At 37.6% G+C, this 57,671-nt stretch carries 48 protein-coding genes and 1 pseudogene (2 of these 49 only partly in view); 31 read left to right on the forward strand and 18 right to left on the reverse strand.

Annotation, left to right across the window (positions count from 1 at the left end; all coding sequences use genetic code 11):
• The 9 genes from BTR_RS00895 to BTR_RS00935 all read left to right on the forward strand — a co-directional run.
• Positions 1 to 342, forward strand: the 3' portion of a protein-coding gene (locus tag BTR_RS00895) for a nicotinate-nucleotide adenylyltransferase (protein WP_012230525.1). The gene continues 243 nt to the left of window position 1, outside the view; 342 of the gene's 585 nt are visible here — the last part of the coding sequence; the start codon falls outside the window, past its left edge; the stop codon is at positions 340 to 342.
• Positions 343 to 459: 117 nt separating this feature from the next.
• Positions 460 to 849 carry a ribosome silencing factor gene (gene rsfS, locus BTR_RS00900; protein ID WP_012230527.1) on the forward strand — a complete coding sequence of 130 codons (390 nt, stop codon included), beginning with the start codon at positions 460 to 462 and terminating at the stop codon, positions 847 to 849.
• A gap of 1 nt (position 850) precedes the next feature.
• Positions 851 to 1,333 carry a 23S rRNA (pseudouridine(1915)-N(3))-methyltransferase RlmH gene (gene rlmH / locus BTR_RS00905; protein WP_012230528.1) on the forward strand — a complete coding sequence of 161 codons (483 nt, stop codon included), beginning with the start codon at positions 851 to 853 and terminating at the stop codon, positions 1,331 to 1,333.
• 134 nt (positions 1,334 to 1,467) lie between these two features.
• Complete coding sequence (locus tag BTR_RS00910) at positions 1,468 to 2,712, forward strand: murein hydrolase activator EnvC family protein (protein WP_049776885.1); 1,245 nt, start codon at positions 1,468 to 1,470, stop codon at positions 2,710 to 2,712.
• A complete protein-coding gene (locus BTR_RS00915; protein ID WP_012230531.1) occupies positions 2,702 to 4,012 on the forward strand; it encodes a S41 family peptidase in 1,311 nt (436 codons plus the stop codon). The genes BTR_RS00910 and BTR_RS00915 overlap by 11 nt, the downstream gene beginning before the upstream one ends.
• 37 nt (positions 4,013 to 4,049) lie before the next feature.
• Positions 4,050 to 4,571, forward strand: a complete 522-nt coding sequence (locus BTR_RS00920; protein ID WP_012230533.1) for an RNA pyrophosphohydrolase — start codon at positions 4,050 to 4,052, stop codon at positions 4,569 to 4,571.
• A 109-nt stretch (positions 4,572 to 4,680) separates the two neighbouring features.
• Positions 4,681 to 5,241: an invasion associated locus B family protein gene (locus tag BTR_RS00925; RefSeq protein WP_012230535.1), complete on the forward strand. Its 561-nt coding sequence runs from the start codon at positions 4,681 to 4,683 to the stop codon at positions 5,239 to 5,241.
• A 336-nt stretch (positions 5,242 to 5,577) separates the two neighbouring features.
• On the forward strand, positions 5,578 to 5,871 hold the full coding sequence (locus tag BTR_RS00930) for a YggT family protein (RefSeq protein ID WP_012230537.1): 294 nt from the start codon (positions 5,578 to 5,580) through the stop codon (positions 5,869 to 5,871).
• A gap of 22 nt (positions 5,872 to 5,893) precedes the next feature.
• Positions 5,894 to 6,220, forward strand: coding sequence for a DUF167 domain-containing protein (locus BTR_RS00935; RefSeq protein ID WP_012230539.1), 327 nt, complete (start codon positions 5,894 to 5,896; stop codon positions 6,218 to 6,220).
• A 41-nt stretch (positions 6,221 to 6,261) separates the two neighbouring features.
• Here the strand turns inward: BTR_RS00935 and ppa are convergent, their stop codons facing one another.
• From ppa to mgtE, 3 genes are all read right to left on the reverse strand, one after another.
• Positions 6,262 to 6,792, reverse strand: a complete 531-nt coding sequence (gene ppa, locus BTR_RS00940) for an inorganic diphosphatase (RefSeq protein WP_005774190.1) — start codon at positions 6,790 to 6,792, stop codon at positions 6,262 to 6,264.
• Between the two features lie 66 nt (positions 6,793 to 6,858).
• A complete protein-coding gene (gene typA / locus BTR_RS00945; protein WP_012230546.1) occupies positions 6,859 to 8,685 on the reverse strand; it encodes a translational GTPase TypA in 1,827 nt (608 codons plus the stop codon).
• A 1,230-nt stretch (positions 8,686 to 9,915) separates the two neighbouring features.
• The gene (gene mgtE / locus BTR_RS00950) at positions 9,916 to 11,292 is read right to left on the reverse strand and encodes a magnesium transporter (protein ID WP_012230548.1); all 1,377 of its coding nucleotides are present in this window, start codon (positions 11,290 to 11,292) and stop codon (positions 9,916 to 9,918) included.
• Between the two features lie 944 nt (positions 11,293 to 12,236).
• Here mgtE and BTR_RS00955 point away from each other — a divergent pair.
• Positions 12,237 to 14,261, forward strand: coding sequence for a M3 family metallopeptidase (locus BTR_RS00955; RefSeq protein WP_012230556.1), 2,025 nt, complete (start codon positions 12,237 to 12,239; stop codon positions 14,259 to 14,261).
• Positions 14,262 to 14,425: 164 nt separating this feature from the next.
• On the opposite strand, the gene BTR_RS00960 is transcribed toward BTR_RS00955, so the two are convergent.
• The gene (locus BTR_RS00960; protein WP_012230557.1) at positions 14,426 to 15,502 is read right to left on the reverse strand and encodes an SGNH/GDSL hydrolase family protein; all 1,077 of its coding nucleotides are present in this window, start codon (positions 15,500 to 15,502) and stop codon (positions 14,426 to 14,428) included.
• A gap of 15 nt (positions 15,503 to 15,517) precedes the next feature.
• Positions 15,518 to 16,774 carry a lytic murein transglycosylase gene (locus BTR_RS00965; protein WP_012230558.1) on the reverse strand — a complete coding sequence of 419 codons (1,257 nt, stop codon included), beginning with the start codon at positions 16,772 to 16,774 and terminating at the stop codon, positions 15,518 to 15,520.
• Between the two features lie 261 nt (positions 16,775 to 17,035).
• Between BTR_RS00965 and BTR_RS00970 the strand changes: the two genes are divergently transcribed.
• Complete coding sequence (locus tag BTR_RS00970; RefSeq protein WP_038473193.1) at positions 17,036 to 17,926, forward strand: UTP--glucose-1-phosphate uridylyltransferase; 891 nt, start codon at positions 17,036 to 17,038, stop codon at positions 17,924 to 17,926.
• Between the two features lie 39 nt (positions 17,927 to 17,965).
• Complete coding sequence (locus tag BTR_RS00975) at positions 17,966 to 18,958, forward strand: KpsF/GutQ family sugar-phosphate isomerase (protein ID WP_012230561.1); 993 nt, start codon at positions 17,966 to 17,968, stop codon at positions 18,956 to 18,958.
• A 273-nt stretch (positions 18,959 to 19,231) separates the two neighbouring features.
• Here BTR_RS00975 and omp10 read toward each other — a convergent pair whose 3' ends face one another.
• On the reverse strand, positions 19,232 to 19,600 hold the full coding sequence (gene omp10 / locus BTR_RS00980; RefSeq protein WP_012230563.1) for an outer membrane lipoprotein Omp10: 369 nt from the start codon (positions 19,598 to 19,600) through the stop codon (positions 19,232 to 19,234).
• A 266-nt stretch (positions 19,601 to 19,866) separates the two neighbouring features.
• Between omp10 and BTR_RS00985 the strand changes: the two genes are divergently transcribed.
• The 3 genes from BTR_RS00985 to guaB all read left to right on the forward strand — a co-directional run bounded on the left by BTR_RS00985 (position 19,867) and on the right by guaB (position 24,891).
• Positions 19,867 to 21,252, forward strand: a complete 1,386-nt coding sequence (locus tag BTR_RS00985) for a sigma-54-dependent transcriptional regulator (RefSeq protein ID WP_012230565.1) — start codon at positions 19,867 to 19,869, stop codon at positions 21,250 to 21,252.
• A gap of 462 nt (positions 21,253 to 21,714) precedes the next feature.
• Positions 21,715 to 23,232, forward strand: coding sequence for a phospholipase D family protein (locus BTR_RS00990; protein WP_049776886.1), 1,518 nt, complete (start codon positions 21,715 to 21,717; stop codon positions 23,230 to 23,232).
• A gap of 162 nt (positions 23,233 to 23,394) precedes the next feature.
• On the forward strand, positions 23,395 to 24,891 hold the full coding sequence (gene guaB, locus BTR_RS00995; RefSeq protein ID WP_012230569.1) for an IMP dehydrogenase: 1,497 nt from the start codon (positions 23,395 to 23,397) through the stop codon (positions 24,889 to 24,891).
• A 177-nt stretch (positions 24,892 to 25,068) separates the two neighbouring features.
• On the opposite strand, the gene BTR_RS13085 is transcribed toward guaB, so the two are convergent.
• The gene (locus BTR_RS13085) at positions 25,069 to 25,215 is read right to left on the reverse strand and encodes a hypothetical protein (protein ID WP_169309785.1); all 147 of its coding nucleotides are present in this window, start codon (positions 25,213 to 25,215) and stop codon (positions 25,069 to 25,071) included.
• A 526-nt stretch (positions 25,216 to 25,741) separates the two neighbouring features.
• Between BTR_RS13085 and BTR_RS01000 the strand changes: the two genes are divergently transcribed.
• The 8 genes from BTR_RS01000 (at position 25,742) to BTR_RS01030 (ending at position 34,823) form a co-directional block, all read left to right on the forward strand.
• Positions 25,742 to 27,028 carry an RsmB/NOP family class I SAM-dependent RNA methyltransferase gene (locus BTR_RS01000; RefSeq protein WP_012230571.1) on the forward strand — a complete coding sequence of 429 codons (1,287 nt, stop codon included), beginning with the start codon at positions 25,742 to 25,744 and terminating at the stop codon, positions 27,026 to 27,028.
• A gap of 133 nt (positions 27,029 to 27,161) precedes the next feature.
• The gene (gene guaA / locus BTR_RS01005; RefSeq protein WP_038474426.1) at positions 27,162 to 28,718 is read left to right on the forward strand and encodes a glutamine-hydrolyzing GMP synthase; all 1,557 of its coding nucleotides are present in this window, start codon (positions 27,162 to 27,164) and stop codon (positions 28,716 to 28,718) included.
• Positions 28,719 to 28,911: 193 nt separating this feature from the next.
• Positions 28,912 to 29,634, forward strand: coding sequence for a glycerophosphodiester phosphodiesterase (locus BTR_RS01010; protein WP_012230574.1), 723 nt, complete (start codon positions 28,912 to 28,914; stop codon positions 29,632 to 29,634).
• A 299-nt stretch (positions 29,635 to 29,933) separates the two neighbouring features.
• Complete coding sequence (locus BTR_RS13645) at positions 29,934 to 30,062, forward strand: hypothetical protein (RefSeq protein WP_280109595.1); 129 nt, start codon at positions 29,934 to 29,936, stop codon at positions 30,060 to 30,062.
• 535 nt (positions 30,063 to 30,597) lie between these two features.
• On the forward strand, positions 30,598 to 31,932 hold the full coding sequence (gene ugpB, locus BTR_RS01015; protein ID WP_012230576.1) for a sn-glycerol-3-phosphate ABC transporter substrate-binding protein UgpB: 1,335 nt from the start codon (positions 30,598 to 30,600) through the stop codon (positions 31,930 to 31,932).
• A 95-nt stretch (positions 31,933 to 32,027) separates the two neighbouring features.
• On the forward strand, positions 32,028 to 32,912 hold the full coding sequence (gene ugpA / locus BTR_RS01020; protein WP_012230586.1) for a sn-glycerol-3-phosphate ABC transporter permease UgpA: 885 nt from the start codon (positions 32,028 to 32,030) through the stop codon (positions 32,910 to 32,912).
• Between the two features lie 10 nt (positions 32,913 to 32,922).
• Positions 32,923 to 33,774: a sn-glycerol-3-phosphate ABC transporter permease UgpE gene (gene ugpE / locus BTR_RS01025; RefSeq protein ID WP_012230588.1), complete on the forward strand. Its 852-nt coding sequence runs from the start codon at positions 32,923 to 32,925 to the stop codon at positions 33,772 to 33,774.
• 2 nt (positions 33,775 to 33,776) lie between these two features.
• The gene (locus tag BTR_RS01030; RefSeq protein ID WP_012230589.1) at positions 33,777 to 34,823 is read left to right on the forward strand and encodes a sn-glycerol-3-phosphate import ATP-binding protein UgpC; all 1,047 of its coding nucleotides are present in this window, start codon (positions 33,777 to 33,779) and stop codon (positions 34,821 to 34,823) included.
• A 1,461-nt stretch (positions 34,824 to 36,284) separates the two neighbouring features.
• Here the strand turns inward: BTR_RS01030 and BTR_RS01040 are convergent.
• From BTR_RS01040 to BTR_RS01050, 3 genes are read right to left on the reverse strand one after another with little or no spacing between them, the layout of a single operon-like run.
• Positions 36,285 to 37,205: a metal ABC transporter solute-binding protein, Zn/Mn family gene (locus BTR_RS01040; protein ID WP_012230592.1), complete on the reverse strand. Its 921-nt coding sequence runs from the start codon at positions 37,203 to 37,205 to the stop codon at positions 36,285 to 36,287.
• Positions 37,206 to 37,214: 9 nt separating this feature from the next.
• A complete protein-coding gene (locus tag BTR_RS01045) occupies positions 37,215 to 38,084 on the reverse strand; it encodes a metal ABC transporter permease (protein ID WP_012230600.1) in 870 nt (289 codons plus the stop codon).
• Positions 38,085 to 38,087: 3 nt separating this feature from the next.
• Positions 38,088 to 38,840, reverse strand: coding sequence for an ABC transporter ATP-binding protein (locus tag BTR_RS01050; protein ID WP_038473202.1), 753 nt, complete (start codon positions 38,838 to 38,840; stop codon positions 38,088 to 38,090).
• A gap of 678 nt (positions 38,841 to 39,518) precedes the next feature.
• On the opposite strand from BTR_RS01050, the gene nrdH reads away from it, so the two are divergent.
• From nrdH to nrdF, 4 genes are read left to right on the forward strand one after another with little or no spacing between them, the layout of a single operon-like run.
• On the forward strand, positions 39,519 to 39,743 hold the full coding sequence (nrdH, locus tag BTR_RS01055; RefSeq protein WP_005774163.1) for a glutaredoxin-like protein NrdH: 225 nt from the start codon (positions 39,519 to 39,521) through the stop codon (positions 39,741 to 39,743).
• The gene (gene nrdI / locus BTR_RS01060; protein ID WP_012230603.1) at positions 39,743 to 40,141 is read left to right on the forward strand and encodes a class Ib ribonucleoside-diphosphate reductase assembly flavoprotein NrdI; all 399 of its coding nucleotides are present in this window, start codon (positions 39,743 to 39,745) and stop codon (positions 40,139 to 40,141) included. Before nrdH ends, nrdI begins: the two co-directional genes overlap by 1 nt.
• Complete coding sequence (gene nrdE, locus BTR_RS01065) at positions 40,123 to 42,273, forward strand: class 1b ribonucleoside-diphosphate reductase subunit alpha (protein WP_012230604.1); 2,151 nt, start codon at positions 40,123 to 40,125, stop codon at positions 42,271 to 42,273. The genes nrdI and nrdE overlap by 19 nt, the downstream gene beginning before the upstream one ends.
• Positions 42,274 to 42,284: 11 nt before the next feature.
• Entirely contained in the window at positions 42,285 to 43,259 is a 975-nt protein-coding gene (nrdF, locus tag BTR_RS01070; protein WP_012230605.1) for a class 1b ribonucleoside-diphosphate reductase subunit beta, read from the forward strand.
• On the opposite strand, the gene prmC is transcribed toward nrdF, so the two are convergent.
• The 4 genes from prmC to secA all read right to left on the reverse strand — a co-directional run bounded on the left by prmC (position 43,256) and on the right by secA (position 48,567).
• Positions 43,256 to 44,122 carry a peptide chain release factor N(5)-glutamine methyltransferase gene (gene prmC, locus BTR_RS01075; protein ID WP_012230606.1) on the reverse strand — a complete coding sequence of 289 codons (867 nt, stop codon included), beginning with the start codon at positions 44,120 to 44,122 and terminating at the stop codon, positions 43,256 to 43,258. The genes nrdF and prmC overlap by 4 nt on opposite strands.
• The gene (gene prfA, locus BTR_RS01080; RefSeq protein ID WP_012230607.1) at positions 44,119 to 45,195 is read right to left on the reverse strand and encodes a peptide chain release factor 1; all 1,077 of its coding nucleotides are present in this window, start codon (positions 45,193 to 45,195) and stop codon (positions 44,119 to 44,121) included. Before prfA ends, prmC begins: the two co-directional genes overlap by 4 nt.
• A gap of 224 nt (positions 45,196 to 45,419) precedes the next feature.
• Complete coding sequence (locus BTR_RS01085) at positions 45,420 to 45,911, reverse strand: Fur family transcriptional regulator (protein ID WP_038473204.1); 492 nt, start codon at positions 45,909 to 45,911, stop codon at positions 45,420 to 45,422.
• The gene (gene secA, locus BTR_RS01090) at positions 45,850 to 48,567 is read right to left on the reverse strand and encodes a preprotein translocase subunit SecA (protein WP_012230610.1); all 2,718 of its coding nucleotides are present in this window, start codon (positions 48,565 to 48,567) and stop codon (positions 45,850 to 45,852) included. Before secA ends, BTR_RS01085 begins: the two co-directional genes overlap by 62 nt.
• A 424-nt stretch (positions 48,568 to 48,991) precedes the next feature.
• Between secA and BTR_RS01095 the strand changes: the two genes are divergently transcribed.
• The 4 genes and pseudogenes from BTR_RS01095 to BTR_RS01110 all read left to right on the forward strand — a co-directional run.
• Entirely contained in the window at positions 48,992 to 49,945 is a 954-nt protein-coding gene (locus tag BTR_RS01095; protein WP_012230611.1) for a peptidylprolyl isomerase, read from the forward strand.
• A 126-nt stretch (positions 49,946 to 50,071) separates the two neighbouring features.
• Complete coding sequence (gene argJ / locus BTR_RS01100) at positions 50,072 to 51,304, forward strand: bifunctional glutamate N-acetyltransferase/amino-acid acetyltransferase ArgJ (protein WP_012230612.1); 1,233 nt, start codon at positions 50,072 to 50,074, stop codon at positions 51,302 to 51,304.
• Between the two features lie 125 nt (positions 51,305 to 51,429).
• The gene (mutT, locus tag BTR_RS01105) at positions 51,430 to 51,843 is read left to right on the forward strand and encodes an 8-oxo-dGTP diphosphatase MutT (RefSeq protein ID WP_012230613.1); all 414 of its coding nucleotides are present in this window, start codon (positions 51,430 to 51,432) and stop codon (positions 51,841 to 51,843) included.
• 186 nt (positions 51,844 to 52,029) lie between these two features.
• Positions 52,030 to 52,271: pseudogene (locus tag BTR_RS01110) on the forward strand (Arm DNA-binding domain-containing protein); the annotation flags it as partial.
• Between the two features lie 1,245 nt (positions 52,272 to 53,516).
• On the opposite strand, the gene BTR_RS01120 reads toward BTR_RS01110, so the two are convergent.
• The 4 genes from BTR_RS01120 to BTR_RS01135 form a co-directional block, all read right to left on the reverse strand.
• Positions 53,517 to 54,377 (reverse strand): C40 family peptidase, encoded by an 861-nt coding sequence (locus BTR_RS01120; RefSeq protein WP_012230616.1) that lies wholly within the window; start codon positions 54,375 to 54,377, stop codon positions 53,517 to 53,519.
• Positions 54,378 to 54,528: 151 nt separating this feature from the next.
• Positions 54,529 to 55,902 carry a leucyl aminopeptidase family protein gene (locus tag BTR_RS01125; protein WP_012230618.1) on the reverse strand — a complete coding sequence of 458 codons (1,374 nt, stop codon included), beginning with the start codon at positions 55,900 to 55,902 and terminating at the stop codon, positions 54,529 to 54,531.
• A gap of 13 nt (positions 55,903 to 55,915) precedes the next feature.
• A complete protein-coding gene (gene coaA / locus BTR_RS01130; protein ID WP_244393534.1) occupies positions 55,916 to 56,860 on the reverse strand; it encodes a type I pantothenate kinase in 945 nt (314 codons plus the stop codon).
• Between the two features lie 175 nt (positions 56,861 to 57,035).
• Positions 57,036 to 57,671, reverse strand: the 3' portion of a protein-coding gene (locus BTR_RS01135) for an asparaginase (RefSeq protein WP_012230623.1). Its footprint extends 354 nt past the window's final position; only the last 636 of its 990 coding nucleotides appear in the window; its start codon lies off the right edge, out of view; its stop codon occupies positions 57,036 to 57,038.

The raw sequence follows: 57,671 nt of genomic DNA on the forward strand, positions 1-57,671 counted from the left end.
AAGGCTATAGGGAGCAAAGTATCAGTAGAGACGATTTTTCATATTCTGAACCATTACAGTAGCGTAAATTTTGTATGGATTATAGGTGCAGATAGTTTTACAACGATTCATCATTGGTATCGATGGCGTGATATTGTCTCTATGCTTCCTATTGCAATTATTGATCGTCCTTTAGGCAATAAGTCTGCCCTCTCTTCTCCTATGGCACACATTTATCGTCAGTTTCGTTTGGATGAAAGAGAAAGTGAGCGATTACCTTTTATAAAACCACCAGTTTGGACTTATTTGCATGGACCTTTATCTTTTCAATCTTCAACAAACCTTCGTTTGAAGAAAGAATAATTTTTCTTGAACAATTAATAAGATTCTGCTTCTCTTTAAAGATAGCTTTTTTATATTCTACAACAATAAGAAAGGAATATTGATCTGAAAAACGTTTTACGAAACCACTCTTACAATATGATGCCGTCAAAAGCAAAAAAAGTTTTTTCTATTCATGAGAGTCTTAAAATTATTCTCAAGAGTTTAGAAGATACAAAAGCAGAAGATATTGTTGCTATTGATATTCAAGGGAAGTCATCTTTGGCTGATTATATGGTCATAGCTTCAGCAAATTCGCAGCGTCATGTATCTTCAATTGCTGATCATTTGTTACGCATTTGGAAAGACAGCGGGCAGGGCCTTGCGCGTGTAGAAGGGCTTTCTGGAGGTGATTGGGTATTGATTGATACAGGTGATATTATCATTCATCTTTTTCGTCCGGAAATTCGTCTTTTTTATAATTTAGAAAAAATATGGATGGCTCCAGATTTAAACAATACAACATCGGTTCTCTTCGGAGATCATTAAAATGCAAATTTCTATTTTTGCGGTTGGTCGTATGAAAAGTGGAGCGGAGCAAAAATTGGTCCAGCATTATTTGGATCGTTTTTCTAAAAGTTCTGGGGCTGTAGGATTTCATTTAAAAAAGTTACAAGAGATACCAGAAAGTCGTGCTCAAACAGCGTGTCAACGTATGGAGGAAGAGGGAAGAAAACTTATTGAATTTTTACCTGAAAAATGTCAATTAATTGTGTTGGATGAGCGTGGAGAGTCAATCTCTTCAGCTGCTTTTGCTGAAAAATTAGGGTGTTATCGTGATGAAGGCATTCGGGATGTCATCATTGCTTTGGGGGGACCTGACGGGCATAATGAACAAATAAGGAATCGTGCTGATTTTCTTTTATCTTTTGGTTTTATGACGTGGCCACATCAAATTGCACGTATTCTTCTTACAGAACAACTTTACCGTGCTGTAACCATTGCAAATCATCATCCATATCATCGTTTTTAAATATTTTTGTTCAACTTTTAGCACTTATTTATATATTTATTAATAGAGTTTTAGCCGACACCGTTTAAAGCATCTTTCGTATATACGATGAGGTGTTATGGTTTTTGCAAATGAAAAAGCTTCTTCATAGAAAGATGCGATATTTATATGGGGAATGCGTGATATTTGTCATCTTGCTCTTGAGTATGTTTTTTTGCTTTTCTGTATCGCAAGCGGAAGATACAATCAGGAGTACAGAAGTACATAAAGAATTGGGAGAAATTCGTCAAAATATTTCACTTTCGCGTGAGCGTGTTGTTTTTCTTACGCGTCAAGTTGAGAATTTAAAAAAAGATCAACGTGTTTTGAGTGATGCACTCATAAAAGCTGCTCAAGAAGAACGTAAAATCGCAGATGATATTGCTAAAAGGGAAGAAAAGCTTGAAAAAATGATAGAAAAGCGGGTACAAGTCTATCAAAGTTTAAAAAGTCGTCGCACTGAATTTGCGGAAGTTCTTGCAATTTTAGAACGTATGGGGTTGAATCCACCTCCAGCTCTTATGATACAGCCAGAGGATGTGTTGGCTTCTATGCGCAGTTCTGTTTTATTAGGGACTATCATTCCTCAGATGCAAGAGAAAACGCGAGATTTAACAGAGAAACTCAGGGAGTTGACCAATTTAAGCAATTCCATTACTACGGAATATACGACGTTAAAGACAAAACTGCAAAGTCAAGCAGAGCAGCGAAAACGTTTAGAGCTTTTATTAGACAAAAAAAATAAACTACAAAAAAAATCAGAAAAAGAACTTACAGAACAGCAACAAAAAAATATTGCTCTTGCTAAAAAAGCGCAGTCTTTGGAAGAATTGATTTTAGAGCTTGACCGTCAGTCAAAACTTAGCTCCGACTCATCAATACAGATACGGAAAAGTTTACAATTGTTAGAGCAGTCCAATTTTGAAAACCGAAAAGGTTCTTTACTTTTTCCTGTTTCAGGAAAAAGAATTCGATATTCTCATAAGAATTCGCAGATTACACGTTTTGGTGAGACGATAGAAACAGAGTCAGGGGCTGTTGTTATATCGCCAGCGGATGCTTTTGTTGCTTTTGCTGGGCCATTTCGTTCTTACGGACAGTTAATCATTCTCAATGTTGGAAATGGTTATCACATTATTCTTACCGGAATGTCGAAAATTAATGTAAAACAGGGGCAGTTTGTTCTTTCAGGCGAGCCTCTGGGTATGATGGGGACGCAATTTATTGCAAATAGTGTTGCATTGGATATAGGAAAAGCTGCTCCAATGCTTTACATTGAGTTTAGAAAGCAGGGAAAGCCTGTAAATCCAACTCCTTGGTGGCAGACTGAAAAAATGAGAAGGAGCCAAAATGATTCGTAAAGTTATTCTTTTGGTCGCTGGGGTATTGCTCGGCGCCTGTTCAATGATTATGGTGCAGTCTGTTGCTGCAAATAATGAAGATAATGCCTATAAAAAGTTGGCCATATTTGGTGATGTTTTTGAACGCGTGCGTAAGCAATACGTCACAGTTCCAGATGATAAAAAGCTTATTGAAAATGCTATCAATGGCATGCTCACATCACTGGATCCCCATTCATCTTATTTGAATGCTGAAGAAGCTAAAGATATGCGAGATTCTACGAAAGGAGAATTCGGAGGCCTTGGTATTGAAGTCACTATGGAAAAAAACTTAATTAAAGTTGTTTCTCCGATGGATGATACCCCCGCTTCAAAAGCAGGTATTTTGGCAGGAGATCTTATTTCAAAAATTGATGATGTACAAACGAATGGTCAAACATTGAATGAAGCTGTTAATAAGATGCGAGGGGCTCCTGGAACACCAATTACCTTAACAATTATTCGTTCTGGCGTTGATCAGCCATTTGAAGTTAAGATTATTCGTGATATTATCAAGGTAAAAGCGGTGAAATATCGGGTTGAGGGCGACATTGGATATTTAAGAGTTATTCAGTTTTCTGAGCAGACATTAGGGAATCTTCTGGCAGCGATTAAAGATGTCCAATCTAAAATTCCTGAAGATAAACTAAAAGGTTACGTCCTTGATTTGCGGCTTAATCCTGGTGGACTTTTAGATCAAGCTGTTAATGTTTCGAGTGCTTTTCTCAATAAAGGTGAGATTGTGTCAACGCGTGGCCGTAAAAAGAGTGATGTGACGAGATTTGATGCAAAGCCAGGTGATGTCACCAATGGAAAACCACTTATTGTCCTTATTAATGGTGGTTCGGCAAGTGCTTCTGAAATTGTTGCTGGTGCCCTACAAGATCATCGTCGTGCGACAATTTTGGGTACGCAATCTTTTGGTAAAGGATCTGTTCAAACGATTATTCCTCTAGGCGAAGATGGTGCCTTGCGTTTAACAACAGCACTTTATTATACGCCGTCTGGCACTTCTATTCAAGGAACAGGGATTACACCTGATATTATTGTAGAGCAACCACTTCCTGAAAAATATAAGGGTTATGATGTAAAAGTTGGTGAGTCTGCATTAAAAGGGCATATCAAAGGGAAACGAGAAAACAATAAAGGATCTGGTTCAGCTGCTTTTGTTCCGAAAGATCCTAAGGATGATATTCAATTGAATGAGGCTTACAAACTGTTACGGGGTGAGATGGCAAATGCAGCATTTCCACCAGATCCCAATAAGGATATATTAAAGTGAGAAATGATATCTATAGCTTGCGCTTTTGAGGAATATAATGGATGCAGATGTTAACTTGAAGACTCTTCCTTATCGCAAATGTGTTGGAATTGTTGTCTTTAATCATGAAGGTAAAGTCTGGGTTGGGCGTCGTTTAATGACGTTAGCTCATGCAGATATTGACAGATCTCATCGTTGGCAGCTTCCTCAAGGAGGAATTGATGAAGATGAAAAGCCATTAGATGCAGCATATCGAGAACTTTATGAAGAAACGGGTATTCGATCTGTAAAGTTGATTAAAGAAGCACAAAATTGGTTCTATTATGATTTTCCACAAGAACTTGTTGCGTGCACATTAAGCAATAAATATTGTGGGCAAATGCAAAAATGGTTTGCTTTCCAGTTTACGGGAGAACTTTCTGAAATTGTGATTAATCCGCCACCAGATGGCAATAAAGCAGAATTCGATCAATGGAAATGGATTGATCTAGAATCCCTTCCTTCGATTGCCGTTTCTTTTAAAAAGCATGTTTATATGAAAGTTGTCAGCGAATTTCGAGGTAGCCTTAGATCATTATAAAAGCTATATGACTATGAGAAAGCTTTTTTTATTAAGATGCTTTATGTGATATAATCATTTATAGATGATAAACATGTTTCTCTTTTATGTAAAGAACAGGAATATAAAAATGAAAAAGTTATTTAATTTACTTATAGTTTGTACTCTTTTGAGTATTTCATCTGTTGCATTTGCGACAAATTCAAAGCCTCCTGCACCGAAAGAGGCATCAGCGACATTGCCAAATGGCGCTTCTTCTTTGACTGAAACCTACGGCTTGTGGACCATTAACTGTGGGTTACAAGAAGGGAAAAAAGTTTGCTTTATGCACCGTCAAGAAGTGAATGAGCAGGGGCGTGTTGTTGTGGCTATGGCTCTTATTCTCAATGCTGAAGGTGTTGTATCGGGTAATTTAACAGTTCCTTTTGGCATTTTGGTTTCTAAGCCTGTTCGTTTACAAGTTGATGAGGGAAAAGCTGTTATTGAAACCGGTATTCGGACTTGTGTACCAGCAGGTTGTATGGTTCCAGTCGCTTTTGATAAAACTCATGTAGCAGCTTTACGTGCTGGAAAACAGTTAAAGTTGGCGATGACAATTGCTGCTGCAGGTGAACCAGCTTTGAATGATTTATTTGTTCAGCTCGATGGTTTTAGTAGTGCCCTTAACCGTTTGGCTGCTTTGCAGAAATAATTTTAAAAATAAAATAAAAGCGGCCTTTTAAGGCCGTTTTTAGTTTGTGCGTATAAATTGATCATTAAAACGATGAGATTTAAGATTAGCTCTATAATTCAGCGCTTTTAAAGTTTTCAGATTATTTGTCATTTCTTCTATTTTCATTGCACTCTTTTTAATTTTGATATTTGTTTTCTAGCTTTATCATCATTAAATAGAGAGATGAATAATTTGGGCTGTTTAGTTTTTTCTTCACGGAATGTTGGGATATAAAATTATTATTCAATATACAGATTCATTTTAATGAAGGCTTTCTATACTCTTTTCTGTTTCCTTGATTGAAAGGGATAACGCATGGTTTATGCATTGCTTCAAACGATTGATTTAATTTTTGATATTTATATTGATATTTTAATTGCTAGTGTTATCTTTTCCTGGCTCTATGTCTTTAATATCATAAATTCGCGCAATCGCTTTGTTGTTTTGATAGGGAACTTTCTATATCGCCTTACAAATCCCGTTTTAAACCCTATCCGGCAAATTTTACCAAATTTGGGAACAATTGATATTTCACCTATTGTGGTGTTCATTATTATTTATTTTATTCGTAATTTCATGTGGCGCGCTTACGCAGGCATGTATCTATAGAAATATGATTTGAGGCGAATAAATGTTTTATCAAGTTGATAAAAATAGCTTGGTTTTGTTTGTATACCTCATTCCCAAATCATCCGTTGATAAAATAATAGGGATTGAATGTAGGGATGGTGAAAAACAATATCTGGTTATACGCCTTCGTGCTGTTCCTGAAGATGGAAAAGCAAATAAAGCTCTCATTAAATTTTTTGCGAAGCAGTGGAAAATTCCATCTTCTTCTATTTCTCTGAAAAGTGGGGCAACATCTCGCTACAAACAACTTCACTTTTCAACACATTTAGAAGAGTTAAAGCAGATATGGCAATCCTTTAGGGATTGTATCTCGTATGAAAATAAATAATAAAGCCTATTAAAAAAATAGGCCTTATGTTATTAAAACTATTATATTTCTTTATTACGCTCAACAGCTTGCTTAATTAATTCATGGGCAAAGTTCTTATCACGCCACCCTTCAATTTTGGCCCATTTTCCAGGTTCCAAATCTTTATAATGCTTGAAGAAATGTTCAATTTGCTTGAGTGTAATCTCAGGCAGGTCTGTATAGTCATGAATATTGATATAGCGTTTTGTTAATTTTGGTGTAGGAATGGCAATAATTTTTTCATCTTTACCACCATCATCTTCCATCATCAGAGCACCAATAGGGCGAACATTGATCACACAACCAGGCATTAGTGGACGGGTATTACAAATCAGAACATCAATAGGATCACCATCATCTGAAAGTGTATGAGGAACAAAACCATAATTTCCAGGATAAACCATTGAGGTATGAAGAAAACGGTCAACGAATAATGCGCCCGACTTTTTATCCATCTCATATTTTATTGGTTGACCACCAAGAGAGACTTCCACAATAACATTAATATCTTCTGGTGGGTTTTTGCCTACGGGTATTTCCTTAATATTCATAGAGACATCCTTTCTGGGATTAAAGTAAGGCTTACAATAAAATATTTTACCAAAGAGATTATGAAATTAGCTTGAAATTGATGCACGTGTTTTTTCAAAACGCTTACGTTCATTGGGATCAAGATAAAGTTTGCGGAGACGAATATTTTTAGGGGTGACCTCCACAAGTTCATCATCTTGTATCCACGATAGGGCACGTTCTAGTGTCATTTTAATGGGAGGCGTTAACTTTACGGCTTCATCTTTTCCAGAAGCGCGCATATTGGTGAGTTTTTTTCCTTTTAAAACATTGACTTCTAAGTCGTTATCCCGTGAATGAATGCCAATAATCATACCTTGATAGACTTTAACACCTGCATCAATGATCATAGGTCCGCGATCTTCAAGATTAAACAGAGCATAAGCGACAGATTCACCGTTGTCATTTGAAATCATAACACCATTAACACGACCCGCAATGTCTCCTTTATAAGGTTCATAAGCATGGAAAAGGCGATTCATAATGGCTGTACCACGGGTGTCCGTTAAAAGTTCAGATTGATAACCAATGAGTCCTCGGGTGGGCGCGTAAAAAACAAGGCGGACACGATTCCCTCCAGAAGGACGCAATTCCACCATTTCACCTTTACGTTCAGACATCTTTTGCACAACAGTACCGGAATATTCTTCATCAACATCGATAACAACTTCTTCTATTGGCTCAAGAGTTATTCCATTTTCATCTTTTTGCATCACAACACGTGGACGTGAAACACTAAGCTCAAATCCTTCACGGCGCATATTTTCAATGAGAACCGCAAGCTGTAATTCTCCTCGTCCTGAAACATAGAAAGAATCTTTATCGGCTGATTCTTCAATTTTAAGGGCGACGTTGCCTTCTGCTTCTTTTAACAAACGGTCACGAATGACACGGCTTGTTACTTTATCTCCTTCCGTTCCTGCAAGGGGACTATCGTTGACGAGAAAACTCATCGTAACAGTAGGCGGATCAATGGGTTGGGCAGTCAAGGGTTCATTAACAGCTGGATCACAGAAAGTATCCGCAACGGTACCTTTTTGTAGACCTGCAATCGCAACAATATCACCAGCATTGCCTTCTTCAATAGGTTGCCGTTCTAGACCACGAAATGCTAAAATTTTTGAAATACGTCCAGTTTCTAAAAGTTTTCCATCTTGCCCAAGAACCTTGACATTTTGATTGGGTTTTAGAGAGCCGGAATGAATACGACCTGTAATAATTCGTCCCAAAAACGAATCTGCTTCAAGAATAGTCCCAATCATGCGGAATGGTCCTTCTGCGACACGAGGAGAAGGAACGTGCCGCGTTACAAGATCAAATAAAGGACCGAGTCCCTGATCTTTTGGTCCCTCTGGAGTTTCAGCCATCCATCCATCGCGCCCCGAGCCGTAAAGAATAGGAAAATCAAGTTGTTCGTCGGTTGCGTCAAGAGCGGCAAAAAGGTCAAAAACCTCATTAATGACTTCATCAACGCGTGCATCAGGTCGGTCAATTTTATTAATAGCAACAATAGGGCGCAATCCCACTTTTAATGCTTTACCAACGACAAATTTTGTTTGTGGCATTGGTCCTTCAGCAGCATCAACAAGGACGATGGCTCCATCAACCATATTTAGAATACGTTCAACTTCTCCACCAAAATCGGCATGTCCTGGTGTATCAACGATATTAATTCGGGTATCTTTCCAAACAACAGATGTCACTTTCGCTAGAATTGTAATTCCACGTTCTTTTTCAATATCGTTTGAATCCATCATACGTTCGCTTGTACGCTGATTATCACGGAAGTTTCCTGATTGCTTGAGAAGTCCGTCTACAAGCGTTGTTTTCCCATGGTCAACGTGGGCAATGATGGCAATGTTACGCAATTGCATAAATTTTCTTCTTTTCGTTTAATGAAATTTCATTTGAGGCAAAGTCTTTACATTCTTCGCCTGATTATTAAAAAGTCTTTTACATGCTTTTTTATAATTTTGGAAGATAGAGACCATATTTTTATGGCAAAACGATTCGTCCAAGTCTTTAATACTCGATGAAGCCTTAATTGCTGGAGTTTCGTAAAAGAACTTTATGGTTCGTGTGTGTTCTATTCTCGAGCCAAGAATTGTCCATAAATCATAGTCAACTGGATTTTTATCAATATGACGCAAGAGATTTATATGAATGGCTTGTAGGAATAAGTACAGCGAGCTGTGTCATATTTGTTGTTTTGCAAAAGATTGATAAAAATCTAGAATATCTCTCAATCTATAGCCAATCTATTGACGCTTTATAACATTGTTATTCCTAATAAAGCTTTCGTTTCTTTTGGAGTTTGTCAATCAAAATCTCCAGATTTAATGCAACCGCATATTTGAGATAAATATTGAGACGATTAAGAATTTTATAAGAAGTTCTAACTTTTGTATGCCAGATTAGAGGAAAAGTGATATCTGTTTGATTTATTTGTGAAACGCAAACACAACCTGATTTATAAAGAATATGAAGGTATAGAAAGTTTCCCTCTTTGCCATTATTTTTAATTCAGTTTTATGACTTAAAAAGCATCTCAAAAAATACATTTTAAATCATCAAGATTGGTGTATCGCCTACATTTTTGTTTATCATACTTTATAGAATTATACCTCTCCTGCGACTAGAATGATCTAAAAAGAATATACTTGTTGTTGCACATTTATGTCCGTTTAAAGAGAGATCCCTTAATATCACACATCCATTTCATGATAGGGACAATGAATGTTCTAATACACGTGAACGGTATACCCTCAACGCCTTTGTGAAGCATATAAACCCTATAACCTCCATTATTATTCTTGTCTCAGTTGTCAATATTGTGACAGCTTTTGTATTTGAGAGGGGATATAAGAAGTATTTTACTCCTTTCTTGAATAATTTCCAGCCACACATCTATCCTACCTATGACAGACAAGAAGATGATTTTACGGTATGATTTAATATAAAAATGATTAATTATCATTATAAAGCAATGTATTATTTATAAAATGATGTGCTAGAAAACAGATAATAGAGCTTGTGCTCTTATGGAAAGATCTGGAATGATATGACAAGATCTTTCCATAAGGGTATGTTTTTACTTCCCATGTTTAAAGAAGAGTTCCTGACAAAATGAGGGAAGCTACAGAAAAATAGATTATAATACCCATGACATCTACTAAAGTTGCCACAAAAGGAGCAGAAGCACTTGCAGGATCAAATTTTAAACCTTTAAGGATAAAGGGCAACATAGAGCCAGAGAGAGAACCGAAGGTAACGATGCCGACTAAAGCGGTGCCTACAGTTGTTGAAACAGCAATCCAATGTTGTCCATAGTCATAGATACCGAGTTTTTGCCAAAGAGCAATGCGCGTAATGCCGATAATTCCGAGTAAGAGACCAAGGGATAGTCCTGTTGGAATTTCACGAATGATAACTTTCCACCAGTCTTTTAGCGTGAGTTCACGTAAAGCCAATGCGCGGATAATAAGGGAAGTAGCTTGTGAACCGGAATTCCCTCCTGAACTCATAATGAGAGGAATAAACAGCGTAAGAATAATGGCTTTTTCAAGTTCAGTTTCGAAATGTTGCATAGCGCTTGCGGTTAGCATTTCACCGATAAAGAGTAAAGCGAGCCAGCCGCCGCGTTTTTTCATCATTTCAGGAAATTTGATTTGCATATAGGGCTTATCAAGCGCTTCCATACCCCCAAATTTATAAGCATCTTCATTCATCTCATCGACCATAGTATCAAGCACATCGTCAACGGTTACAATGCCAATGACATGGTTATTTTCATCAACGACGGGCACCGAGAGAAGGTCATGGCGCTGGAAAAGACGCGCAATATCTTCATGATGCGTGAAGGGCGATATTGTAATGGGCGAATCATGGGTAGGGACATTAAGAATTTGTTCATCAGGTGAGGCAAGAATAAGGTTACGCAGTGAAACAGCTTTGAGAAGAGTTCCTGTTTTAGGGTCAATTACATAGCTGGTATAAACTGTTTCACGTGTTCGCTCGACCTCACGAATGTGATCCAAAGTTTTTTGTATGGTCCAATTTGAAGGAACCGTTATAAACTCAGTTGTCATCAGTGCCCCTGCTGTATGATCAGGATAACTGGTGAGTTTTTTAAGTTCAGCGCGCGTTAAGGGTTTAAGCAAGGCATAAAGCCGCGTGCGGGTTTCTTTATCCATTTCTTGAAAGACGTCTGCAGCAGCATCTGCAGACATGCCATCAAGAATTTCAACAGCACGATTTATGGGCAGAAGTTCTAAAATAGCAACAGGTTGCTCAAGCTCTGGTTTATCAAATAGCTCGATAACATATTCAAGAGGCAGAAGACTAAGAATAGTTACACGCTCCATGATATCGAGGTCATTGATGATATCAATAGAGTCTGCAAAATGCTGACTTTTTAATTTTTCAGCGAGAGCTTCAGGAGAAAAATTTTTGAAGTCGAAGGTCGTTTTGATTTCAGTCATGATAAAGTACCTCCTGAAAAGTTGGAGCGTTATAAATCTAGATAAGATGACGAGATAAAAAAATAAAAGTTTATGGAAGATCCGAAAAAAACCTCCCCGACCGTATTCCCAATTATTAATATTTTAATTAAAGTCAAGGATAGATTATAAGTTATAAACAAGTTTCTGAAATCACTGAAAGCAAGAATACAACCTAATTTAGGATAATATGAAGGCGTAAATGTAAAAATCAATACTTATTTTTATCACTATTTCTTTAGTGCAATTTTGCAATTTTCCAAAGAATCTATAGTCATATCTTGTAAAGATTAGAGATTATACCTTTCTTCAACCTTTTGTTTTTTTACATTCTTTATGGGGTCAAACCTCAAAAAAAAGCATACACTTGTGTTGCGAATTCATACGCTTGTTTTAAAGAAATATCTCTGAGCACATGTCACACCCATTTCATGACGTTACGCGTAAATGGTATAAAATCCATAGAAGATTACCATCTTTAAGTTTAAATAAAAGATGCAAGCTGGTCTCATTATACTATTTTCCAGCTCCCAATATTATAACAGCTCTTGCATTTTAAAAATTCATAAGAAGCGTTTTTATATCTTTCTTCAAGTTTTTTTATCAATAGGCAATTTCATTTGTGATGTGCGAGCGAATAATCTTTATTGCTTCGATATAATATGATTTAAAATGAAAGAATCCTACGATATTCAAGTTTCTCATTCAATATAAAAAACGATAATTTATCATTATAAATCAAAGATTTTGTTTGATAAGTGTAGAAATTCTTATTTTATTGATCTCATGAAGCTAAAGATATTCTTTATTCAATAGAGCTTTGAAAGTTAGTTTTTGAAATTCACGAAATAGTTTTAGTATATTATCAATTTGTGTCGTAAAGATAATTGTTACAGCTGAAATTTATAATGGAGACATAAAGTATTATGACAAAAGAAGCAGTGCTGGACTGGAAGGGATTTTCAGGTCTTCCTGATTTTTCTTCTATAGAAGATGAAGATTTTAAACCCGCTTTTGAACAGGCCCTTCAAGAAGCCGAAGAAGAATTAGAGGCGATTGCGATGGTGCAAGAACCACCAACGCTTAAGAATTTTTTGCAACCTTTTGAGCTTTGTGGCAAAGCGCTTGATCACGTCTGTTCAATATTTTTCTTGCGCACCAGTGCTCATACGAATGCGTTGATTCAACAGCTCGAACAAGAAGTCGTTGTAAAACTTTCCCGTTATTCTTCAAAAATGATGATGGACGCGCGGATATTTTCAAAAATAGATGTACTTTATAAACAGTCGCAGCAGGGCACGTTTGAAAGTGAAACAACACGCGTTCTTGAATTATGGTGGAAAAAGTTCGTTTGTCATGGTGCAAAACTAGACGATAAAGCTCAGAAACGGCTTGTGGAAATTAACGAAAGACTTGCTTTTTTAAATGCTACTTTTGGGCAGAATGTCTTAAACGATGAAGCTGAATGGATTCTATTTTTAAAACAAACAGACTTATCGGGTTTACCAGAAGATCTTATTGCTTCAATGAAGGAAATTGCGTGTGAAAGAGGCAATGAAGAAGCCTATGCATTAACACTAGCACGCTCGATTGTTGAACCTTTTTTAAAATTCTCTGATCGTCGTGATTTGCGTGAGATTGCATTCCAAGCTTGGGCTAAACGTGGTGAAAATAATAACAAGAATGATAATCGAACCATTATTTTAGAGATTGTTGCGCTTCGAGATGAGCAGGCTAAATTATTGGGATATAAATCTTTCGCAGATTTGAAACTCGATAATACCATGGCTAAAAGTGTTGATTCCGTTATGGATTTGCTTATGCCTATATGGGAGCGCGCAAGAGCGAAAGCTTCTATTGAGCAAATTGAATTACAAAATTTTGCCAAAAATCAAGGAAGCAATGAATCTTTAGCCGCTTGGGATTGGCGTTATTATGCTGAAAAGCTTCGCACTGAAAAACTTTCTTTCGATAGCGCTGAAATTAAATATTATTTTCAACTTGATCGTATGATTAAAGCGGCTTTTGGGGTAGCAGAAAAACTCTTTGGCATTACTTTTGTAGAAAAAAATGCTGTTGCACTTTGGCATCCTGATGCACGTCTGTGGGAAGTAAAGAAATCTGATGGAAGTTTACTTGGGCATTTCATTGGTGATTATTTTGCACGTTCTTCAAAACGGTCCGGTGCATGGATGAGCCAATTGCAATCGCAGCATAAATTGGATGGTGGACAAAAACCGGTTATCTACAATATTTGTAATTTTGCTAAACCCTCTAAAGGGGAGGTTGCACTTTTATCACTTGATGATGCCCGTACACTTTTCCATGAATTTGGGCATGCATTGCATGGTTTGCTTTCTGATGTCACATGGCCCTCTGTAGCGGGAACATCTGTTGCACGTGATTTTGTTGAACTTCCCTCTCAACTTTATGAACATTGGTTAACCGTACCTGAGATATTAAAATCTTATGCTATACATGCAAAAACAGGGTATCCGATGCCACAAGAATTGATCAATAAAGTTTTGGCGGCACAGACATTTAATGCTGGATTTTCTGCTGTTGAATTTATCTCATCAGCTTTAGTGGATATGGCTTTTCATCAAGGAGAAACAGTCACTGATCCAACAATTTTTGAACATAAAGAATTAGAAAAGTTACAAATGCCTGATACAATTATTATGCGTCATCGTCCTGCGCATTTTATGCATGTGTTTGCAGGGGATGGTTATGCTGCTGGTTACTATTCTTATATGTGGTCGGAAGTACTTGATGCTGATGCTTTTCAAGCATTTGAAGAAACTGGTGATGTCTTTAATTCAAAGCTTTCTGATCTTTTAAAGCGTTTTATTTATTCTGCTGGGGGAAGCTGCGATCCAGAGGAACTGTATAAAGCTTTTCGGGGACGGATGCCTTTACCAGAGGCAATGATTAACAAACGTGGACTATAAACGATAACGGTATGGTTAAGTACCATGCCGTTTTCATATTATTCGAAAGATGCAGTTGCGATTTATGCAAATTTTCTTTTCATTTACGGTTCTATAAACAGTATTTTTTATCTTATTCGCTTTTTGTTTATGGAGAGAATGAGATATTATATTTTAAATCAACATTATGGGGAAGAAAAATTATCAGCTCGATCTTTTTGATGCCCATTTGGCGGAAACCATGATTTTTTTATAAAACTTGATTTTCTTCTACCTAGAAGGTGGGTATTTTGTTGTGTCATATCCTCGAGGCTCATCGGAGGCTGACGCATAATATTACTTGGTTCTTGTTTTTCTGATTCTTGTATAAGTTTTTGAAGTGTTTGATCGGTTGAGTATATTCCGTCATGAGAAGAGGCATGAAAATTTAAAATATTTTTCAATGGTTTCTCTAAATAAGAGGCAAGTTTTTTCTTTCCTTCAGAGGTGAAATGCATGCCATTATTGGTACGTAATTTGGCTCTTTTCCCATGAATGTCATAGCCTGAAAAAGAAAAGTTTCCTTCTTCATCACTAAAGCCACTCCAGATATCGAGAAAATACCCTCCTGCCGTTTCTGTTTCTTGTTTGTAGAGCGCATTAAAAATTTTTATTTTTTGTGTCAAAAGGTCATTTCCAAAAGAAGGCTGACCTATCCATATCCATGATTTTCCAGAGGCATGAAGACTTTCAGCAATTTCGATAATTCTTTGTTTGTAGATGCGCATCCATTCTGACTGATCTGTGTTAATTATGCTATAAGAGTCTGTGATGGGTTGATTATCATTTGCACCGATCATCATGATAATAACATCGGGGTTATTTTGATCAATGAGTTTAGAAATATTGCTTTGCCAAGAATAATAATCCGTTCGAACTAAGCCAGAAGCAGGCATTGTGTTGTTTATGATAGCGATATCGCTATTATCCGCAAAAAACTTTTTAAGTGCTTCGGCAACAGCAGAAGCTGTAAAATCCCCTATGATAAGAATGGGTTTTGCATTCTCGTTCTTCAGTTTTTGTGTATTTTTTTGTGTTACGATCTTTTTTTGCGGCTTGTTTATTTTTTGTTCTATAATTTGCGGTGGTTGTTGTGTCGGTTTATTTTGTTGTGACAACCATTTGAAGAAGTTGGTTGCGTGACTTGGGGATGGCTGTATGATTCCCACAATAGAAAGTGAAAACAGCAAGAATATCAAGTATATCAGACGAAAAAGAGACAAAACCTTAACGCTCCATTATTGTTTGCGAAGGAGAAAAAGCACTTGAGAGGATGGATATCCATTTGCTTTTAAACCGTGATGTAGCTGAAAAGCTTTAATTGCTTTGCGGGAGGCGGTTCCGATTTTTCCATCAACATTCCCTTTATAATAGCCCAGTGCACTTAAGCGCGATTGCAGTTCTTTGCATTCTTGGAAGGTAAGGGGTTGAAAAGGTCTTTGCCAATCATGCACTAATCCAGGATGTCCAGCAATACGCTCAGCAAGAAGGGCAACAGCAAAAGCATAACGATCTGCATTATTATAACGTTTTATAACAAAGAAATTTTTTGTGACTAAGAATATAGGTCCTTTGGCTCCATCTGGATATTTTAATATTGCTTGTTCAGTTAATGGAGGAAGAGGATGCCCATTTGCGCATTTTACACCTAATTTTTTCCATTGTTCAAAGGAATACCAGCTTTCAGGAAGTTTTTTCCCCTGGGGAACTTTCACCTCTATTCCCCAAGTAAGGTGAGGTTGCCAACCATTTTTGTGGAGAAGATTAGCAGCCGTCGCCAGAGCATCTGGAACAGAGGTCCAGATATCACGCCGTCCATCTTTGTCCATATCAATGGCATAGGCGAGATAACTGCTTGGAATAAATTGGGTATGTCCCAATGCGCCGGCCCAAGATCCAGTGAGTTGAGAGCGTTGAATTTCACCACTTTGTAGAATTTTCATAGCAGAAATCAGTTGTGTATGGGCATATTTTGTACGTTTTTTATCAGCATAGGCTAGGGTTGCAAGTGAGCGAATGGTATCACGCATGACACTTTTATTGGTTAAAATTTTTCCGTAATTGCTTTCCATTGACCAAATAGCAAGCAGAATATTGTGGTCAACACCAAAACGTTCTTCAATTTGAAGAAGCCATTTATTCCATTTTTTTGCTTGGCGCCGTCCTTCCAAAATTGCAATATCATGGACACGATTATCAAAATAATTCCATGGAGGAGCAACAAATTCCGGTTGGTATGCGGCGCTTTTTAAAACTTCTGGATCAATGGCATTAACACCTTTAAAAGCCATATGAAACGTAGAGGGGGTAATATTATGAGCAATAGCTGTTTTTTTAAACTCTTTAATCCAGCGTTTAAATCCACTATCAGCATATGCAAAGGATGCAAAAAATATTAAAAAAGCAGACAAAAGAACGACAAAGCCAGTGATAAGCGTTCTCCGATTTATTGACTTCTCTAAAAAAGAGAAAGTCTTCAATTCTGTTTTTTGCATTTTGAAATCCCCATTAATATTCAATTTATCAGATGTATAATAACTTTATTTTGTATTTAGTTTAATCGATAATATGATCAAGAAGAGGAAAAAACTGCAACAAATAATTCGTTTAATCTTTTCAATAAATTTTCATATTCTCTTTTACATTTTTGATTACCCATTATAAGGATAATCAAAACAATAAGATATCTTTTTTACTATTTCATAAAAACATGTGATAAACAAAAAGGTTATATGAATTCATTGAGGAGGGTGAGTTTGCGTAAAATCCGGAAAGCAGTATTTCCCGTAGCAGGTCTTGGTACGCGTTTTCTTCCTGCGACAAAAACGATACCGAAAGAAATGCTAACAGTTGTTGATAAGCCTGTTATTCAATATGTTGTGGATGAGGCACGGGAGGCTGGTATTGAGCATTTTATTTTTGTGACTGGGCGCAACAAAGCAGTCATTGAGGATTATTTTGATGCGCAAGTTGAATTATATACAACACTTGCTGAATGTGGGAAAAAAGAAGATCTTGCGCATTTATACCGTTTACAGCCGTTGCCAGGGACAACTTCTTTCACACGTCAACAGCAACCTTTGGGGTTAGGGCATGCGCTTTGGTGTGCGCGTGAATTAGTTGCAGGCGAACCTTTTGCTTTATTATTACCTGATATGTTGATACAAGCGAAAAAGGGATGCCTTTCTGAGATGATGAGTCTTTATGAAAGAACGGGGGGTGGAAATATTATAGCAGTTCAGGAATGCGATCCTAGAGAAACCCATAAATATGGTATTGTGGGGAAAGGCAAACAGATTGCCAATGGTTTTGAAATCACAGAAATGATAGAAAAACCAGCGCTTGGAACGGCACCATCAAATTTGTACATCAATGGACGTTATATTTTGCAGCCAGAAATTTTTAATATTCTTTCCACTCAAGAACGAGGAACAGGAAATGAAATTCAACTAACAGATGCGATGATAAGGCTTTCAAACGAACAGGATTTTTGGGGTTTGCAATTAGAAGGGCGCACTTTTGATTGCGGTTCTAAAGCTGGTTTTATTGAAGCTAACGTTGCATTTTCTTTGGCACGTGCTGATATGAACAGCCATGTTTCTGCCTCATTGAAAAATTTACTGGAAACCATTACAGTTGAAAAATGATGTAGATCTCTCATTTAACTTTATTGATTGAATTTGATTATGACAATACCATTTTCTCATATGGCTTTGCAGGGTGCTGTTGCATCGGCGCTTAAAACGCTTGCCAGTGAAAAGCAAGGGCTTGAAGCCCTTGAAGCAGCTCTTCTTGGAAGTCTTTCATCTTCTTTTGAAGCGGCTGTTCAAACCATTAGAAATGCCCGTGGACATGTGGTCATTACGGGGCTTGGGAAAAGTGGTCATATAGGGACAAAAATTGCAGCAACCTTAGCTTCAACTGGAACACCTGCTTTTTTTGTTCACGCTGCAGAAGCCAATCATGGTGATCTTGGTATGATTGGGTCTGATGATGTTATTCTTGCTTTATCATGGTCTGGTGAAACGCAAGAGTTAAGTGGCATTATGAGTTATGCGGCGCGTTTTCGTATCCCCCTTATTGCAATAACATCAAGTGAACACTCTGTGTTAGGACGACAAGCTGATATTGTTCTCTTATTACCAAAGATAGAAGAGGCTTGCCCCCATGGTTTAGCGCCTACAACTTCAACAATTATGCAATTGGCAATGGGAGATGCATTAGCGGTTTCTCTTTTAGAAATGCGTGGCTTTACCGCGACCGATTTCAAAATATATCATCCTGGTGGTTCTCTTGGTGCAAGCCTTAAATACGTGTGTGATATTATGCATGAGGGTGATTGTATTCCTTTGGTTATGCAGGGAACAGCGATGACTGAAGCGATGAATGTTTTGGTAGAAAAACATTTTGGTTGTGTTGGTGTTATTAATCAAAAAGGTGAACTTATCGGAATTGTGACCGATGGTGATCTTGCACGGAACATTCATTTTAATTTATCAAAATTTAATGTTGATGAGGTGATGACCAAAGCTCCTAAAGTTGTAAAGCCAAATACACTTGTTGGTGCAGCAATGGCTTTTATTAATGATCATCATATTGGTGCATTTTTCGTGGTTGAAGATAAAAAACCGATAGGAATTGTTCATTTCCATGATCTTTTGCGCATCGGTGCTGCTTAGATTAAAGTTCCCTATCAGGTAAGATGTTATTTTAGGCGAAAACAGATTGAACGATACAAAGTTACAATTTTATTGTGAAGGGGCTTTTTGCTGATATTTTGTGGAGAAAAATGATTATTTTATTCATTTTATAATGTTTAGAAAGTTCTACAGATAGAGACTATATCAGTCTCTTTGCGTATTTTAGAAAGAATTTTCTATCAGGAGGAGAAGGGATCACCTCCTGTTTGATGTATGTACCCCCTCTATTCTTAATTAAGAGAGGTTTCACTTTTACTTTGTTGAAGCTTTCCGCTTAAGGGAAAACTGTGCTCCCGTATGTGAGGTGCAGAGAAGTTGTGTGGCGTCATATGACATTGTACAATTGACTCTAGAAATTGTTCCACGGAGAATAGAACGTATTTCAATTTCTATATTTTGGGCATCGAGATAATTATATGCTCCTTCTGATAGTTTTTCTTCTGTATCTGCTGCGCGTGTTTCAAAAACACCATTGTGGAAAGAAGAAATAATACCATTTTCATCAACCCATTTTCCATCAATTCCAGTTGACATATTGGGGCTATAATATTGCGAAAAGCTACAGGCACTTAATAGCAAAGCTGTGATTGTAAGACATAAAATATGATAGGTATGTTTCATTTATTTCACTCTATTTAGATTATTTTGCTCTCTATTTCCTATAAAATTATTAAATTATACCATGAGTCAATATGAAAAATTTGATGAAAATCAATGAAAAAGCAAAAAAAATGGAAAAAAATGCCTTAATGTTGTATTTAATTAGCAGCTTGATGAAATGTGCAAGTGAAACACAAGAGGTGAAATATTTCTTATGGTTTACAACAATTTTTACATTAAGCCGCTGGATAGTCTCATGAGTAGTCTCAAAGGAGATTATTGACATTATGGTTGGTCCCATTCTTGTTGCGAGTGAAGATTATGGAAGGCGTATAGAGCTTTCTGCTATGCTCCGAGGTTTTGGTTACCGTGTCATTGAAGCAGAAAATGGTCTCCGTACAATTGATCTTTTACACAGACGTAAAAACATTGTGCTTGCACTCCTAGATGTCGTTATGAGTGATTTGAGTGTGAGTGATTTGATTAAAATGATTAGAGTTGCTGGTGTTTCTGTGCCTATTGTTGTGATAGCACAACAAGAGAATCAGGATTTACTCCAGAAAGCTTTAACAGCTGGAGCTATTGATTATTGGATTCATCCAGTAACATTATTACGCGTAAGAGTTACTTTGGATATTCTTGCTCTTATTTCTGCCTTGGAGCATGAGGTTCGAGATATTCGGCGAAAGAAAGAGAATCATTTACGGTTTTCTGATCTTTGCATAAAAAGTAGAGCTATGCAGATCGTTTTAGAGCAATCGAGAACAGCAGCAACGACTTCACAGAATCTTTTGATAGAGGGTGAAGTGGGAACAGGTCGTGAGACCTTAGCTCGGATTATTCATCATGAAGGTTTATTTGCAGAGGGCGTTTTTATTCGCTTTCAATGTTCAGCAATTGCTGATCCAGAAGAAGAAAATCAGCATTGGTTTAAAGAATTCCTCCCCTTGGTTTCTTCACTTGAAAAAGGAACGCTTTGCCTTTGTGATATTGATCGACTTGAGCCCATACAGCAAAGGCGGTTTGCTCATTATCTTAAAGAAAGGGAAAGGGATACAAAAGGAGAACTTTTCCCTTTTCGGATCATGGCTATTTCAACATCGCGTTTAAAGAACTTGGTTAAAGAAAACTTTTTTTTGCATAGTTTGTTTGAACAATTTTCTCATCTATCTATTAGCGTTCCTGCTTTACGAGAATTAAGGGATGACTTTCCAGAGATCACACAACGTTTGATTGACCGCATCATAACAGAAACAGGGCGATCACATGTCCATGGTTTAGCAGGATCAGCTCTTTCCTTGCTTATGCAGTATGATTGGCCTGGCAATAGAAATGAGCTTGAAAATTTTTTATTTCGTGCGATTTTACTCAGTGAGGGACCGTTATTAACCGTTCGAGATTTTCCCCAATTAATGGGAAATTCATTAATGAGTGTTCCAAATATCATTGAGGGTAATATGCAAGAAGATAATAAACAAGAATCGATACAATTTTTGAATACCGATGGGCATGTGCGTACTTTTGCAGAGATGGAACATGATATTATCGAGAAAGCGGTTAAACATTATAAGGGGCATATGAGTGAGATTGCGCGCCGCCTTCATATCGGTCGCTCTACACTTTACAGAAAAATGGAAGAATTGAGAGCTGTAAGAAATCAAGAACGAAAGTAAAATTCATAACAAATCTCTTTTTATGACCAACATGATTTTCAAAAAAAAGTAGAGGGGCTTTTGATAAAATCAGTAGGATGTACTTAAAAGAAAATAACCATTTATTATAAATTTTATCTATTGAGGATGATTGTGTAGATTTATAAATCAAGTATAAGCTTTATTTGACTATTTTATCGTTTGTTTCATTTTATACAATTTTAATTAAATTGATATTTATTAAAACCGAGAGATATTTTTTAAAGCTTTTAAATATTTCAGCTAAGATTTTGTCATCATGGATATTAAGTTTATACTCTTTTAAGCAAGAAGTGGCATTTTATCTACTGCACGGTTAAGATGAAGTATTAGTATTTTGGTTCGTATCACTGGTGACGCGATAGCTTAAAGATAGAAAGTTTATCTTCTTTGAATTTTTTACAGATTTTTATTGGTTTTCTTTTCTTTTTTTTTATTGCGTCTATGTTGGCAATTTATACCTATGGGCGTTTTGTAAAAAGTGCTAGGGGACAATCTTCTTATGCGTTGCCTATTCAGAAAGACGAAACCAAGCTTGATCGTATCGTTAGTCAATTGGCTGAGAAAGAGAATGGATTGGGAGTTGATAAAGATGCGCTTTCCCTTATCATCAGCAATTTGGATGCGTTTTGTGTTCGTGCAATAGGCGCGGCAGAGGCTGGGCGTAGCCTTGATCTGATGTATTATATTTGGGATGATGATTTAACAGGGCGCCTATTATTAAGCGAAATAGTTGAGGCAGCTGATCGGGGTGTTCGGGTACGGCTTCTTTTGGATGATATTAACGCTCAGGCACGTGATCCAGCTTATATTGCGCTTGATAAACATCCTCATATTGAGGTGAGAATGTTTAATCCAGGGCGATCGCGTAAAGGTGGTTTACGCCGTGGTTTAGAGATTATATTACGGGCAATTACTGTAACACGGAGAATGCATAATAAAGCTTTTATTGTTGATGGAAGGGTCGCTTTTGTAGGAGGACGTAATCTTGCAGATTCTTATTTTGATGCTGCTGAAGAATCTCATTTTCGAGATTTAGATTTGATGTTAATCGGTCCCTCTGTTAAAAAGGTGGAAAGTATCTTTGATGATTTTTGGAATAGTGCTGTTGTTTTGCCAATTCATACTTTGGTTATTGCTAAAAGCGCAAGCGATCTTAGCTCCTGGAAGGATAAATTACGAAAATTTCGGGATTCTAAGGTTGCAAAAATTTATTTAGATTATGTCAAAGAGCACATTAACTTTGATTGTTTTATCCAGACAGGAAAGCGGTTATTTTTAGCTGATAAAGTTGTTGTTCTTTCTGACCCTCCAGAAAAAGCATTGCGTAAAAAAGCAAGTAATTGGCTTATGAAGGCTCTCTCAAAGGTTATTGGAAATGCCCAAAAAACGGTTCAGATTACATCGCCTTATTTTGTTCCTGGGAAGGTTGGTACGCAGAATCTTAGCGATTTAGTTTCAAAAGGTGTTGATGTCAAAATTCTCACCAATTCTTTAGCCGCGACGGATGTAGCATTAGTGCATGGTGGTTATGTCCCGTATCGTAAGGCGCTGTTAAAAAGTGGTGTTAAGCTTTATGAATTAAAAGCGGAAGGCAACCCTCATGGGTTACGATTGTTTCGATCGAGTAAAGCGAGTTTACATGCCAAAGCTTTTTTAGTTGATCGTAAAACAGCTTTTATTGGCTCTTTAAACTTTGATCCCAGATCAGCAGCGCTCAATACAGAAATGGGCATTCTTTTTGAATGTGCCCCCATTACAGCGAGGTTAGATTTGTTGTTTTGTGAAGAAACGACGGGGGAAATGAGCTATCATCTTCGTCTTGATGACAATAATCGTATTTATTGGGATTTTATTGAAAATGAAAAAAAATATAGCATCGATTCTGAGCCAGAAAGCAATTTTTGGCGGCGCGCATTTACAAAAATAATAAGTTGGTTACCGATTGAATCACAATTGTAAATTTTTATAAACCACGCTTTAAAAAAATATTTATTTTTCTTTTCATTTTGTTTGTAGCGTGGCATAATTTTTTGCCAATCTACCCTACGAGAACCGCAGTTGTATTTTCAAGCTCCATGCGGTGTTTTATTATAATGTTTTTATTATAAAAGGAATTTTGCTATGGCAAAGATTGTTGAAACGGGAACAGGGGCATTGGCACTGACTTTTGATGATGTACTTTTACAGCCCGGTCATTCTCTTGTTATGCCTAGTCAAGTGGATCTTACGACGCGCATTGCAGCTGATATTAAGCTCAATTTGCCATTACTTTCCGCTGCAATGGATACGGTAACAGAATCGCGTTTGGCAATTGCTATGGCGCAAGCTGGTGGTCTTGGGGTTATTCATCGTAATATGTCTTCTGCAGAGCAGGCTGAAGAAGTTCGCCAGGTAAAAAAGTTTGAATCTGGTATGGTTGTTAATCCAGTTACAATTGGGCCTGATGCAACACTTGAAGAAGCGAAAGCTTTAATGCGCTTTCATGGCATTTCAGGTATTCCAGTTGTTGAAAATAGTGTTAAAGGTGAAGCGGGACGACTTGTTGGCATTTTGACCAATAGAGATGTTCGTTTTGCATCGGATCCAAAACAAAAAATTTATGAGTTAATGACGCATGAAAATTTGATCACAGTGCGTGAAAATGTTCAACTGAGTGAAGCAAAATATCTTTTACATCATCACCGTATTGAAAAATTATTGGTTGTGGATGAACAAAATCGTTGTGTCGGCCTGATAACAGTTAAGGATATTGAAAAAGCAAAATTAAATCCAAATGCGGCTAAAGATTCTCAAGGGCGCTTGCGTGCTGCAGCGGCTAGTAGTGTTGGGAATGATGGGATTGAGCGTGCTGAACGCCTCATTGACGCAGGTGTTGATGTGTTGGTCATTGATACAGCGCATGGACATTCTCAGCGTGTGCTAGAAACTGTTGAACGGATTAAAAAGATGGCTTCCTCTCCAGCTGTTATTGCTGGGAATGTCGCGACCGCTCAAGCAACGCAAGCATTGATTGACAGTGGTGCAGATGCGGTAAAAGTTGGTATTGGTCCTGGCTCTATTTGTACAACGCGTATTGTTGCTGGTGTTGGTGTTCCTCAACTTGCAGCTATTATGAATGCTGCAGAAGTTGCTGAAAAAGCGGGCATTCCCATTATTGCAGATGGTGGGATCAAAGCATCGGGTGATTTTGCTAAAGCTTTAGCGGGTGGGGCTTGTGCAGCGATGATCGGTTCTCTTTTAGCGGGTACAGAAGAAAGTCCTGGTGAAGTTTATCTCTATCAAGGTCGATCTTTTAAAGCTTATCGGGGTATGGGATCTGTTGGTGCTATGGCACGAGGATCGGCAGATCGCTATTTCCAAGATGATGTCCGTGATGAATTGAAGTTGGTTCCTGAAGGTGTGGAGGGGCAAGTGGCCTATAAAGGTCCTATAGCATCAGTTCTCCATCAGCTTGCTGGTGGACTGCGTGCTTCGATGGGCTATGTTGGAGCAAAAGATCTCGTAGAGTTTCGTAAAAAAGCAACGTTTGTTCGTATTACCAATGCGGGACTCCATGAAAGTCATACGCATGATGTTTCGATCACACGGGAGAGTCCAAATTATCGGGGACCCGTTTGAAGGAATAAGAGCTTAGCATCATATCGCATAGATGTAAAATATTCCGAGAACAAAAGAAGAGATGGTTCTTTTTTTGTTTATGATTTGGTATCATAATCTAGAAAAGGAAAGAATTAGAGGCTAAAACTCCAATTCTTTCTTTTGAGACTATGTGAAGTAGATTATATAAAGCTAGAATTAACTTTTTGTTGTCTTGCGTTCCGTCTTTGACGCGCGTTGGCGAGTGTTTGTCGGATCACTTTGAACGGATTTCTTGCCATTGTTTGAGGGTATTGTATTATGACGGCTTTTAGATGAAGTTGTTTTTCCATTATTATAAGTCATTATTTTCTCCTTTTAAATTGTCTGGCAGTTGCCAGTATAGTAAAAACGGTCATGCCAAATAGTGGTTCCAAGCATTTTCTAAAAAGTTAATTTTTGGTTGAGAATAAAATGAGCTTGTCTCATTTTGTGAGAAGATTTTTCTATTTTTTCAGTGGGATAATATTTTCAAGATAGAAGATATTTGATTTTTCCTATTGTGTACATAAATCGAAAAAATTTCATTGTACGCAATTAATAAAGAGTTTGTTTCTTTCGTAATGCATGGCGGAAAGCAGTTCTTTATGGATGGCTGCGTATCTTTTCGCGTAAGAGGATTTTATGTATTTTAGAAGGATAAAAAGCCAATGATCAGAAAATGAAAAGAAAAATCTAGATACACTCAATTGGATTTTATAAAGAAGTATGCTCAGCTCATTTTAAAAGTGAATGTAAATTTTTGATAGCTTTAAACAGGTTTCATTGGCGATAAGAAGATAATATTATTTTTTTACGGTTTAGAATTTTATTATTTTAATGGGAGAAATGAATGCGATTAGGTGGGCGTTTGCAAGCAGCAATAGATGTTCTCAAAGAGATAGAAATGAGGCATCGCCCCGTGGGTGAAGCTTTAAAGGATTGGGGACTTTCTCATCGCTTTGCTGGCGCAAGTGATCGTGCAGCCATTGGTACAATCGTTTATGATGTTTTAAGACGACGATATTCTTTACAATGGCGTATGGAGAGTGTTGATATTCGGGATATTGTTTTTGCTACCTTGTTAGATACTGGAAAAATGACGTTGGAGCAAATTGACAATGCGTTAGAAGGCGACCGGTTTGCTCCGCAGTTATTAGAGGATAAACAGCGCAAATCGTGGCAAAGGCGGCAATTAGTGGATGCACCAGACTATATTCGTGGTGATATTCCTCAATGGTGTCAAGCACATCTTTGTCCTTTATTTGGTGATAATTGGATCATTGAAGCTGCTGCGTTAGCAACGCGTCCTTCTTTAGACTTACGGGTAAATAACTTAAAGGCAACACCAGAAAAGGTGTTGAAAGAGTTAGCAAAAACCAAACTTCAATCTTTGCCATGGTTTCGGCAAGCCTTAAGAGTTGCTCCGATTGAAAAATTTGATCGCCATCCCAATGTTCAAGTAGAACCAGCTTTTCAAAAAGGGCACTTTGAAATACAGGATTTAGGATCACAAATTGTTGCTCACCTTGTGGAAGCGCAAGAAAGCATGCAGGTATTAGATTATTGCGCAGGTGCTGGGGGCAAAACATTAGCTTTAGCTTCCGATATGAACAATCGTGGGCAAATTTATGCTTATGATTCCGATAAAGCACGCTTAGCGCCTATTTTTGATCGTCTTCGACGCGCTGGTGTTCGTAATGTACAAACGCGAGTACAAAAAGAAGAATTGAAGTCATTAAGAGGCCAGATGGATAGAGTTCTATTAGACGCACCCTGTAGTGGGACCGGAACATGGCGTCGTCGTCCAGATGCGAAATGGCGTTTAACATTAGAGCAGGTAAAACAACGCCAAACAGAACAGAGGGCTATTTTGAATGAATCGATAGAATATCTTAAGCCAAATGGGCGCTTAGTCTATATTACCTGTTCTCTTTTTGCAGATGAAAATGAGGAACAAATTTCCCATTTTCTTCAACAACATTCTCATTTTTATCCAATAGATATGCAGGCACTTTGGCAGAAACATTTTAGTTTTTCTCCTGTGCAACCAGTCTTTTCAAATTATGGATTGACTTTGTCACCTGCAACCACACAAACAGATGGTTTCTTTTTATCTGTGTTGCAAAAAAAACATTGATCCATATTTTTGCATTTTTTATCATAAATTTTACCAGAATAATCTTTTTCTTAAGAAAACAGGCTTGTGAAAAGAGAGAGATTGAATCATAACTCTCATGAATTCTCTTTTTACAATTATTGATTGGTTTTCTATGAGCATATCACATCCAGACGCTGTTCTTATTATTGACTTTGGCTCACAAGTTACACAACTTATTGCACGACGGGTGCGAGCAATGGGGGTATACTGTGAAATTGTGCCTTTTCAATTGGCTTTAGAAGCTGTGCGCCGCATAAATCCTCAAGCTATTATTTTATCAGGAAGTCCTTATTCTGTTATTGATGAAGGGTCGCCGCGTGCTCCAATGGAAATTTTTGAGGCCGGTATTCCGATTCTTGGTATTTGTTATGGGGAGCAGGTCATGTGTGTTCAGCTTGGAGGAAAGGTTGAAGCTGGACATGAGCGTGAATTTGGTCGTGCTTTTTTGGAAATCCAAGAGGAGAGTGCACTGTTTGATGGTGTGTGGGAAAAAGGTTCTCATTATCAAGTATGGATGAGTCATGGTGACCGTGTGGCATCTTTACCAGAAGGTTTTCGTGTCATAGGAACCTCAAAAGGAGCTCCCTATGCGGCCATTGCTGATGAGAAAAGACGTTTTTATGCGGTACAGTTTCATCCTGAAGTAATCCATACACCGGATGGTACAAAACTTTTACAAAATTTTATTCATAGAATCTCTGCGATTAAAGGCAATTGGTCTATGGCTTCTTATCGTGAGCAGGCAATTGCGACAATACGACAAAAAGTTGGGAAAAATCGTGTGATTTGTGGTCTGTCAGGGGGAGTGGATTCATCTGTTGTCGCGGTGCTCCTTCATGAAGCCATAGGAGATCAACTGACATGCATTTTGGTCGACCATGGATTAATGCGTAAGAATGAGGCTCAGGAAGTTCTTACATTATTCCGTGATCACTATAACATAGAGCTTATTCATGTTAATGCTGCCGATATATTTCTTAATGCTTTAGAAGGTGAGACAGATCCAGAAAAGAAGCGCAAAACAATAGGGCGCCTTTTTATTGAAGTTTTTGAAGAAGAAACGAAAAAAATAGGAGGCGCAGAGTTTTTAGCACAAGGGACACTTTATCCAGATGTTATTGAGAGTGTCTCTGCTATTGGTGAATCGGTGACCATTAAAAGCCATCATAATGTGGGGGGGTTACCAGAACAGATGAATATGAAACTTGTAGAACCGTTACGTGAGCTCTTTAAGGATGAGGTTCGCTTGCTAGGACGAGAGCTAGGGTTACCCGAGCAGTTTATTGGTCGCCATCCTTTCCCAGGTCCAGGTCTTGCAATTCGCTGTCCAGGTGCCGTAACACGCGAAAAATTAGAAATTTTACGTGAAGCAGATTCCATTTATCTTGAGGAAATCCGTAAGGCTGGTCTTTATGATGAAATTTGGCAAGCTTTTGCTGTCCTTCTTCCTGTCCAGACTGTTGGAGTGATGGGGGATAGTCGCACGTATGAATTTGTTTGTGCGCTTCGCGCTGTCACATCTGTCGATGGAATGACCGCTGATTTTTATCCCTATGATATGGCATTTTTAAGTAAGACCGCCTCACGCATTATTAACGAAGTTAGAGGAATTAATCGTGTTGTTTATGATGTAACCTCAAAGCCTCCTGGTACCATTGAATGGGAATAATTGAAATGAAGAATAAGCCTTGTAAAAATAACGTATGATTGAGAACTTAATATTGAGAAAAGTGTAAAAAATCATTGTGCATTCTCATATGATATAAAGTTTTATCTGAAAATTTGTCTGCTAATATTATTGAGAGCCAATGTCATTTAAAATTGGCCAATATCATTTAAGATTAAGAAGTGTGAAATTTTGCATGTCTGAGAAAAAAATTGTTGCACACCGTGGTGGCGCTCATCTTTATCCTGAAAATACCCTTTTGGCATTTAATAACGCTATAGCGTTAAATGTTGATGAAGTTGAATGCGACGTTCATTTATTGAAAAGCGGTGAAGTGGTTGTTTTTCACGATTTCCGTCTAGATCAATTGGTTGGCAAAAAAGGATATATTCACGATATTGATAATGAAACACGCAAACAACTCTGTGTGAAAGGAAGCCAAGAAGCACCTCCTTTGCTAGAAGAGGTGCTTGATCTTTTAGCACCAACCAATGTTGGTTTGCATCTTGAAATCAAAACATGTGGTGAAATGGAGCGTGAAACAATATTATCGCAAAAAGCGCTTGCACTCATAAAAAGTCGAAATTTATCAGAACGGATTTCTACCATTAGTTTTGATCCTTTGATCCTTCGCCCTTTTATTGAAGCAGGGATACCATCTGGTCCATGTGTTGATAATTTTGAAGGTGATATGTATCGTCGTTTTTCTGAATGGAAACAATTGGGTTATTCTGATTTAAGTTTGGATGGCTCCCTTGTCTCACAGGACTTTGTTGAAGCAGCTCTTGAAGCCGGTTTTACCGTAGGGGTATGGACGATCAACGGAAAAGCTCGGTTATCGCATTGGCTTAATATGCCTGTACATTATATCACGACAGATCAACCTGATCTTGCATTGCAATTACGTGCACAAAGGTAAAAAATATACTTCTACAAAATTCCTGTACTTTCATAAAGCCAGCGGAATGAAAAAAAAGCAGGCAGTATAATAATAACACGTTGATTTTTAATGATAATTAAAGACTTTTTATATTGAGTGGGAGCTTTTAATATCAAGAGATTTTCTTACTTCAAATTTTTTACAATGAATCAACCAAAATCATTCGCCTGCATATTACGAGCGGGGTTGGTGTGTGGATAAAAAGCTATTGAGAAAAAATAAAATGTTCATTTAAAATTTCTTAAAAGAAAGGCTTATTGAAGGATGAGGGGCATCATATGATGGCGTCGTTTGGCACCTTTATAAAGTATAAAAATGATAGCGTACAAAAAGTCTTATATACTTTAGCGGAGAGTCTTTATGGCTCATTTTTAGGCGCTATCATGAAATGGACGGTGATGTATTAAATTTTTTTAACAACATGGAATTGGTAAAATATTGTTTTGTTTTGGATGAGAAGTGCGATTCGGTTACAAGAAGGTGACTATTAAGCGCTTCAAAATGATTTTCTTAACTTTAAGAAAAATTCTATTCATCTCTTCGTTAAATTCAGTCGCAACATTGTTTTAAGATTATAAGCTGAAAGTTATAAGACTAATAACAAAAGAATAAACAATTCTTTTTTGAAAAAAGTAAATTCAGATATTGTAGATATTACAAAAGTTATTAAATGATATTTACGAGCTATATCTTTTTACTTATTCCCTTGCTTGCTATAAGTAATTTCACTTTTTTCAGATAGTTACAAATGCGTATCTCGTTAAACCATAAGAAAACTTATAAAAGAAAACGAATAAATCTAAACAAATTCATTTGACCTTTTGATGGTTCCTGTTTAAATGAGAAAATGTATTTCTGAAATAAAGCTGTCATAGCATGTTCATATGTAATACTATAAATTTGAGGATATTTTGTATTCCATCACTTTAGAAAGGGTGAGCCATGAGTCGTTTTTATCTTTCCATAGCGGCCACGGTTGCTATTATAATGTCCACAGCTGGAATAACAGCGAGTTTTGCGCAGACAAAAATCAGCTTTTGGCATTCTATGAGTGGTGAGGTAGGAAAGCAAACTGAAACGCTCATTAACGATTTTAATGCAAGTCAATCTAAGTATAAAGTTGTACCTTCATTTCGCGGTGAGTATGAAGAGGGATTGATTTCACTCATTGCGGCATTTCGTGGAAAAAAACAGCCAGTCCTTGCTCAGATTTATGATGTTGGTACTGGAACTATGATGGCTGCAAAAGGTGCGATCTATCCATTTTATCAACTTATGGATGACACGAAGCAAGAATTCGATCCTGCAGATTATTTTCCTGCTATTAGTGGCTATTATTCTGATAAACAGGGACATATGGTCTCTATGCCATTCAATATTTCAACACCAATCCTTTATTATAACAAAGATATCTTTAAAAAAGCAGGACTTGATCCAGAACAGCCCCCTAAAACATGGCAAGATATAGAAGATTTTTCTAAAAAAATTCTTGAGACTAAAGCGGCAACGTGTGGTTTTACAATGGCTTATGCGGCTCAATGGATTGGTGTCGAAAATTTTTCAGCATTACATAATGTTCCTTTTGGAACGAAGGAAAATGGCTTTAAAGGACTTGATTCAGAGCTTACATTTAATGGACCTTTACAAGTGCGTATGTGGACAGATCTAAAAAGGTGGTCTGATCAAGGTATTTTCCGCTATGGTGGTCCTGCGGGCGCATTAGATGCAGCACCAATGTTTATGGCACAGAGTTGTGCAATTTTTATGCAATCTTCAGGATCGCATGCTGGAATTGTTTCTGAAGCTCAGTTTAATGTGGGCATTGGTATGCTACCCTACTATAAGGATGTAGAAGGAACTCCACAAAATTCGGTTATTGGAGGAGCTTCTATTTGGGCATTTAAGGGGCATACCCCAGAGGAATATGCTGGAGCAGCAGCTTTTCTTAAGTTTCTTTCAAAAACAGAAAATCAAGCAAAATGGCATCAGAAAACAGGTTATCTTCCAACCACCAACGCGACTTATGAATTGAGCAAAAATCAACATTTCTATGAAAAAACGCCAGGGGCTGATATCGCTATCAAACAGATCAATCTTAATCCACCAACAATGAACTCGAAAGGAATAAGATTTGGTAATTTACCACAAATACGCACCATTCTTGATCAAGAGTTGGAAGCTGTTCTTAGTGGTTCAAAAACACCGAAAGATGGTTTAGATGAGGCCGTTGAACGTGGAAATAAACTCTTGCGTGAATTTGAGAAATCTAATCATTAATTTGGTTTTTTTGTTAGACATCAAAGACTCAACAAAAACAGTTGAGTCCTTTTTGTTGTCCTTTTAAAAGTCTCTACATTTAAAGAGCCCTGCGAATGCAAGAAAAACATGCATATTTTAAAAATAGTCTCCTCTCTTACGGACTGCTTTTTCCTCAGCTTCTTGTGACGTTTTTGTTTTTCTTTTGGCCAGCTGCTCAAGCCATAAAATCATCCTTTGAACGTGAAGACCCTTTTGGCTTTACAACAACTTTTATTGGTCTTGAAAATTATCTCACCGTTCTTTCTGATCCTACTTATCGGCAATCACTTCTTACAACCGTAGTATTTTCTATCTCAGTTACTGTCGTTTCAATGACAATATCACTTCTTTTAGCTGTTTGTGTTGATCGTGTGGTCCGTGCAAAAAAGGCTTATACAATGCTTTTGCTCTGGCCCTATGCTGTGGCTCCAGTATTGGCTGGTATATTATGGTTGTTTATCTTTCATCCCACTATTGGGATTATCCCTTTTCTTCTCGAAAAAATAGGGGTTTTATGGAATTATCGTATTAATGGCACTCAAGCGATGATACTTATTGTTATTGCAGCTAGTTGGAAACAGATTTCTTACAATTTCCTCTTTTTTCTTACAGGTCTTCAGTCCGTTCCGCATTCTCAAATAGAAGCAGCAGCCATTGATGGTGCTGGTCCCTTTAAACGATTTTGGACTATTGTTTTTCCACAAATTTCACCCACAACATTTTTTCTTCTTATCGTCAATATCAATTATGTTATGTTTGATACTTTTGGTATTATTGATAACACAACTTCTGGGGGGCCTGCACGTGCAACGAACATCCTCGTCTATAAAGTATATGACGATGGTTTTAGAAACCAGATAATCGGTGCATCAGCAGCACAATCAACAATATTGATGTTGATGGTTATTGTCTTAACCTTTATCCAGTTTCGCTGGATTGAGCGTCGTGTACAATATTAGGAAACAAATTATGGTTGAAAATCGCCCTGTTTTGAAATTTCTAACGCATATTACTCTCATTGTTGGCATTCTCATTATTTGTTTTCCAGTTTATGTTGCTATCATTGCATCAACGCATAGTTCAGCAGCATTTAATTCAGGAACGCTTCCTCTTTTACCTGGGCAATACGCCCTGGAAAATTATAAAACAATCTTTGGTAATGGCCTTTCACAGCGCGGTTTACCCAATCTCTGGCCACTTTTAATGAATTCACTTATTATGGCTTTTGGGATTAGTATCGGAAAAATTATTATTTCACTTTTATCTGCTTATGCCATTGTTTACATGCGTTTTCCCTTCCGAAAAACTGCTTTTGTTCTTATTTTTGTTACATTGATGCTTCCTGTTGAAGTTCGTATTCTTCCAACCTATGTGGTTGTTGCGAAATTGGGAATGATCGATACCTATAGCGGAATGATTATTCCACTTATTGCATCTGCAACGGCTACATTTTTATTTCGTCAGTTTTTTTTGACTGTTCCAGATGAACTCTTAGAGGCGGCACGTGTTGATGGTGCAGGACCATTTAAATTTTTTAAGGATATTCTGCTTCCTCTCAGCAAAAGTAATATTGCTGCTTTATTTATCATTATGTTCATTTATGGATGGATACAATATCTCTGGCCTCTTATTATCACAACGGATCAAAATCATCAAACGATCTTGGTTATTTTAAAACAGCTTATTGTTGAATCACAACAACATGATCCTCAATGGAATATCCTCATGGCAGTATCGGTCGTTGCCATGGTGCCCCCTGTTCTTGTTGTTATCTTCATGCAGCGGCTTTTTATCAAAGGCCTTATTGAAACGGAGAAGTAATTGTGGCCATAATCCAGTTATCAAATATAAAAAAACGGTATGACAACGGCATTCTGGTCATTGATGACTTAAATTTAACGGTTACTGATAAAGAACTTCTTGTTCTTGTTGGTCCTTCAGGCTGTGGAAAATCAACCTTATTACGTATTATTGCAGGACTTGAGCAAGTCACTTCAGGTGAATTGTGTATTGATAACGAACGTATCAATGATCGTGAACCAGCTGATCGTGATATTGCTATGGTTTTTCAGAATTATGCCCTTTATCCCCATATGACAGTTCGTGGAAACTTAGAATATGGTCTTAAAAATCGTAAAACTCCAAAAGAAGAAATAAAAAAACGTATCGCACACGCTGCAAAACTTTTGGAGATAGAACCATTTCTTGATCGTAAACCACGACAGTTATCAGGGGGACAACGCCAGCGTGTTGCAATGGGACGTGTGATTGTACGTCAACCACGTGTTTTTCTCTTTGATGAACCTCTTTCAAATCTTGATGCGAAATTACGGGCGCAAATGTGTATTGAAATAAAAACGCTACAGCGTTCATTAGGAACAACCAGCCTTTATGTTACCCATGATCAACTAGAAGCTATGACGTTAGCTGATAGAATAGTCGTTTTGAATAAAGGAGCTATCGAGCAAATTGGTACACCAATGGAAATTTATGACACTCCAGCAACCACATTTGTTGCTGACTTTATTGGTTCTCCTCCTATGAATTTTCTTGATCGCCATGTCTTAGAACAACATTTAGGGAATTCATTTTCTTATAGCGAAGAAACTGATCTTTTAGCTTTCAGACCTGAAATAATCTTATTGGGCGAACATCCAGATAAAGGTCCTGTTTTTCACACGCAAATCGAACTTATCAAGCCAATCGGAACAGGTTGCCATGTCTTAACGCGTTGGAATGGTATTATTTTTACGATTGAAATAAAAGAACGCTTGACACACGACTATGGTCAAAAACTTAGTTTCACTGTCGCTCATCAAGATTTTCATACCTTTAACAAAAACACTGGAAAGCGCACAAGGAATAAGTAAACATTAATTGATGTGACAAGACTTTCTTTTATGCTGCATCATAATAATGTTGTGTTTTGGCTCTCTCGAGTGCATTCACAAAACCAGAGTCTAACCGATAAAATTAAAAATTTTTGTATGCTCCATTATCATATGACACGAAAATGTTGGAAAACTCATATGAAGAAATTCTATCTCTTTACGATTTGTAAGAAGAATATTATTTTTAAATATCATAAAGTTTTTTATTGAAATTAATATGGATAACAATTTATTAACCATATTTTTGCTGATTGAGAAAAGTGTTTTGTTCATAAAAACAGAATCTTATCATCTATTTTCTGATGTAATAATTTATATATCTTATAAGAATGAATAAGAAAAATAGAGAGAAAAAGTTATTCACAAATAGTGGAGTCAGGTACCCCATATCTTCGCTGTGATCAGTGATATAAAAAATCTACTTTATCCATAAAAATAGGACAGTATTCTGGATAGTTTGTACAAAAATAAGTACGTTCTATTTAACAGCAATAGATTGATTTATAATAATAATTCACTATTTTGAGTGTTGAGTGAGAATCCCGAAAACCATAAGTTTCCTCATTTTAAATCTGTTCCATGTTGAATCAATCAAAATTATTCGCTTGGCCTTTACAAGCGGAGTCATGTGGATAAAAAACTATTAAGAAAGGAGTTTAAATACTTCTTATGAATTGTCTCGAGGCAAAGGCTGTAACAACACGCTCGAGCTTGTAAATAGCGTGATGGTGCCGGCTTTCTTCTTCATAAATGTAAAGATAGAGGGCTCAATGGATTTATCATTATGCTATTCATGGGCACCGTAAAAAAAATGGGTTTGAGTACATGAAAAGATGTCTCTTAGCATCATCTTTTAATTTAGCATTATGGTTTTCAAAAATATCTGAGGCAATTTCTCTAAACAATGAAGATTACGCATTGCCGTACGTTTTTGTTTATCACATTCTTTGAATGGGATCGCACTTCTCATCCGTAAAAAATGGCTCAACCAGAACGCTATTGGGGCGCCAATTTACGCATTTGTTTGAAAATTTTTCAAGGTTATTCCAACCTATTTTTTCATACAATCGTCTAGGTGGTATAACATGAACTCCACTATGCCTTGCTATTTTTGTACTTATACAACAAGACACATTATACTCTATGCCAGTCTCTAATGTTGCCAATAGTGTTGTTCTGAGATTCTTTATAAGAGGGCATTTTTCTCAAGTGTTTTTATTCATATGCTAATCCTAATTGTATGTCATAAGTGGAGCTTCTATGTAGATAAAACACTTTAAGAAAAAAATAAAAATGCTTTTTATAAAATTGTTTCCAGTGTCAAAAAGTATAGCAAAAGAAACGTTGGAAAATAGCATAATAATGCTCGCGGTTTGGGTGCCATGAGGTAATAAATCCACTTGTGATTTTACGAATTTTTTTCTTATATAAAAAGATTTTTTAATGTTTAGTGATGGCATCAATGATGGTATTCACATTATGCTTCATCATATCGAGATACGTTGCGGCAGGGCCATTTTCATCTGATAATGCATCAGAATAAAGGGTTCCACCAATTTTTAAACTTGTTTCTTTTGAAATTTGTTTGATGAGACGGGGATTAGAGATATTTTCAACGAACAATGCTGCTGCCTTATTCGCTTTAATTTGTTTAATAAGTTTAGCAACATCGGCGGCGGTTGCTTCAGCTTCTGTTGAAGCGCTTTGGGGGGCAAGGATAGTGAAGCCATATTCTTTGGCAAAATAGCCAAAAGCATCATGAGATGTGATAATGATACGTTTGTCTTGAGGGATGGTAGCAATTTTTGTTTTTAGGGTATTTTGTACTGTTTTAAGCTTTTTGATGTAGGTTTCGGCATTTTTATTATAGCGCGTACAAGATTGTAGATCAATTTTGCAAAAAGCAGCAGCGATATTCTTTACATAGATTTCGATATTGGGAATTGTTTGCCAAGCATGCGGATCAATAATGCCGTGATGGTGGTGATGGGCGCCATGTTCTTGATTTTTCATTTTAAGGGGAGGAATGTTAGCACTAACCTCGACAAGAAGTGCTTTTGTCCCGCTGGCTGTGATGAGGCGGTCAATGAATCCTTCTAAATGAAGTCCATTGATAAAAATAATCTGAGCGTTTCTAAGAGCTTGAGCGTCAAGGGGAGTAGGTTCATAAGTGTGGGTATTCGCATTGGGTCCTACAAAAGTGGTCATAGAGATATTGTTGCCTCCTACATTTTTTATGAGATCGGCAAGAATAGAAAAGCTTGCAACAACTTTTATTTTATTGTGTGCAGAAGCAGAAAAGGGAGAAAGGGCAAACAATAAAGCACCAAGCAGAACAAATTTTTGAGTGAACTTAGGCATAGTTTTTCCTTAAAGTGAGGAAGTATAAAAGAGATGGGGAAACCATGTTACAATAAAACCGCGTGGACTTATGAGGCAGGAAATAAGGTAAATAAATCCTGCGGCAATGATGATAGCAGGGCCAGAGGGAAGTGAGAGATGAAAAGAAAGTAGAAGACCACATACACTAGAAATGATTCCAAAAAGAATGGAAAGCACACAAATAGGGACTAAGCGTGAAAACCAGAAACGGGCTGTAATTGCTGGAATCATCATAATGCCAACGGAAAGTAATGTTCCTAGGGATTGAAAGCCCCCAACCAGATTCAACACCACCAGTCCAAGCAATGAAATATGAATATATTTACTCAATGGAGAGAGTGATTTAAAAAAGAGGGGGTCAAAGCTTTCTAAGACAAGCGCACGCCAGAAAATAAAAAGGCTGCAAAGTGTAATCAGCATTATGGTGGTGATCAACCAAAGAGCTTGTGTATCAATCGCAAGAACCGATCCAAATAAGAGATGAAGCAGTTCAATGGTTGAATTTTTCAGTGAGATAATAATGATACCTGCTGCAAGTGCAATAAGATAGAAGACGGTCATAGATGCATCTTCTTTCTGAAAACTATTTCGTGAAATTAAAACGGTTGCTAAAGCAACAATAATGCCAGCAAAAATACCACCAAGTGTCATAGATATAAGGGAGAAGCCGCAAATGAGAAAAGCAGTTGCAACACCAGGAAGAATGGCATGAGAGATAGCATCTCCTGTCAAACTCATTCCACGAAGCATCAAAAATACACCAACAGGACAAGCGCTAATAGAGAGGAGAATAGAGCCGATAAGGGCGTTTTGCATAAAGTGGAAATCAACAAAGGGGGCAAGAAAAAATGCATACACGTCTTATAACCTAAGAAAGAGAGAATCATTAATAGGAGGGAGGTGATTTTGTGTACGAATACACAAAGAGTTAGAAGCGAGAGGGGGCATGACGTGGTGAATGGTGTTGTCGAAAAACTGTGTTGTTTCTCCATAAAAGGCATTTTGTTGATTAATGTGAATCATTTGAGGAAAAAATTCTTGCACGACGAGAGGGTCATGGAGTGCTGTGAGAACGGTGCGTCCTTGCTGTTTCCAGTATGTGATCAATGCAAGAAGGTCTTTTTGAGTATTGCGGTCGATACCATTGAAAGGTTCATCAAGCAAGATAATATCGGCATTTTGTACAATGATACGTGCAAAAAGGGCGCGTTGTAATTGCCCACCTGATAATGTTTCAAGTGAACGAGTAGCAAGTGCTGTGAGTCCAACCATTTCAAGCGCATTCTGAATCTTGGAATCATAAGGGCGTTGGTTTTTCCATAATCCACAAAAGGACCATAATCCTGTTTTGATAAGCGTTTTCACATCAATGGGAAATGTTTGGTCTATATCACATTGCTGAGCAAGATAAGCAATACGGCTTTTTTGGGGTTTTGTAATTTTCCCCTTAAGAGGTTTAATCAATCCAGCGATGGCTTTGAGCAATGTTGATTTTCCAGCGCCGTTATCACCCGTTATTGCAATCAAGGAACCCGCTTTGAACTTTGCTGAAAAGCCCTTGATCGTTATTCTATTCCCATAGCCTAATGTTGTCTTTTTAAAGTGCAGATCCATAACGTATACCATCGTTGCTTATTACTTTGAAAATTATGTAATAATATAACGTTTGTCAATAAAATGTTATATTATTACATAATTTTTGAGTGCTGAATATTTTAGTGGGAAGATCGTGGACAATTCAAAATAATGGTCGAATTTTTCTTGACGAAAGAGCGAGAGTATATACTATATATAGTATCAAAATGATTGGTGATTCTAAATAAGCACAAGAGAGGGTGTTAGTGTGTTTCGTTTGGTATCTAAGTTATTTCCAATATTATCGTAAAAGTTTGTTGAGCAAGAGTAGAGCGATATTCTTGCTGAAAGGTCTCTTTTGGAAGGATTTCCTTTCATTTTTGTAATTGATTTTTGCCGTAAAAGAGTAAAACAGAACTCTTGAAAACGGTGGTTTAGAACGTTAGTTTTTTAGACAGCAGGAGGGAATTGTGTGCCAAGCAAAAGATTGTTTTATAACTGGGAGTCATTTAAGTTGTAGAGCAATCGCTTATTCTCATCATAGTTTTTGAAGTTATTTGATGAGAGATTCCGTTATTTTCAAAAAGCTGTGTGCTATTTGAAAATAATCACACGTTTTGCGTACAATTTCTGTTGTTTGTTATTCTTGAGTACCTATAAAATTATTAGATTGACTCTTTTAGGGTTGATTGTTTTGAATTGTGAAAGTTGAAGAAAATGTCGATCACTATTTATAGCAAACCATCTTGTGTTCAATGTGATGCTACACGCCGTGCTTTTGATGCAAAGGGCATTCATTATCGTGTTGTTGATATTTCTTGTGATGAACAAGCATACAGTTTTGTTCAATCTCTGGGGTATCGTCAAGTTCCTGTCGTTGTTTGTGGTGAGAATCATTGGTCTGGTTTTAGACCAGATATGATTAGTGGTCTTTGTGCTTAATGGGGCTTATTGTTTATTATTCGAGTGCAACGGGTAATACAGAACATTTTGTCTCGCAGCTTGGTCAACGACTCTTCAAAATTGATAAAAGAAAGCCCTCTGCATTCGTTGGTGAACCTTATGTATTGGTTGTTCCTACCTATGCAGATGGAGAAGGAAGAGGGGCGGTGCCGAAAGCCGTTATTCATTTTCTTAATGAAGCTGAGAACCGCAAGTTAATTCGTGGTGTTATTGGCAGTGGGAATCGTAATTTTGGTCGCTATTATAGTTTAGCCAGTAAGATCATTGCTGAAAAATGTGGTGTCCCTTGCCTTTACCGTTTTGAGCTGCGTGGCACTGATGAAGACGTTATTTGTGTAAAAAAGGGATTGGAAAGATTTTGGAAACAATTGGGATAGAAAAGTCGCAGAAATCCGATCAGATTACGGATTATCATGCGCTGAATGCAATGCTTAATCTTTATGATGAAAATGGTCATATCCAATTTGATATGGATCGGCTTGCTGCACGGCAATATTTTCTTCAGCATGTTAATCAAAATACAGTTTTTTTTCATAATCTGAAGGAAAAAATAGATTACTTAATAGAGGAAGGCTATTATGAAAAAGCTTTATTTGAGCTTTATGATTTTTCTTTCATTAAAAAGCTTTTTAAACGCGCTTATGCATTTAAATTTCGTTTTCCTACCTTTCTAGGCGCATTTAAATACTATACCAGCTATACGCTAAAGACTTTTGATGGGAAGCGTTATCTTGAACGTTATGAAGATCGTATCTGTCTGGTGTCCTTATATTTAGCACAAGGGAATAAAGCTCTTGCTGAAAGTTTTGTGGATGAGATTATTACGGGGCGTTTTCAACCAGCAACGCCAACATTTTTAAATGCTGGAAAAAAACAACGTGGTGAATTGGTTTCGTGTTTTTTGCTCCGTGTTGAAGATAATATGGAATCGATAGGTCGTGCGGTTAATTCGGCTTTGCAGCTTTCAAAACGCGGTGGAGGTGTGGCACTTTGTTTAACAAATTTGCGGGAGGCTGGAGCACCAATTAAGCAAATAGAAAATCAATCATCTGGTGTTTTACCGGTGATGAAACTTTTGGAAGATTCTTTTTCTTATGCCAATCAGCTTGGGGCACGACAGGGAGCTGGAGCTGTTTATTTGCATGCACATCATTTAGATATTATGAAGTTTTTGGATACAAAGCGTGAAAATGCTGATGAAAAAGTTAGAATAAAAACGCTTTCGCTTGGTGTGGTTATTCCTGATATTACTTTTGAGCTTGCTCGGAATAATGAGGATATGTATCTCTTCTCGTCTTATGATATTGAGCGTGTGACAGGCAAACCCTTTAGCGATATTTCTTTAACGGAGCATTATCGCTCTTTTGTTGATAATGCAAAGATTCGTAAGAAGAAAATAAGTGCACGCGTTTTTTTTCAGACATTAGCGGAAATTCAATTTGAGTCTGGTTATCCTTATATTTTATTTGAGGACACTGCTAATCGATCAAATCCGATTGCTGGACGCATAAGTATGAGCAATTTATGTTCAGAAATTTTGCAGGTGAGTGAGGCGAGTGAACTGGAGACAGATTTAACCTATCGCACGATTGGAAGTGATATATCCTGTAATCTTGGGTCAATGAATATTGCTAAAGCCATGGAAAGTCCTGATTTCGGACAGACGGTGGAATCTGCTGTTCGCGCTCTTACTGCGGTTTCGGATATGAGTAATATTGCTTGCGTGCCGTCCATTGCGAAAGGCAATGCTGAAAGTCATGCGATTGGTTTGGGACAGATGAATTTGCATGGGTTTTTAGCGCGTGAGCAGATCTATTATGGGTCTCCAGAAGCGATTGATTTTACTAATATCTATTTTTATATTGTGACATATCACGCCATACGGGTTTCCAATTTAATTGCGCGCGAACGACAAGAGATGTTTGCAGGGTTTGAGAAATCAGCTTATGCCGATGGACGTTTTTTCGAAAAATATATTGAAAAAGAATGGAAACCGCAATTTGCGCTTGTACAAGAGCTTTTTGCACGGAATAATATTGTTATCCCAGATCAAAAGGATTGGCAGGAACTCAAGAAACGCGTTATTAAGTATGGGCTTTATAACCGCAATTTGCAGGCAGTTCCTCCTACGGGATCTATTTCCTATATTAATCATGCCACTTCTTCTATTCATCCAATTGCTTCAAAAATTGAAATTCGCAAAGAGGGAAAAATTGGGCGCGTTTATTATCCCGCACCTTATATGGATAATACGAATTTGAATTTTTACCAAGATGCTTATGAGATTGGTCCTGAAAAAATTATAGATACCTATGCTGCTGCAACACAGCATGTTGATCAAGGTCTTTCGTTAACATTATTTTTTCCGGATACCGCGACCACACGTGATATTAACCGCGCACAAATTTATGCCTGGAAAAAGGGGATAAAGAGTATTTACTACGTGCGGTTGCGACAAGTCGCACTGAGTGGAACAGAAGTTGATGGCTGTGTTTCGTGCAGTTTATAGGAGGTCATCATATGACAAAGATTACAACCAAAAATCCTATTGTGTCTGCTGTTAATTGGAATAGATTACACGATGAGAAAGATCTTGAAGTATGGAACCGCTTAACTGGAAATTTTTGGTTGCCTGAGAAGGTTCCACTTTCCAATGATATTCCCTCATGGTCAAGTTTGACGGAAGAAGAACGTAAATTGACGATTCGTGTTTTTACGGGATTAACGCTTTTAGATACAATTCAAAATACTGTAGGAGCCATTTCTCTGCTGGCTGATGCGATAACAGAGCATGAGGAGGCTGTTTTAACGAATATTGCGTTTATGGAAGCGGTTCATGCACGTTCTTATTCCTCTATTTTTTCAACTCTTTGCTCGACGGTAGAAGTTGATGATGCATTTAGATGGTCAGAAGAAAATAGTCATTTACAGAAAAAGGCTCGATTAGTCCTTGAGCGTTATGAAGCAAATGATCCTCTCAAGAAGAAAATTGCCTCGACTTTGCTAGAAAGCTTTTTATTTTATTCTGGTTTTTATTTGCCCATGTATTGGGCCAGTCGCGCTAAGTTGACCAATACAGCAGACCTCATTCGACTAATCATTCGTGATGAAGCAGTCCATGGTTATTATATAGGGTATAAATTCCAATTGGGCTATGCAAAGCTTGAGGAAGCCAAAAGACAAGAAGTTAAAGATTTTGCTTTTAACTTGCTCTTTGACCTTTATAACATCGAGTGCAAATATACTGAAGATCTTTATGATTCCCTTGGATTGACGGAAGATGTGAAAATTTTTCTTCATTATAATGCCAACAAGGCTTTAATGAATTTGGGTTTCGAAGCCCTTTTCCCCCCTGAGGTTTGTCATGTTAACCCCGCTATTTTGGCTTCTTTATCACCAAACTCTGACGAAAATCATGACTTTTTTTCAGGAGCTGGTTCTTCTTATGTCATTGGTAAGGCAGTTGCTACCACGGATGATGATTGGGAATTTTAATGTTTGCACGCAAACAGAAGTGCGCGGGGTATCCCATTGAGATCTTTGCGCATTTCTAAACATTGAAAACCATTTTTTTTAAATAAATCGCAGACTTCTTTTTCTTGAGAGTAACCGATTTCAACAGCGATAGTGCCGTTTTCTTTTAAGTAGTTGGCGGCTTCATGGGCGAGCTTTCGATAAAAATCAAGCCCATCTTTTCCACCAATAAGAGCGCGCAATGGATCATGTAAGCGCACTTCTTTTGCAAGTTTATTGATATCTTTTTCCGGAATATAGGGTGGGTTGGAAACGATAAAATCAAAGCGATCTGTAACAGAATCAAACCAATCGCTAAGAAGAGGTGTGAAGCGATGTATGACGTCAGCATTTTTTGCATTTTTTGTAGCCGTTTTAAGGGCATCTTCAGAAATATCGACCGCCACTGCATAGGATTGGGGAATTTGTTTAAGAATGGCAATGGCAATGGCACCACTTCCTGTTCCCATATCAAGGAATGTTGTTTTTTTTGAATTTTTAACCTGTTTTTTGAGGAAAGGGAGAACAAGATCGATGAGTGTTTCTGTATCCGGACGGGGCTCTAACGTTTCTTGAGACAACGCGAAAGATATACCATAAAATTCTCGTGCTCCTATAATACGGTAGACGGGCTCTCCCGCAATACGGCGTTTTATAGCTTGTTCTATTTGTCTAATATGCTCAGAAGATAAATGCATATCTGGTTTAGAAATTCTTGTCGCAGCATTGATTCCTGTTATCCATTCAACGAGTACTTTCGCATCGAGATCGGCTTCTAAAATTCCTTTCGTGCGCAATTTTTCTTGCGTTTGTTGGATGACATTTTTGAAAGAATATTTGCTCAATTATTATCCATTTCCATGAGAAGTGCTGTTTGATGATCTGAGATGAGTGCATGAATAATCTCATCAAGATCTCCTTCCAAAATGCGATCAAGCTTGTACAGGGTCAGATTAATACGGTGATCGGTGACGCGCCCTTGTGGAAAATTATAGGTACGAATACGTTCTGAACGATCACCAGAGCCAACTTGGCTTTTACGAGAAGCTGAACGTTCACTTTCTACCTTTTGTCGTTCGATATCGAATAAGCGTGCCCTTAAAATTTGAAGAGCTCGTGCACGGTTTTGGTGTTGTGATTTTTCTGCTTGTACCACCATAATTCCTGTTGGAATATGGGTGATACGAACAGCTGAATCCGTTGTATTGACATGCTGTCCTCCTGCTCCAGATGCACGCATTGTATCGATACGAATATCTTCAGGACGAATGTCAATATCAATTTCTTCAGCCTCTGGAAGCACTGCAACGGTCGCTGCTGATGTATGGATACGTCCTCCAGTTTCTGTTTCTGGGATACGTTGCACACGATGGACACCTGATTCGTATTTTAATTTAGAAAAGACACCCTTTCCTGAGATGGTCGCAATAATCTCTTTATATCCACCAACTTCCCCCTCACTGAGTGAAATAACCTCTACTTTCCAATGATGAGCATGGGCATAACGTTCATACATGCGGAAAAGATCACCGGAAAAAAGTGCAGCTTCTGATCCACCCGTTCCTGCTCGAATTTCAACAATAGCGCTTTTTTCATCTGCTACATCTTTAGGCAAAAGCAAAATTTGGAGTTCTTTTTCAAGTTGCTCTACTTTTTTATGTAATGACGGTAGCTCTTCTTGAGCAAGATGACGCATCTCTATATCTGTTTGTTTATCGTTGATAATTGTTTCTAATTCTGTAATTTCTCCGTAAAGAGCATTTAATGCGCGTATAGAAGCAATAACGGGTTGTAGTTCTGCATATTCAGAAGCTAATTTGACATATGTTTCAGCATTTGGATTGGTCGTCATTTGGCTTTCAATTATTTCAAAGCGCTTTTCAAGCTGTTTTATGCGATCTTGTGGCAAAGAAACCATGATAATATTAGCCTAATTTTTCATAATACAATTTTTATAAATATTTTATTGCAATGCTTTTTTGTTATCACACTGGCAATGAATGACCGTACAGCATCATACAAAAAGGGGTAATAAAGCAGAAAAACTTTTTTGCCAATGAAAACTATTCTATTTTCAAGGTAAATTTTTATAAAATGCAGCCGGTCTGAGATGTTTTCATCTCATGGTATATAATCATCTTTTTAAGAGTTCTTTTTTCCGTAAAGTTCAAGACGATGATGAACAATATTATAGCCAAGGGATTTTGCAATTTCCTCTTGCAATTTTTCAATAACATCCGAATGAAACTCGATAACTTGTCCTGTTTCTATATCAATGAGATGATCATGATGTTGCCCATCTGCTTGCTCAAAACGAGATGGACCACCACTAAAGGTATGACGGTGAATTGTCCCATTGACTTCCAATTTTTTCATGGTTCGATAAACCGTTGAGAGTGAAATACTCGAATCTATTTTGTTTGCACGCTGAAAAATTTCAAATGCATTGGGATGATCATTTGTATCAGCCAAAATATCAAGAATAACACGCCGTTGGCGCGTTACTCTTAAACCAGCCGCGCGCAATTCTTGCTCATAGTTTCGTTTTTTATTCATCTTCATTGTTTGCTTTTCAAACAAAGGCTCCATGACAGTGTTTGTATTTCTTCTCTGAACCGCAAGGACAACGTTCATTACGTCCAACTTTTCCCCATGTGGTTACATCGTTGGGGTCACGGTCTTGTGGATTAACAAACCTATTTTCTTGTGATCGTGCCCATAAGGGGGGAGCATTTTCTTGATTTTGATCATTAAAAACAGAAGAATCAGCACCAGTTTGTTCAGGCATGGATGGCTCGGTAGGTTGTTGAATAATTTCAAAGCGCATAAGTTTAGAAGTGACAATCCGGCGCAAATTTTTCAACATACTTTGAAAGAGTTCAAAAGATTCTGTCTTATATTCATTGAGTGGATCGCGCTGCGCATAACCACGAAAACCAACAACAGAACGCAAATGGTCTAAACTGACCAGATTTTCACGCCATAGCGTGTCAATAGTTTCGAGCAATACTGCTTTTTGAAAATAAGCCATAACCTCTGGAGAATAGCGTTCAGTACGCTCATCTTCAAGTTTTGTAACAGCATCCAAGATACGCTCTAAAATTTGTTCCTCGGCAATCCCATCTTCTTTTGCCCATTCTTTCACAGGAAGCTCAAGATTAAAGAGTTGTTGAAGTTCTTCCTCGAGAGCTTTTACATCCCATTTTTCAGAATATGTCCCAGAGGGAATATAAGTCTCTACAAGATCTTCCACGACGTCATTGCGCATTTCATGGATCATTTCTGATAAATCATCTGCATTCATGACCTCCATACGCTGTTCAAAAATAACCTTGCGTTGATCATTCATAACATCATCATATTTTAGCAGATTTTTACGAATTTCAAAGTTCCGTGCTTCGACCTTTTTTTGTGCTTTTTCAAGGGCTTTATTAATCCACGGATGGATAATAGCTTCATTTTCTTTCAATCCAAGTTTTTGCAGCATACCATCCATACGGTTGGAGCCGAAGATACGCATAAGATCATCTTGAAGAGAGAGAAAGAATTTTGAGCGACCTGGATCACCTTGGCGCCCAGAACGTCCACGAAGCTGGTTATCAATACGACGGCTTTCATGGCGTTCAGTAGCGATAACGTAAAGCCCTCCAGCCGCTAAAGCTTTTTCTTTAAGTTGTTTGACATCTTTTTTGATTTCTTCAATTTTAGCTGTTCGCTCTGGACCTTCGGGGATATCCTGTAATTCTTGTCGGATGCGCATTTCAACATTACCACCAAGCTGGATATCCGTACCGCGTCCCGCCATGTTGGTTGCGATGGTGAGAGCTCCAGGAACACCTGCTTGCGCAATGATATATGCTTCTTGCTCGTGATAGCGAGCATTTAAGACTTTAAAATCGGTAATGCCTTCTTTTCGCAAACGCTCTGCCAACTGTTCTGACTTTTCAATCGAGGTTGTTCCAACAAGAATAGGCTGTTTTTTTTCGTGCGCTTGACGGATATCACGCACAATTGCCCGATATTTTTCTTCTGCTGTTCGGTAAATTTCATCATCTTCGTCAAGACGCTGTACGGGTAAATTGGTAGGGACTTCGACAACATCAAGGCCATAAATATTTCTGAATTCTTCGGCTTCTGTTGCTGCAGTTCCAGTCATTCCAGATAATTTTCTATACATACGGAAATAGTTTTGGAAAGTGATGGAGGCAAGTGTCTGATTTTCTGGTTGAATAGCAACATGCTCTTTAGCTTCTAAGGCTTGATGAAGCCCTTCAGAATAACGCCGTCCAGGCATCATTCGTCCTGTAAATTCGTCAATGATAACAATTTCATCATTTCGAACAATGTAATCTTTATCGCGAACAAACAGTTTATGGGCTTTTAGAGCATTATTAACATGATGAACGATAGCGACATTTTCTATGTCATAAAGACTTTCACCTTTAAGATACCCAGCTTGTTCGAGCATTTTTTCAATTTTTTCAGTACCAACTTCGGTAAAGGTCGTTGTTTTTTGTTTTTCATCTATTTCATAGTCTTCTGGAATTAAGGCAGGAATAAATGTGTCAATAAGGTTATAAAAGTCAGTACGATCTTCTAGAGGACCAGAAATAATAAGGGGCGTACGCGCTTCATCAATGAGAATAGAATCCACTTCATCGACAATTGCATAATGATGTCCTCGTTGAACCATTTGACTACGATCAAAAGCCATATTATCACGCAAGTAATCAAAACCTAGTTCATTATTTGTCGCATAGGTGATGTCACATGCATAGGCTGCTCTGCGGGCATCGCTATCAAGATCATGAAGAATCACACCCGTTGTCATCCCTAGAAAACTAAAAATTTTTCCCATTGTTTCAGCGTCACGACTGGCGAGATAATCGTTTACTGTCACAACATGAACACCTTTACCTTCCAATGCGTTGAGATAAATTGGTAGAGTTGCCATTAATGTTTTACCTTCACCGGTACGCATTTCAGCGATACCACAGTCATGAAGAACCATTCCACCAATAAGTTGTACGTCAAAAGGACGCATGTCATAAACACGTTTTGCAGCTTCACGAACCGTTGCAAACGCTTCCGGTAAGAGTGAATCAACATTTTCACCTTCACTAAGACGTTTACGAAAAGCATCTGTTTTCTGGCAAAGCTGTTCATCACTTAATTTTACGAATTGTTCCTCCAAAGCATTAATTTGTGCAACTTTTTGGCGGAGGACCTTGAGACGTCGCTCATAAGCTGAACCAAAAAACTTACGTGCAAAAACACCTAAACTGACCATCTCCGGCCCTTTCTTTTAATTGTTGTCACTCTTGTTGGGTCGTTCATATGCTCTCCCCATACTCTATATTTTCTTTAAGTTTTCTGATATAATGGAATGTAAATGGTACCATTATACTTGCTGCTGTGCAATTTTTCACTTTAAATTGTAAAGTAGAGATAAGAGGCTGAGTGCACGATGTCAACTTTAGGTATGCTGTTTAGCTGATACAATACAAAGTAATTTAACGATACAATATGTCATTTTTTTCTATTATCATGTTTTTCATGTGCATTAGATAGAGTTGGAGAAACTGAGATAAAAGAAAAATTTTATGCTTTTAAAAATAAAATGACTAATTTATTTCTCTATGTTTCAAGATTAAAGTGTTATGGTAAAGAGAATTGGAATCTTGAACCTGCCTTGCATTTTAAGGAGTATATTTATGAAATTTAACTTTATCACGCTGTTTTTAGCATCAACTTTATTGGCGAGTACAAGTTTAGGGGTGAGGGCCCAAGAAGGTTTGAATTCATCGTCGAGTGATTTAAAGACTTTAGAGAAAGCTTCTGAAAAAGCTGTTTCTCCTTCACATGTTATGGCCGTTATTGATGGGAAGAATATTACAGCAGGTCAATTGGATGATTTAGCGCTTGAAATAAATCCTAATTTAGCACGTTTTCCTGATGAGCAACGCCGCATTATGGTCTTAAAAGCTTATTTGGATATGCAGGCGCTTGCAAAAGCAGCAAGAAGCAAAGATCTTGATAAGACAGAAGCTTACAATAAACGTATGGCAGTTATGCGTGACAATGTGCTTCAACAGCTTTATTTTAAACAGGCGATTGTTGATAAAATTTCGGATACTGATTTGGAAGATCTTTACAAGCAAGAAATTGCTGCTTTACCTAAAGAGGATGAAGTTAAAGCCCGTCATATTTTGGTCAAAACGAGAAAAGAAGCAGAAGCTATCATTAAGCATTTAAATAAAGGCGAAAATTTTGAAGAGATTGCAAAGAAAAGTTCAACAGATGGTTCTGCTGCTGTTGGGGGTGATCTTGGTTATTTTAGTCACGGTCAAATGGTCAAGCCTTTTGAAGATGCAGCATTTGGTTTGAAAGTTGGCGAATACACGAAACAACCCGTTGAAAGTCCTTTTGGTTGGCATATTATTAAATTAGAAGATCGTCGTGTAAAGCAACCTCCTACATTTGATGAGGTTAAAGAAATGCTGCGTACACAGCTGATAAAAAAGCGCTATCAAGAACTCATTGTTGATTTACGGAGCAAGATAGATGTGAAATATCCTGATCCTAATGTGACAAAAATCATGGAATCGCTTAATCAAAATGGGACGCTTCTTCCCAATGAGACATCCGATGAAGAAGATACGGAATAACGAGGAAAAGTAAGTAGATAGCCTCTTTAATAGATCGTTTGCTAGGTTTGTTTTTTTAAACCTAGCAGTTTTCTATGAGAGGTTATTAATCTGCAATCATTTTATTTATTTTTTAGAAAGCATATTGTGGTTTTTAAAATATCTCCCTTGACGCCTCAAAATATCCAAGAGCTTTCCCCATTATCTGGTGTACGGATAGCAACAGCTAAAGCTGGGATTAAATATAAAGATCGTACAGATCTCCTTTTTATGGTATTCGATAAACCAGTGAGTGTGGCAGGTGTTTTTACACGTTCAAAATGTCCATCTGCTCCTGTAGAGCATTGTCGTGCATCGCTTCCCCATGGGGTTGCGAGGGGTGTTGTTGTGAATTCTGGAAATGCAAACGCTTTTACAGGAAGAAAAGGGAAGAACACAACCAATGAAATCGTCTTTGCAGCAGCGAACACTTTAAAGGTTAGAGAAAATGAAATTTTTATAGCTTCTACGGGTGTTATTGGTGAGCCAATGGATGCATCGGGTATTGTAAGTCTTTTACCAAGTATGGCAGAGACAGCAGAAAAGGGGAATTGGTTGGAAGCTGCAAAAGCCATAATGACAACAGACACATTTCCAAAACTTGCTACGCGTACTTTTGATTGTGGAGGGGAGAATGTTACCATTCATGGAATTGCAAAAGGTGCAGGTATGATTGCACCCGATATGGCAACAATGCTCTCGTTTGTGATCAGTGATGCGACTATTTCTTCGGATATGCTTCAATCTATGTTATCAGAAGCGGTTCAGGGTTCTTTCAATTCGATTACTGTCGATAGTGATACCTCAACCTCAGATACACTTATGTTGTTTGCAACAGGAAAAGAACATTTCCCATGCATTACAAGTCAATCTGATTCACGTTATAGCGTTTTTGTGAAACAATTGGGTGCGCTTCTGCATGAACTTGCACTCCAAGTTGTGTGTGATGGAGAAGGGGCGCGTCATTTAATTGAAGTGAATGTGACTGGTGCAACAACAGACAATGCTGCGAAAACGATTGCTTTATCAATTGCAAATTCACCGCTTGTAAAAACGGCTATTGCCGGTGAAGATGCAAATTGGGGACGAGTCGTTATGGCGGTCGGGAAGGCCGGTGTTGAAGTTGATCGTGATTTGTTGACGATTTGGTTTGGTGAGCATTGTGTGGCGGTGAATGGCGAACGAGATCCTACGTATTGTGAAGAAACAATAGGTGCTTATATGCAAGGTAAACACATCACAATTCGCGTTGATATCGGTTTGGGCGCTGGTGAGGCAACGGTTTGGTCTTGTGACTTAACAAAAGAGTACGTTATGATCAATAGCGATTACAGAAATTAACGGATGCACTCTCTCATATGTAACGCGGTCTATTATTTTTTTTAAAGAGAATGAGATATGTGAACTCTTTTTGAGGTAAGAGAATGTGATAAAAAGAGACAGTTATATTCTCATTGGAGAGTGGTATGTGTATAAAAAGTCCCCTTCTTCTTGTTGTTGCCTGCGCATTGTTAGATCAAAATAATCGTGTTTTGCTTACCGAGCGTCCTGAAGGAAAATCACTGGCTGGTTTATGGGAGTTTCCTGGTGGAAAGGTTGAGCAAGGTGAAACTCCGGAAATCTCATTAATTCGTGAACTAGAAGAAGAGCTTGGTGTGTATGTTCAGGTAAATAATTTACACCCTTTAACATTTGCAAGCCATAGCTATGCAACATTTCACCTCTTAATGCCGTTGTATCTTTGTGACCATTATGAGGGCGTTGCGCAAGGACGAGAGGGGCAAAATTTAGAATGGGTTTTTATTAATGATCTTGATAAATATTCTATGCCTGATGCTGATAAACCATTAGTTCAGGTGTTAAAAAATCATCTTCTTTAATGCGTTATAAGGCAACACATTGATTTATAATGATAATCTATCGTTATTTATATTGAATTAGAACCCCGAATATCGTAAGATTCTCTCATTTTAAATCTACTTATCTTGAATCAATCAACATCTCTTGCTTGCACGTCATAAGCGAGGCTGGTGTGTGGGTAAAATTTATACAAGAAAGGACTAAAAATGGCTCTTATAAACGCTCTCAAGTGCCAAGATCTGTCGCAACACCCACGAGCTGGCAAATATAATGATGGTGCTGGCTTGCTACGTCATAAGCGTAAAGATGGAGGTGCTCAATGGCTTTATCGTTATACCATTCATGGGCGAGTCCGCGAAATGGGCGAGTCCGCGAAATGGGATTGGGTGCCTTAAGACATGTCTCTTTAAAACAAGCCCGTAAATTGGCAAGTGGGTGGCGCTCTGTGTGACGTGAGGGGCGTGACCCCATTAAGAAGAAAACATTGTTTAAATATAATTATTGATTGATAATTTTTTATATTAGATGGGAAAGCCCAGTCTTGTAAAATCTTCTTATTTAAAATCTCTTTATCCTCAATCAATTAAAGTCATGCCTTTTGGCACGTTCCAAGCGGAGTGAGCTACGTGGCTAAAAACGATTTAAGACAGACATGAAATCCATGCTGAAAGAACGCTCCCCAACAACCAAGGGGGGTATCGCAACATTGAGGATTGGCAAAATTTATAAGGATGGTTTTGCATGTTTCATAAACGTAAAATGATGGTAGATAGATGGTAGAAATGGATTTATACTTTTTACACGTGTTTTTGTGAATTGAACTTAGGGGATTGAGAACGTTCAGAAGTATTTATTTCATGAGATATTGATAGTAGGAAAAATTTAAAAAGACTCTTTAGAAGAGAATGTTTTGAGCTTTTTATGAAAGATTATTTTAGGTGACCAGTAATTTAAGCGTCACCGTAACACATTTGGTATAATAACATTAGTATAATAACATATTATTTTATAATCATAAATAGTGTTTTTTCCCTTGATGCTCTCGACTAATGATTAAATATAAGAAAACATGAAGAGAGGACTGCTTAGAGGGATGTAATATACGTTTTATCATATGAGAGATGAGAAAAAATCCCTCTAAGTAATATGAATGAAAAATACAAATAACATGAGAGTGTTTTATGAGATTTTTGAGATATTCCTTTTGACCAAGGAGGGCAGGTTCTTTACGTAATACAGAAAGCCATTGTATTGCCAATACACAAGTATGTTTAAAAGATAGATCTTTCGAATGTACCAAACCTCTTTCGCGTTGGTTTTTGTGAAGGGTATAACGTGTTAAAGCCTCCATGGAAGTAATATAAAATCCATTAAACATTATCCTCTTTACGCATAATAAAGGAGCAAATTGGCGCCATCACATATTTTTTGAGCCCCGATTTTGATAGACTTTGGCATTCGAGAGCATTCATAAGAGGTATTCTTTTCTTAATTATTTTATTCACACACCACATCTTCCTGTGCGACACAAGCAAATGATTTTGATTAATTCAACATCTAATTTTAAATGAGAAAATTTTTTACGATATTTAAAAATTTTTCTTCGGATAAATGATAGCTAATTGCCTTATAAACCAATTGACTATAGAATAAAAACATTCAATGAATTATTTTTATAGGGGCTCTATTAAGTTTATTGAATTGGACGGCGTTTTGCGGTGGGGTATCGTTGATATGTTTGAGCAATACGTGTAATTACTTCTTCTAGTGGTTCGATCGTAACGTCCATAGAGAAGCCATTTGCATGAATGATATTTTCATGATCAACCATAATGGCAGCATGACCTTGCCAAAAAATCAAATCACCTCGTTGAAGTTTATCCCTGTCTGAGAGTGGTCTTCCGATAGTTTTCTGCTGCATGTCAGTATCACGTAAGACCATTTGACCGGTCATTATCATAGAAAGCTGGATGATTCCTGAGCAATCAAGTCCAAAGCCACTGGTCCCACCCCAAAGGTACGGTGTGCGGATAAACATTTCAGCAACACTAACATAATCTTTATAAACATGTTCAAGTGGGCTAAGATGATTGCTAATGATTGATCTCCCATTTTCAAGTATAGAATACATGGTTTCACGGACTTCAACTTCATCAACGACACTTACCTTACTTCCCATAGATAAAGGATACTCCATTGGTCCACGCAAATCAGCTTGGAAATATTGAAAAGTACGTGGGGTTGAAACAACATGTGTTTGTTTGACAGTTGATATACAAAGCGCTGTCGTATCAATATAGCCAACATAATTATCTTTGAGAGATTGTCCCCATGACATCGTTTCTCCGTGTTCAAAGATAAGAAGTTCTTCCCCGAATAAGCACTCTGTCTGCATTTCACTTTTTTTACTGTTTTCTTTAAATAGTCCAGCAACAGGTACATTAACACGTCTTTTTTCACCTTGCACAAAGCGCTGTGCTGTAATTTCTGTTTCAAGACGTTTGTCTGCTAGATCTTCTCTAAATGCATGTAATCTCGGATCTTTAAAGACCATTTGTTTACCTTTCGTTTTATCTTTAAATGGATTTCATGACGACTGCACGAGCAGAACACTTCATCTTTAAATAAAGCACAGAGCATAATTTAAGGGGATAAGATAATTCTTCTGAAGCTACAAAATTGTCCATCTTTGTGAATATTTTGTGTCAAACCTCATTTTTAAAAATATTATAAAGAGCGCGAATAGTTTGTGCCGATCCCCCAATAGGATACCCCGGTTTTTCTTTTGGAACCCATCCATAAAGGTCGAAATGCGCAAAATGTTCAGATTTTTCAACAAAAGAATTAAGAAATAAAGCAGCCATTATAGAGCCAGCAAAGCTATTTCCAGTTACATTGTTAAGGTCAGCAATTGGCGATGATAACATCTCTTGGTAAGGTTTCCAAAGGGGCATTTGCCAAAGAGGATCAAAAACAGCGTGAGCCGATTCAGAAATTTGTTGTGCCCATATTGAATCATTACAATAAAATGCGGGAAGATCTGGTCCTAATGCTATCCGTGCTGCCCCCGTTAAAGTTGCCATGCAAAGCATGAATTGAGGGCTTTCTTCATCACCATAGGCGAGTGCATCAGCGAGGATAAGGCGCCCTTCAGCATCTGTATTCCCCACTTCAACACTTAAACCTTTTCGACTTTTGAGAATATCACCTGGTCGGTAAGCATTTGCAGAAATTGCATTTTCTACAGCTGGAATCAAAACACGTAGACGGAAAGGTAATTTTGCATCCATGATAAGTTTAGCCAATCCCAAAACGTTTGCTCCACCTCCCATGTCTTTTTTCATAAGCAACATGTTATTGGCTGATTTAATATCCAGCCCCCCCGTATCAAAAGTTACGCCTTTGCCTACCAACGTTATTTTAGGATGATGTTCTTGCCCCCAGTGTAACTCAATCAGTCGTGGTGCAGTGCTGCCTGCTCGTCCTACGGCATGAATCATGGGAAAGTTATGGGGCAAGAGATCATCTCCACAAATACTTTGGACATGAGCACCGTATATTTTCCCTAATTGTCGTGTTTCTTCTTCGAGAGTATCAGGGGTCATATCATTGGCTGGAATATTGATGAGATCACGGACGAAGAAGACAGCTTCATAAATGCGTTGGAGCTCATTAAGATCAACGGCCTCATTGACATGGATGGATAATGATTTGAAAGAAGAATTTTGACGATAGCGATTAAATTGATAGCTTCCCAATGCTAATCCAAGATAGGCATTTATTTCATCAGAGGTTTCACCTTCTAAATGCCATTGACCAGCAGGAAGTTTTTGAGCAAGCAGTCCTGTAATAAAGGGATCGTTACCATTGCCAATTCCAAATAAAACTTTTTTTAAATACCCCGTTTTGTGAGGAACAAAGAGTATTTGTCCTGATTTGCCAGTAAAGTCATTAACTTTTATCCATGCTGTTGTTGACGCATCAAGTGATAAGTTGGCAAGATTTCTTTGGTTTACCAAGATGATAGGGCAACTGTTATCGATACGTATTGAGCTAAAATGAATGGGATGCTGGTGCATAGTTATGAGATCCTTATAGTCGTCTAAGTGCGACATACTCGACCAAATGATTTTTTCCCTTTCGTAGAATGAGATTGGACCGTGGTCGTGTTGGCAATATGTTTTCTTGTAAATTTTTTAAATTAATTGTTTGCCAAATATCCTCAGCGATTTTTAAGGCTTCTTTTTCATTGAGAAGGGCATAACGATGAAAATAGGATTCAGGATTTTGAAAAGCTGTTTTACGTAAACGTTTAAAGCGCTCTAAATACCAGTGACGAATGATTTCTGTTTCAGCATCGACATAGATTGAAAAATCAAAAAAATCTGACACGAAAGGAATGACTTTTCCATCTTTAGGAAGATCACTGACTTGTAATACATTAATACCTTCAACAATTAAAATATCAGGACGGTCAATGGTAATTGTCTGATTTTTTAGAACATCATAGGTCATATGCGAATAAAGCGGAGCAGGGATATTCCCGATACCTGCTTTTATCGCCGAAAGAAAGCACAGCAATTTTTTAATGTCGTAGGAATCAGGAAATCCTTTACGATTCAGACGATTTTTTTGCTGTAAGAGTGCGTTAGGATAGAGAAAGCCATCCGTTGTGATCAGATCAACTTTAAGACTAGATGTCCAACGTTTCAACAGTTCTTGAAGGATACGAGCGGTGGTAGATTTTCCTACTGCTACAGAACCAGCAATTCCAATAATAAAGGGTGTTTTTTTAGTCTCTTCTTGATGGAGAAACTGTTGACGTTTGTGAAAAAGTTCTTGTACGGCTTCAACATGGCATAATAATAGACGCGATAAAGAAAGATAAATGCGTTGGACTTCCTCAAAGTCGATAGGGTCATCAATAGAGCGTAAACGTTTAATTTCATCAAAAGTCAAGGTGAGAGGTGTGTCTGCACGGAATTCTGACCATTCTTGTGCAGTAAAGACGCGATAGGGCGAATATCGGTCAGAAATGGATTTGACCAAATTATCTTCCTGATTAATTTTTTGTATAATCGTATCAATCATTTGTATTTTTCGAGAATCTTTTTGCCGTAGTGATTGGTTAAGAACAGACAGGTAAACTGCTTTGCGTTCAAATAAATTTTGTTTTGCATGCTCTCTTCTTTAAGATAATAGACTATTTTTACTAACTTATCGTCCAGTTATTCCAGTATGCACGGACTTGTGCCAATGAGTACCCTTGTGCCAAAAAAGCCCATAAAAGTAAACGCGCTTTTACGGCTGATAAATAACCGGACATGAGAGCACCCGAAGCAATCATATCGGTTTCTGAACCTTTATAGCCGTACGTTATACGTGTTGTTGAGCCATTACAACAACGACTAGCAATAATAATTGGTATTTTTTGTGCATATTGTTGTACAAGGTCTGCTTCTTGAAAACTACAGTGTCCTGCACCAAAACCGGCAATAACAAGTCCAGCATAATATCCACTTTCAAGACAGAATTTCATTAATTGTGCATCAGACGATAAAGAGGAATAAAGGAGTGCAACTTGATGATTGTGTTTTTGGGGAAGATCAAACGTTGTCGGGAAAAATTTTTGATTATTGAAATAAATGATTTTTCTTTCCAAAATAGTTCCTAAAATACCTGCGAGACCTGACTGAAATGTTTCAACTTTGACGGTATGGCTTTTATAGAGCCAATACGGTGAATGAATTGTATCATTAATGACAACGAGAACACCTCGATTACGGCTTTGTGGGGCTGCTGCAACACGTGTTGCTGCTAAAATATTAGCGGGTCCGTCAGCGCCTGC

Source organism: Bartonella tribocorum CIP 105476, from assembly GCF_000196435.1.
Lineage (GTDB): Bacteria > Pseudomonadota > Alphaproteobacteria > Rhizobiales > Rhizobiaceae > Bartonella > Bartonella tribocorum.

Bases quoted from the DNA above. Each gene is read 5' to 3' on its own strand.
- rsfS (WP_012230527.1), top strand. From the start codon at position 460: ATGATGCCGTCAAAAGCAAAAAAAGTTTTTTCTATTCATGAGAGTCTT.
- rlmH (WP_012230528.1), top strand. From the start codon at position 851: ATGCAAATTTCTATTTTTGCGGTTGGTCGTATGAAAAGTGGAGCGGAG.
- BTR_RS00910 (WP_049776885.1), top strand. From the start codon at position 1,468: ATGCGATATTTATATGGGGAATGCGTGATATTTGTCATCTTGCTCTTG.
- BTR_RS00915 (WP_012230531.1), top strand. From the start codon at position 2,702: ATGATTCGTAAAGTTATTCTTTTGGTCGCTGGGGTATTGCTCGGCGCC.
- BTR_RS00920 (WP_012230533.1), top strand. From the start codon at position 4,050: ATGGATGCAGATGTTAACTTGAAGACTCTTCCTTATCGCAAATGTGTT.
- BTR_RS00925 (WP_012230535.1), top strand. From the start codon at position 4,681: ATGAAAAAGTTATTTAATTTACTTATAGTTTGTACTCTTTTGAGTATT.
- BTR_RS00930 (WP_012230537.1), top strand. From the start codon at position 5,578: ATGGTTTATGCATTGCTTCAAACGATTGATTTAATTTTTGATATTTAT.
- BTR_RS00935 (WP_012230539.1), top strand. From the start codon at position 5,894: ATGTTTTATCAAGTTGATAAAAATAGCTTGGTTTTGTTTGTATACCTC.
- ppa (WP_005774190.1), bottom strand. From the start codon at position 6,792: ATGAATATTAAGGAAATACCCGTAGGCAAAAACCCACCAGAAGATATT.
- typA (WP_012230546.1), bottom strand. From the start codon at position 8,685: ATGCAATTGCGTAACATTGCCATCATTGCCCACGTTGACCATGGGAAA.
- mgtE (WP_012230548.1), bottom strand. From the start codon at position 11,292: ATGACTGAAATCAAAACGACCTTCGACTTCAAAAATTTTTCTCCTGAA.
- BTR_RS00955 (WP_012230556.1), top strand. From the start codon at position 12,237: ATGACAAAAGAAGCAGTGCTGGACTGGAAGGGATTTTCAGGTCTTCCT.
- BTR_RS00965 (WP_012230558.1), bottom strand. From the start codon at position 16,774: ATGCAAAAAACAGAATTGAAGACTTTCTCTTTTTTAGAGAAGTCAATA.
- BTR_RS00975 (WP_012230561.1), top strand. From the start codon at position 17,966: ATGACAATACCATTTTCTCATATGGCTTTGCAGGGTGCTGTTGCATCG.
- omp10 (WP_012230563.1), bottom strand. From the start codon at position 19,600: ATGAAACATACCTATCATATTTTATGTCTTACAATCACAGCTTTGCTA.
- BTR_RS00985 (WP_012230565.1), top strand. From the start codon at position 19,867: ATGGTTGGTCCCATTCTTGTTGCGAGTGAAGATTATGGAAGGCGTATA.
- BTR_RS00990 (WP_049776886.1), top strand. From the start codon at position 21,715: ATGTTGGCAATTTATACCTATGGGCGTTTTGTAAAAAGTGCTAGGGGA.
- guaB (WP_012230569.1), top strand. From the start codon at position 23,395: ATGGCAAAGATTGTTGAAACGGGAACAGGGGCATTGGCACTGACTTTT.
- BTR_RS13085 (WP_169309785.1), bottom strand. From the start codon at position 25,215: ATGACTTATAATAATGGAAAAACAACTTCATCTAAAAGCCGTCATAAT.
- BTR_RS01000 (WP_012230571.1), top strand. From the start codon at position 25,742: ATGCGATTAGGTGGGCGTTTGCAAGCAGCAATAGATGTTCTCAAAGAG.
- guaA (WP_038474426.1), top strand. From the start codon at position 27,162: ATGAGCATATCACATCCAGACGCTGTTCTTATTATTGACTTTGGCTCA.
- BTR_RS01010 (WP_012230574.1), top strand. From the start codon at position 28,912: ATGTCTGAGAAAAAAATTGTTGCACACCGTGGTGGCGCTCATCTTTAT.
- BTR_RS13645 (WP_280109595.1), top strand. From the start codon at position 29,934: ATGATGGCGTCGTTTGGCACCTTTATAAAGTATAAAAATGATAGCGTA.
- ugpB (WP_012230576.1), top strand. From the start codon at position 30,598: ATGAGTCGTTTTTATCTTTCCATAGCGGCCACGGTTGCTATTATAATG.
- ugpA (WP_012230586.1), top strand. From the start codon at position 32,028: ATGCAAGAAAAACATGCATATTTTAAAAATAGTCTCCTCTCTTACGGA.
- ugpE (WP_012230588.1), top strand. From the start codon at position 32,923: ATGGTTGAAAATCGCCCTGTTTTGAAATTTCTAACGCATATTACTCTC.
- BTR_RS01040 (WP_012230592.1), bottom strand. From the start codon at position 37,205: ATGCCTAAGTTCACTCAAAAATTTGTTCTGCTTGGTGCTTTATTGTTT.
- BTR_RS01050 (WP_038473202.1), bottom strand. From the start codon at position 38,840: ATGGATCTGCACTTTAAAAAGACAACATTAGGCTATGGGAATAGAATA.
- nrdH (WP_005774163.1), top strand. From the start codon at position 39,519: ATGTCGATCACTATTTATAGCAAACCATCTTGTGTTCAATGTGATGCT.
- nrdI (WP_012230603.1), top strand. From the start codon at position 39,743: ATGGGGCTTATTGTTTATTATTCGAGTGCAACGGGTAATACAGAACAT.
- nrdF (WP_012230605.1), top strand. From the start codon at position 42,285: ATGACAAAGATTACAACCAAAAATCCTATTGTGTCTGCTGTTAATTGG.
- prfA (WP_012230607.1), bottom strand. From the start codon at position 45,195: ATGGTTTCTTTGCCACAAGATCGCATAAAACAGCTTGAAAAGCGCTTT.
- BTR_RS01085 (WP_038473204.1), bottom strand. From the start codon at position 45,911: ATGAACGTTGTCCTTGCGGTTCAGAGAAGAAATACAAACACTGTCATG.
- secA (WP_012230610.1), bottom strand. From the start codon at position 48,567: ATGGTCAGTTTAGGTGTTTTTGCACGTAAGTTTTTTGGTTCAGCTTAT.
- BTR_RS01095 (WP_012230611.1), top strand. From the start codon at position 48,992: ATGAAATTTAACTTTATCACGCTGTTTTTAGCATCAACTTTATTGGCG.
- mutT (WP_012230613.1), top strand. From the start codon at position 51,430: ATGTGTATAAAAAGTCCCCTTCTTCTTGTTGTTGCCTGCGCATTGTTA.
- BTR_RS01120 (WP_012230616.1), bottom strand. From the start codon at position 54,377: ATGGTCTTTAAAGATCCGAGATTACATGCATTTAGAGAAGATCTAGCA.
- BTR_RS01125 (WP_012230618.1), bottom strand. From the start codon at position 55,902: ATGCACCAGCATCCCATTCATTTTAGCTCAATACGTATCGATAACAGT.